Genomic DNA, 49,164 nt, shown 5'->3' on the forward strand with positions numbered 1-49,164 from the left:
TCACCGCCGCCTAAACTAACGACAGCTGATCATCGCAACGAAGCGAAAGACCACCACTCAAACGGACGCGGCCGCGCCCTGAGCCGAGACGGGATCAGAGTCGCGCCTCCCAAGCCGTTCCGGGGCACGTTCTCGATCCCCCACCACGGCGATGCGAGCACCTACTCTCCGGACGGGATCAGAACCGCCCCTCCCGAACACCCCAGCAGCACGCTTTCCGTCCCGCAGGGTCATGCAGGCAGGCGGCGCGGGAGGGACGAGGAACGAGGCGCCCGGTGGAAGCGCAAGGGCCCGAGGTGACAGGTACAGGGAAGGCACGTGCGCGGATCAAGAACAGCCCCTCCGTCGCACCTCGCGGGCCACTTCTCATCCCGCACGCAAGACGGTAGGCCCCGACCGTTAAGCAGGATCGGTAACGCCCCTCCAGACGGACCTCGGGACCCGATTCCCATCCCGCTCGCGAAAGAGCGGACGGCCCGGCCGTCGGGCGGGATCAGAAGCGCCCCTTCCGACGGACCGCGGGGCCCGTTTCCCATCCCGCACGCAAAAGGGGCAGAGCCCGACCGTGGGGCGGGATCAGAAACGGGCCGTCGACACGGGATTGCGGTGCGTTTCTGAGCCCGCAGGGAACGCGGGCGCGGGGCCCGGGCGCGGGGCGGGGCTAGAGGGCGAGGAGAGCGAGGGCGGTGTCGGGAGCACCCGCGTCACGGAGGCGTGAGCGCATCGCGGCCGCTGCGAGCGCATACGGCCTGTCGCTCCGCAGGAGGAGCGACCGCGCGTTGGCCTGCTCATTGAGGGCGACGAGCTCGAACGCCAGCCCCTCGACGTCAGCCGCGTCGACCTCCCCCTCCGCGGCTGCGAACCGCAGCTGGGCCTCGATGTATCCGTACCAGTCGACGAGGGCTGCACGCACGGCATCGCTCACGGGACCGGGCTTGGAGTCGACGTCCGCCGCCGTCGCCGCGAAGAAGCACCCGCCCGTGAAGACGCGGTCCTTCGAGTAGACCAAGGCGTTGTGGAGGAGCGCGGCCAGGCGGTGCGCTCCCCTCGGCTGGGCGCGGGCGGGCTCGATGATCCGCTCGACGAAGATGTCCCGAGCGGCGGCGACCGTCGCGAGCTGCAGGCCCTCCTTGCTCTGGAACAGCGTCGCGATGCTGCTCTTGCTCGACCCCGAGGCGGTCGCGAGGCGTCCGATCGTCACGCCGTCCAGACCCTCGACGGAGGCGAGGTCGGTCGCACTCTCCAGCACGATGCGGCGGGAGGCGTCGCCGCGCGCCCGCCGGCCGTCCTGCATCACGCCATCCACCATGCCCCTAGTATACGAACGACCGTTCGCCTAGTATACGGATGATCGTTCGTATAGTTCGGTGAAGGAGCCTTCATGCCGTCCGCGTCCTTTCTCCTCGTCCGCGCCCTGCCGACTGTGGGACGCCTCTCCCCTCGCCTCGCCGGCGATCTCGCCTACCGACTGTTCTTCTCCACCCGCCCACGGATGGCCGTGCGGGCCGCCGACGCCGCCACCCACGACGACGCCCGCCGCGGGACGCTCCTCGTGCGCGGCATCCCCGTCACGACCTACACGTGGGGCACGGGTCAGCGCACCGTGCTGCTCCTGCACGGCTGGCGGGGCCGCGCCTCGCAGTTCGCCCCGCTCGTGCGGGAACTCGTCGCCGAGGGATTCCGGGTCGTCGCCTTCGATGCCCCGGCGCACGGTTCCTCCGGCAGGCGGCACACCGATATCCGCGACTGGGTCGACGCCGCGGAGCAGCTGGACCGCACCCACGGCCCCTTCTCCGCTCTCATCGGCCACTCCTTCGGCGGGCTCGCGGCGCTGACCGTCGCCCGGTCGTCCGGCACGGTCCCCGCCGTCGCCGTCGTCGCCGGGGCCGCCGCACCCGAGCCCTTCCTCGCCCAGTTCGTCCGCGACCTCCGGCTCGACGCCGCCACCGCGGACCGACTCCGCACCCGCTTCCTCCGCCGCCTCCGGCTCGATTTCGTAACCGCCACCGAACAGTACGACGCGGCCACCCATCCACTCCCCACCGGCACCACACTGCTCGTCGTGCACGACCGGGGCGACCGCCGGATGCCCGACCACGACGCCCTCCGGCTGCATGCAGCCCATCCCGGCCGCTCCCGTCTCGTCCGCACGGAGGGTCTCGGTCATACGAGAGTGCTGTCGGCTGATCCGACCCTCGATGCGGTGGTCGCTCTCGTGACCGGGGGCCTCGACGCCGTGGATGCGCTCGGCACCGCGACGGGACGAGCCACCACCGACGCTGCACCGGCCGACCCGTCCGCCGCCCTTCCGAGTCCTACACCCGGGTCGGCAGGAAGCCCGCGCCCGGGTCGGCGGCCGCGAACGGCAGCCCGACAGTGGTGATCAGCACGACGAGCGTCACCACAGCCGCCGCGAGCAGGAGGAAGAGCACGACGAAGACGACGACCGCGAGCATCCGGTAGCTGCCGGTGTCGGCGGCCTCCGGGGCGATGGACCGCTGCGCCCAGTCGTCCGCAGCCGCGGCGGGCTGCTCGCCCTGGAGGATCGCGGGCGTCGGACGGGATCGCTCCGAGCGACGGGTCGGTGCCGGAAGCGCATCGCCTGCGGCGTCCGGTGCCGTCAACAGCCCCTCCGGGATCGGCGTCTCCGGCGGTGGAGGCGGGATGACGGCGTCGGCCGGCGGGATCACCGCGTCGGCGGGAGCGATCTCCGGCCCCGAAGCATCCGGCGGCGCCGCCCCCTCGGGCACCGCGGACTCGTCGGAACCCGTCCCGCTCGCGTCGCTCATGTCAGCCTCCGACGGCTCCGATGTCGGTCACACCCACGTCGGTGCGGTGGAAGTTCTGGAACGACCGGGACGCCGTCGGACCCCGCTGACCCTGGTAGCGGTTGCCGTAGGGACCGGAGCCGTACGGGTTCTCCGCCGGCGAGGTGAGCCGGAAGAAGCACAGCTGGCCGATCTTCATGCCGGGCCACAGCTTGATCGGCAGCGTCGCCACGTTCGCGAGCTCCAGCGTCACATGCCCGGAGAAGCCCGGGTCGATGAAGCCGGCGGTCGAGTGGGTGATGAGCCCGAGGCGACCGAGCGACGACTTCCCCTCCAGCCGCGCGGCGATGTCGTCCGGCAGGGTCACCCGCTCGAACGTGGCCCCCAGCGCGAACTCGCCGGGGTGGAGGATGAAGGGCTCGTCCGGATCGACCTCGATCAGCCGCGTGAGCTCGGGCTGGTCGACCGAGGGATCGATGAACGGGTACTTGTGATTGTCGAAGAGGCGGAAGTAGCGGTCCAGTCGCACGTCGATGCTCGACGGCTGGATCATCTCCGGCGCATGCGGTTCCAGGCCGACGCGGCCGGAGGCGAGTTCTGCTCTGATGTCGCGATCGCTGAGAAGCACGGCACAAGCCTAGTCATGAGCGACCCGCGCTTTGGCCATCCGGCCCGCGACAGGTAGGCTTGCTCCACCTGCTCTCGGGCGGGTGCGGGGCTGTAGTTCAATGGTAGAACTTCTGCTTCCCAAGCAGACAGCGCGGGTTCGATTCCCGTCAGCCCCTCCATATGTCCAGCCGCGCGCGGCGCGCCCCTTGGCAGGGGCTGGCGTCCGCACTGCGGTCACGCTGCCGATCGTTCCTCCGCCGCGACGGGCGAAGCGACAGTGGTCATGTCACGGGCTGACCCGCTCGGGGATGGGCTGCGACGGATGCGGGGTGTCCCCCAGCTCGGCCTGCAGCGACCAGAGGACTGCTTTCAACTCTTCCCGCTGGTCCCGGTAAGCAGGCTCGTGATAGACGTTGCGGAGCTCTTCGGGATCCTCAACAAGGTCGTACATCTCCCACTCCGGCGGGTAGACGAACGGCGACGAACCGGGCAATCCCATCCCATCGTTGTAGAAGTAGATCAGCTTGTGCGTTTCCGTGCGGACGCCGTAGTGAGCGAGGGCATGGTGGTTCGCATCGTCATTCTCGAAGTACCGGTAGTACATCGCCTCACGGGTCGGTTTGTCCGGGGCATCCGTGAGCTGCGGCCAGAAACTCACCCCCTGCATACGCGGGTGCGGCTTCAGTCCGGCAGCGTCGAGGATGGTCTGCGCGAAGTCGACATTCGTGACGATCTGTTCGATGGTGCGTCCGGGGTCGCTGATTCGGGAGGGGCAGCTGATGAGCAGGGGCATGCGCAACGACTCGTCGTACATGAAGCGCTTGTCGAACCAGCCGTGGTCGCCGAGGAAGAATCCCTGGTCCGACGTGTACATCATGAGCGTGTCATCGAAGAGGTTCTCGTCGTGCAACCAGTCGATGACTCGCCCGACGTTGTCGTCGACGGACGCCACGCAGGCCAGGTAGTCCTCCATGTATCGCTGGTACTTCCACAGTGCGGCCTGCTCGTAGGTCATGTCTTCCGGCGGGCTCTGCTTGAGATCCGTCAAGGTCAGGTGGTCTGCGATGCGCATCGCGGCGCGATGCGCAGCCGACGAACGCGTCGCGTAATCATCATCGAACGTGTCCGGGACGGGGATCGGGTTCGTGAACATCCCCTTGTGCTTCTCGTCCGGCTCCCACGGACGGTGTGGGGCCTTGTGATGGATGAGGATGCACCACGGCTCGTCGCCGGGCAACGACTCCAACCACCGGAGCGAGAGATCCGTGATGATGTCAGTGGCGTAGCCCTCGATGATCTCCACTCCACCCGAGGTCAGGATCTGCGGGTTGAAATACTCGCCCTGGTCGCGGAGCACCGCCCAGTAATCGAAGCCCTCCGGGTCGTGTCCGGGCCCCTCCCCCATATGCCATTTGCCGACAAGGGCTGTGCGGTACCCCGCTTCCCGCAACTGCGTGATGAAGGTCGGCTGGCTGGCGTCGATGGGCGTCTCCAGGGTGGTGACGCCGTTGATGTGGCTGTACGTTCCGGTAAGGATGGATGCCCGGCTCGGGGTGCACAGGGCGTTGGTGCAGAAACAGTTGTCGATCCGCACACCGCTGTCCGCGATCTCGTCGATGCGAGGGGTCGCGTTGACCACTGAGCCATAGGCACCGATCGCGTGCGATGCGTGGTCATCCGTGAGGATGAGGACGATGTTGGGGCGTTGCTGGTCAGTCACTGCTGGCCTCTCCATTCCTTGGGTCATCAGGGGCGTGCCGCCTCGATGCGGCGTGTGAGCTCGGCGAGGAACAGCTCGTCAGCGAGTTGCGCGGCGGCCGCTTGGATCACGTCCTCGAAGGGGTCCACTCCGGCCTCGGTTCGCGAGAGGCATCGGACCTCCGCGGTAGTGCCGTCATCGCGTGTCACGACCACCTGCTCCCCGGCATGCAGCAGCAAGGCCGAGGAGACCACGGTGTCGTCACTCTCCTGCAGGGTACGGACCGTCGTCTCGTCGATATGGAGTTCCGTCGACGCCTGGGCGCGGCCGCGCTCCCATTCCGTGACCCGCACGACGATCACGTCCTGACGGGCGAAGAAGTCGAGGTTCTGCTCGTAGTACTCCCGGACGTCGTTGCGACTCAACCCGGAACGAATCGACGAGACGATGAGTTCGACAGTGGTGTCCACCTCACGCTCGTACGCCTCCCAGGAGGATCGTCCGCGTGGTCCGGCCTGAGCCGACTCCGGCAGCTGCAGAGCGTCGACGGTCACGGGCTCCCTGAGCTCGAGTTCCGCCGCCCAATCGAAGACCACGATGTCGTGGAGCTGCTGGGACGGCGAGGCGGCCGGCTCGCCGGCTCGCTCATAGATCGCGTGCACCGTGGACTCCGAGGAGCTCAGCGCCGGCTGCGCGGAGCACCCACCGCTGAACGCCAGGGCTCCCGCGATGAGCGCGATGATGACGCCCTGCCGTGCCTTCATGTTGTCGAGCGCCGCGTGTACAGACACCACCCGACGATTGTCGTCAGGGCGGCACCGACAAGCAGGATCAGCGGAACAGGAGACCCCGTCTGAGCGAGAGCCGCGACGGCGGCAGCGGAACCGGCGGATGTGGCGGCGCCAGTCGGAGGCGCCGTCCCTCCGGCCTCTGCGGAGACGTCCCCTGACGCGCCACCACCTGTCGACTCAGCGGGGACGAACTGCACCGCTCCCACGGTGATCCCCTCGGGCTCGAGGACCGGCGCCGTGCCGGAAGGAAGCGCAGCGCCGCGGAAGTCCGTGCCGTACGTGACGCCGTCGACCTCCGGAAGGTTCCACGCGGCGACCATGTCGATACTGCTGCTTCGGCGTGCCACCGCGTGGATCTCCATCGGTGAGAGATCGCGACGGTCGGTCACCGTGCCGTCATAGCGAGCGACCAGCTCGGCCAGCGTGATGCCGGCTCCTCGGAGCGAAGAGTCCGCCGCAGGTGCGTACCCGTCGAAGCTGGTACCCATGTGGGCGCCGGTACGCGGCCGTGTGATGTCGATGTTCACCGGCGCGTCACCGATGTCGGGAAGCCCCAGGTCGCCTGTCACCGCGTGTTCCTCTTCTGCGGGTGCGGCGATCCCGCCGGCGTACGCGTTGTTGTAGAGGCGCACCTGGGAACGCATCGTCGCTGCCTCGCCGACGTAGAACGGCTGTCCTTCCGGGTAGTGGAAGACGTTGTTGAAGATGAAGACCTCGCGGTTTCCGGTGCCCGCTGCGGAGTTGGCAAGGTCCAGCACGCCTCCGCGGGGTCCGCGGAGAAGCGAGTCCGAGGAGATGGTGTTGTTGTAGATCATCGTCCCGGCCGCCGTGCCGCGGGAGAACTCGAAGGTCTTGTCGGCATCGTTCTGGCTGATGTTGTACCGGACGGTGGGCGCGGTGTGCGGGAATCCGTTCATGATCAGCATGAACCCGCCCTCGTTGTCGTGCGAGTAGTTGTACTGCATGACCGAGTAGGACGACACGTGATCGGTGTCCAGACCTTGACCGTCCTGAACACCGTGCGTGTGCGACACCTCGTTGTACTGGATCACGGTGTTCGTGGCCTGGAACGGCCAGATGCCTGCGTTGTAGCCGGTGTTCTGGTATCGGGCGTGCTGCACGAGGTTGTACTCGATGAGCGCTCCGTCCGAGTCGCGCACGGTGATGCCGTCTCCACCTGTGTACCGGATCTGATTGTCGCGGAGCACGATGCCGGTCGACGGGTACCAGTGCAGCGGAATGTTCGGCGAGTTCTGCGCGGACTGGTTCGCCCAGGTGGAGCTCACCAGTTTGATCCCGGAGCGGTCGACGCGCTCGATGACGTTGTCGGCGATGAGGACCCCATCGAACTTGGTGGGCACTCCGCGGAGTTCCCCATCTTCGATTGCCGCACCGATGTCGAAGAAGATGCCGCCGTTCCATTTGGAGGACAGGTTCCCGTTGATGTCGTGGATATGCAGGTCCGTCAGGGAGATGTCCGAGACGACCCCGAAGTCACGCGCGGAGACGTTCACCGCGCGAAGGTTCTTCACCTGGTTCGTGCTCGTGTTCAGACCGAAGCGGCTGTCGTACCCGGGATGCACGTTGGTGATCTCGAGCCCACTGATGCTCACATGCTCTTGGTTGAAGAGTGAGATGACGTTCTCGACCTCGCCGGCACCGTCGAGGCGAGGCCGTGGGCCCTCCCCGTACGCGCCGACCTCGATGGGTGCGTTCGCGGAACCCGAACCCTGGAACCGGAGTGCCGCGTCGTCTCCGTCGAACACGCTGCCGCGTTTGAGGAGGATGCGATCCCCGGGCCCGAAGGCCCTGTTCAGGGGTGTGAAGGATGCCCAGGCGGTCTCAGCGGAGGTTCCGGTGTTGCTGTCGGCTCCGCCCGCCGGGTCGACGTAGTACGTCGTCGGGGCGACTGCTGCTGAAGTGAAGTTCGCGGTGAGGACGACGTCCTCCGCCACATCCTTCGGGATGGTGAAGCCCCCATCGGGTACAGGGGTCCCCTGCCAGGACAGGCCCTGGAGGACGTACCCGCCCTTGGGGAAGGCATCCCACGTCACCGTTTCCCCGCTGGAAGCGGTGTACCGGGAGAGGACGACCGCGCCCGCCGTTCGCTCGGCGTCTGCGACCCCATCCTTCGAGATCTCCACGCTCACTCCGACCTGTACGGGCGTCCGGACGATCGTCAGATTGTCGACGGCGATGGATGAACCCGCTGTCATATTGATGACGCCCGCGCCAGGGCTGAGTCCCGACCACCCTGCGCTGTCGTTCACGCTGTCGACGTTCACGTACGACAGGAGCGGGGAGCCGTCCACGGTCACCGAGACCGTGTCGCCGGACACATCGATCGACACGTGTCGGGCCCTCTGGTCGAACACGAACGCGGTACTCGCAAGCTCCACATTGGCGGTCGCGTCGATTCGGCGCAGGAGCGCCTTCGAGCCGTTGAGCGCCAGGACGTAGCGAGATTCCATACCGGCGCCGCGGAAGGCGATCTGAGCCGTGCCCGCAACGGTGTCGGCCTTTCGGACGTCCACCTCGATCGCGTAGGCGGGTGGGTCCGCCCAGCCGCTCGACCGGACGAAAGCGGACGCAGAACCGGCGGTAGGCGCGAGGACCAACGCCTGGTCCTCCACACGCACGGCGGCCCCGCCCTGGATGTCGTAATCGTTGTCGGCGTTGAGGGCCCCGGTGAAGTCATCGCGGAACAGCAGGTTGGGGTCGGCGGGCTCGGTCACGAACGTGGCGATGATGACGACGCTGCCGGTCTTGTCGTCGAGGGTGAACCGGTTGTCGCTGATGGTCAGGAGTCCGTCCGTGCTGGTCATGGTGTCTGCGCGGAGGGAGATGTACCCGTCGAAGACGTACCCGGGGCGCGCGGTGTATGTCAGCGTCACGGCGTCACCGGCGTTCCCTGATGAGCGGCTCGCGGTGAGCGTTCCGCCGGCTGTCTCGATCGAGGTGTCGCGGACACCGTTGGTCTGGGTCGCGACATCCACGGTGTATTCACCCACCGCCTCGGCCTCGTCGGTGGTGACGACGATGTTGTCGACGCTGTAATCCTGTTGGGGGAATTGGCTGGCCAGGACGATGCGGCCGGCAGCGGCGTCGGCCATGTCGGCGTCGACGGTATCGAGGAGCAGCTGGCCTCCGACGCGTGCCCGCACCCGGTCGCCGTCCACGCTGATCTCCACGTGATGGGCGGTTCCCTTGGTGTTGACGGGGAGGCTGAGCGATGCGGGCACGCCGCGCAGCGTCGTTGCCCCCTGCTCGACCCGTTCGAACGCGAGGCGACTCCTCGGCGCGTCGTACGTCACTTGGTAGCGGGATGCTGCGGCTTCGGTGGCGAAGAAGCCGACCTTGATGGCGCTGTTCGTATTGCCGGCATGGATGAAGAGGTCGAGACTGAGGGTGAAGTCGTGGGCGGCGATGACGTCTTTGGTGACGATGCGGTTCTCGGGTCCGCTTCCTTTCACGTTCACCATCCCGCCGGTGTAGGTCACCTGGGAGGCCGCGTTCGCCGTGGTCACCTTCCACTGCGCCCCGTCACCGGCGGTGAAGTCTTCGCTGAAGACCGTGCGGGTCGTGGCTTGGCTTTCGGCCGCGACCGGCACGGAAGCGGACGCGGGAGCGGCGAGACCACTCCAGCTGAAGGCGATCGCGAGGGACGCCGCGATTGACGCCCTGACTGTTCTGTTCATCGTGTCCTCACCACATCGTCGGGGTCAGCTGGGGCTCCGCAAGAGCCCCCGAGGTTGATAGCAGGTCGTGTTCACGCCGTACCCGCGCAGCCGCATCGTCGGCGTCGAGGGCGGGGTTCCAGATCCGTTCGGCCACGGCGAGCAGGCGGGGAAAGAGCATGTCGAGCAAGTCGGCCCCGTCCAGCACGAACTCCGACCAGACGCAGGCCTGCACCCCCAGGCACCGCGGGTCGGCTGTCTCGGGCCAGGGCGCGTGAAGGATGTCGTCGACCGAGATGGCGGGCGTCATCCCGTTCTGCTGGCCGCTGCCCTCCGGATCGACCCGGTTCAGGTACAGAGTGCGCGCGTCGGCGAATACGTAGGGAAGCGTCGAGCGGCCCACACGTTCCATTCCGCGGGCTTCGTCCCATGCGATGACGATGGCGTCGTCCTCGTCCCAGATATCGCAGGCTTCGTCCCAGACAGCGACCGTCTTGCCGTGGCGCTGCAGCTCCGCGGACGCGACGTTCATGAACCATGCCTGCAGGTCTTCGATACGCGCCAACCCACGGGTTGCCAGGGCTGCCGGGAGGTCGGGATCCGACTCCCACTGACGGTACGCGCACTCATCGCCGCCGATGTGGACGAGCTTCCCGGGGAAGAGTCGGGCCACACGGCGGAGCACTGCTCGGACGAATTGTTCTGCGTCGGCAGTCGGCCACAACAGATCGTTGCGGGCAGGCCACCACATGTGGTCGCGCATCGAGCCATCGGGCAGGGGGAGGTGCGCGGGGCGTCCGAGTTCCGGGTACGCCGTGATCGCCGCCGACATGTGCCCGGGAAGGTCGACCTCCGGGATGATCTCGATCCCGTGCGCGGTGGCGTAGTCGACGACCGTGGCGATCTCCTCGTCGGAGTAGAACCCGTTGGTCCATTTGGTGACTGCGGCTGCTTTCGCCCGCTCCAGAGTCTCTGCCGCAAGGGCGTTGTAGTCGTCGAAGGCACCTCGCGGCAGGGCGGCGCCGATCGCCGTCAGCAGAGGGTAGTCGGGCACGTCGAAGCGCCAGCCTTGGTCGTCGGTCAGGTGCCAGTGGAGCCGGTTGAACCCGTATCGTGCAGCGAGCTCGATGACCCGCAGGATGGTCGGCACCGTGAAGCGAGTGCGGGCAGAGTCGATCATCAGCCCACGCCAAGGGAATGACGGTTCGCGCCCCCGGACTGGTCCGACGAGGACAGGGGGCAGATCAGCGAGAGTCATCCCTTGACCGCTCCGGCAACCATCCCCTGGGAGATCTTGTTCTGCACCGCCATGAAGATGATGATGACGGGGACGGCGATGAGGGTGGCGCCGGCCATCACCCCGCCCCAGTCGGTCGCTTTAAGCCCCTGCTGGAACGACTGGATCCAGATCGGGAGGGTCACCGATGAGTCCTTGGAGAGGACGATCAGCGCGAGGGTGTACTCATTCCATGCGAAGAGGAAGCTGAAGACGGACGTGGACACCAACCCGGGCGCGAGCAGAGGGAGGGTCACGCGCCGGAACGCGCCGAAGCGAGAGCACCCGTCGACCATGGCGGCTTCCTCGAGCTCGATCGGAACTCCGTCGACGAACCCGCGCGTCATCCAGGCGACGAAAGGGACGATGGTTCCGATGTAGAGGATCGAGAGCCCGAGAACCGAGTTCAACAGCCCCCACCCGTCCAGCATCCGATACTGCGAGATGAAGAGCGCTTCGGCCGGGATCATCTGCACCACGAGGATCGCGATGATCATGATGGTGCGGCCGCGGAAGCGGAAGCGCGACAGAGCGTACGCGGCGGTCAGCGCCCCGATGGTGGAGAACACGACAGTCAGAGATGCGGCGAGAAGGGACGATCCCAGCGCGGGAGCGAAGTGGGGATTGGTCAATGCCGAGATGAAGTTCCCCCAGGTGAACTCCTGGGGCAGCAGATGCGGCGGCCAGGACATGAGCTCGGAGTCGGATTGGAATGCCGAGTTGACCATCCAGTAGACCGGCACCAACCACAGCAGCGCGACGAGAAGACCGGTGACGTTCGCGAGCGGGTTCTTCGGCCGCCACGAGCGAGTGGTGATGTCTGTCGCCTTCGCCCCGACCTTCGGGGAGGTGGTGAGAACGCGCGTCGACGTGTCCACGGTGTGAAGCGCCATCAGAACATTCCTCCCTGGCGGTACAGCATTCGGAGATAGCGGGCGGTGAGCACGAGGGTGAGCGCGAGGACGACCATCGCCAGCGCGGAGGCCACCCCGTAGTCGCCGTGAGCGATTCCGGTCTGGTAGATGTACGTCCCCAGCAGGTTGGTCTCGCTCGCGATACCGCCGGATTGCTGGAGGACGTAGATCTGGGTGAACACGCGAAGGTCCCAGATCACTTGGAGCACTCCGATGAGGGAGATGACGGGCGCCACCATCGGGAGCATGATGTGGCGGATCTGCTGGAACCCGGTGGCACCGTCGATCTCGGATGCCTCGAGAACCTCGGTGGGCATCTGCGCAAGAGCCGCGTAGATCGTGATGGAGACCAGGGGCAGGGACGCCCAGATGATCACGGCGGATGCGATGAGGTAGAAAGTCCAGAAGTTCTCGCCCAGCCAGTTGAAATTCTCGAAGCCGCTGAGTCCGACGCTCGTGAGCGCGTAGTTCAGCAGACCCGAGCGGGGGTCCACCAGCCACTGCCAGATCGTCAGAGCAGCCAGGGCCGGCATCGCCCACACGATGATGAGGGCGGTGTTCAGGAACGACCGGATCACCTTGTGCAGTCGCAGCATGAGCACCGCGACGCCCACTCCGAGGAGCATCGTCACACCCGCCGTCCAGGCGCAGAACGCCAGAGACTTCAGGAACACGCTCCAGAAGTAGGGGTCGGTGAGGATGGTGGCGTAGTTCGACACACCGGCCCACTCGGCGGGCTGCCCGAACTGCTGCGCCAAGCCGAAGTGCTGGAAGGACATGATCGCTTGCCGCACCAGCGGGTAGCCCAGTGCGACGGCGACCATGATCGTCGCGGGCGCCAGGAGCATCCAGGGTGTCAGGCGTCCGCGAGCGCCACGGACCCGTGTGCTCATCGCTGCGGTGGCGGTCTTCGCGGTGCGCTCGCTGCGACGAGCGGGCCGGAGTGTCGTCTGCGTCATGAGGAGATGTCGATCCGTCTTACTTGTTCAGCGAGGTGTCGACCTGCTCGTCGAAGGATGCGGCGACGGCGGCGACGTCTTCCCCCTTGGCGATGCGGGTGAAGAACTCGTTCAGCTGCGTGGATCCGAAGGCCACGCCCCATTCCGGGCTGTTCGGAGTCAGCTTCGAGTTCGTGATGATCTCACCGGCGATCTCGCCGAAAGGACCGGCAACCGCATCGCTGTACGCCGTGTTGCCGGGAACCCAGCCCTCCTCAGCGAGCCGGGTCTGGAAGTCCTCGCTGAAGATCAGCTCGAGGGCCTTCGTCGCCAGCTCCGGCTGCGGAGAGTTCGTCGCCATCGCAATGTTCGACCCTCCGGCGAAGGTCGCACCGGGGACGCCCGGTTCGTCAGAGGGGATCGCGAAGACACCGACCTTGCCGGCGTCCCACAGCGCCTGATCGATCTTCGTTCCGATGTTCCCGGTACCGATGAGGATGCCCGTGGACCCCTCGTTGAAGTACCGCTCGAACGACTTCTGCCCGGCCTGCGAATCCAGGGCGAAGGTCGTGCCGTTCTGGAACAGGTCTTGCAGTGCGGTGAGAGCCGCGAGGGACTCATCGGTGGAGGCCGCTCCCACCCACTCATCGCCGTCCTGCTCGGCGTACTCGAAACCCTGCGGGAAGAGGTACGACTCGACCCCGTGCGGGTCCACAGCCGCGACGTACATGCCCGAGAAGTTCGGGGTGCCTTCGGGGTTCGCCGCCTGCAGCGCGATCGCCGCTTCACTGAATTCTTCGATGGTCGTCGGGACGCTGATCCCGGCCTGCTCGAACAGGTCCGTGCGATAGAACACACCCCGCGCGCCGGCGTAGAGCGGGTATGCGTAGATCTTGCCGTCGATGGTGGACGCGTCCACGAACGACGGAATGAGGTCATCGCCGCCGAGCTCGTCCTTGAGGTCGGTGACGTCGGCGAACGCTCCGACTGACGTGAACGTCGAGGTCTGAGTGTTTCCGATCTCCACGAGATCGGGGCTCTCGTTCTTCGACGCAAGGGACGTCTGGAGCTTCGAGACGATGCCGTCCCATTGCTGCACCTCGACCTTGAGTTCGCTTCCGGGGTTCTCCTCGGCGAACTGCTCCTCGAGGTACTGCCGACTCTCATCCGAGAGCGAGCCCTCCATCACCCAGAGCCTCACCGTCCCGGTCTCGTCCCCGCTGTCGCCTGCGCCTGTGCCCGCGTCGTTGCTGCAAGCGGCCAAGGTGAGAAGTACGGATGCACTGGCGATGCCAGCCAGCACGCTGCGTGCCTTCATGATCCCTCCGATGGAATCTGCCCCGCTCTGCTCACGGCGGCGACGGGCGATGGTTGATCTCGACGTTGAGTGTGTGAGCTCGAATCAGCATGACGGGCACGTTCGAAAGTGTCAATAAATTTAACAAAATCGTCGAGGGGGCCCACGTCGAGCACGGTAGGCTGGAGCCCGGCTGAAGGGAGCCCGATGACGAGCGTCACACCCAACGCGCAGCGCCTGCTTCGATCTCTGATGGTCGATGGCCCCGCCTATCGGGCGGACCTCGCTCGCGTCCTGGATGTCTCGCGAGCCACCGTCTCCAACCTCACCAACTCGTTGCTGGAGGAGGGGTGGATCGAGGAACCGGGGCACGAGCCGGGGGCCCTCAAGACGCATATCGGCACGTCCGTTCGGCTGGGTGTCCTCGTGTCCATGGTGTTCCTCGTCGACTCGTGCACGGTGACGTTGTCGCGCGTGGATGGAAGAGTGGTAATTTCCCACACACTCCGGACGAATACGTCTGCGTCCGCCGAGCAGCGGCTGCACGCCGGCGCTGACCTCATCGACCGCCTGTTCGAAGAGGTCGGACACCCGCGCACACTTCTGCGGGCCATTCATCTCGCCGTCGACACGCAGATCGACACGCAGACGGGGCTGGTCTACGCTCAGCGCGCATCGAGCCGCTGGTACGGCGTCAATCCGAAGCTGTACCTCGAGACGCGGTTCGGGGTGAGCGTGCATCTGCAGAACACCGCACGCCTCGAAGGTCTCGCGGAATCACTGTGGGGCGCGGGGGCCAACCATCGGGACGTCCTCTACGTCGACGTCAGCTTCGGCGTGACCTCCGGGCACGTGGTCGATGGACTGATTCGCACGGGCGCCCGCGGAGGCTCCGGGGAACTCGGACACACCATCTACGACTGGAACGGCCCGCTATGCACCTGCGGGAACGCCGGCTGCCTCATGCAGTATGTATCCGTCCCTGCCCTCCTCCGCGACTACCAGACGAGCACGGGCTCCGCCGTCGACTGGGGCCGGTACTGCGAACTCGTCACCCGGGGCGACGAGTCCGCCCTCGCCCTCGCTCGGCGCGCCGCCGAGGTCCTGGGACGGGTTCTCGTCAACACCTGTCACCTCGTGGATCCGGAAGTCATCGTCATGAACGGTGAGCTCGTCAGATGCCTCCCTGCGTTCATCGATGACACCGCGGCCGCTCTGCGTGCGTCGGCGCTCCCCCTTGTCTCCCGTAACGTCACCGTTCTCGCCGCACAAGAAGAAGACGTCCTCGCAACGACCGCTCTGGCGGGAATCGCGTCCCTGCGACGCATCGAGGACGTCGTGGTTGCCGTCACCGGTCTCACCGCAGACGCCAGATGACACCCTGAAGCAAGCGTTCAGCGCCGGCCGCGATGACGCCGACACTCGTCATCGACGCCACGGGGACGAGCGCGCACAGGCAGCATCGCCGCCCGACCGGCATCCATCGAAAGAGGGAGACTTCCCTCCATCGTCGTGACGATGTCGCCGTACGACGCTCCTGGTGGAGTGACGGGTATGGCAGATTCTCGCGCTCTTCGGCGCTTTCCCGAGTGGATGACCTCCCGTGGCGGCGCATGGATCACGCTCGGCGTGGTCCTCCTGATCATGATGACTCTCTTCGGCCTGTTCGGGTCGGCGAAGGCACCCGCCGGCACCGAGCAGGCCCCCGCGGGGTCGGAGTCGGCGCGCACGAGCGCCCTGCTGGCCGAGTTCCCGAACGCGGATCGGCAGTCCGTGATCGTGGTCGCGTCGCGCGACGACGGCGCGACGCTCTCGGCACCCGACGTCGACGTGCTCGAAGGCCTCCTCCCGGTGCTCGGCGCGCACGCGGACGCGGATCCGACCGGGCCTCTCGTGAGCGAGGACGAGAAGGCCGCGGTTCTGGTGACGCCGATCGCGGTCGGCCAGACGAGCACCGATACCGCCGCGGTGATCGCGGCGCTCCGCGCCGACATCGACGAGCACGCACCGGATGGGATGACCCTGCTCGTGACCGGCGGACCGGCCTTCGGCGCCGATATCGCCGCCGCCTTCGAAGGCGCCGACTTCACGCTGCTCCTCGTGACCGTCCTGATCGTGGCGGTACTTCTCATCGTCACGTACCGGTCGCCGGTGCTGTGGCTGCTGCCGCTCGCCGCCGTCGGTCTGGCCGACGGCCTCGCCGGACGACTGACGGCGGCTGCCGGTTCCGCGTGGGACCTGCAGTTCGACGCCGGGATCATCAGCGTCCTCGTCTTCGGCGCCGGGACCAACTACGCCCTGCTCCTGATCTCGAGATATCGGGAGGAGCTCACCACCACGACGGACCACCGCCGCGCGCTCAGCACGGCCTGGCGCCGGACCGCTCCGGCGATCCTCGCCTCGAACCTCACGGTCGTCCTCGCCCTCCTGACACTCGCCCTCGCGGTGATCCCCGGCACGCACGGACTCGGCGTCTCGTCCGCCATCGGCCTGCTGGTCGCCCTCGCATCCGTTCTCTTCCTGCTGCCTCCCCTGCTGGCGGTGTGCGGACGGACGGTGTTCTGGCCGCTCGTCCCTCGTCCCAGAGCTGCCGAACGGCGCGGTGGAGTGTGGCGGACGATCGCGACGCGCGTCGTGAGCCGGCCGGTCGTGAGCCTCCTCGGGGGTGCAGCCCTGCTGGCCGTGATGACGGTCGGCCTCGTCGGGACGACCGTCGGGCTCGACCAGGTCGACAAGTTCCGGGCCCCGTCCGCGTCCGCGACGGGTCTCGAGGTGCTCTCGAAGCACTTCCCGGCGGGCGAGGCGCAGCCGATCCTCATCGTCACGGACAGCGGCGAAGTCGAAGCCGTGCTCACCGCGGCGCGCGAGGTGGACGGCGTCGTCCGCGCCACTCCTGTCGGGACGACGGACGACGAGATGCTCACGAAGATCCTGGTGACCAGCGAGTATGCGCCCAGCACCGACGAAAGCCTGGCCCAGATCACGGATCTCCGGGACGCCGTGCACGATGTGCCGGGGGCGCGGGCGATCGTCGGCGGCGCGGTGGCGACGGACCTCGACGCCCGTGCCGGGAACCTGGCGGACCTCGGCGTCGTGGTGCCGCTGGTGCTGGCGGTGAGCTTCCTGGTGCTGGCGTTCCTGCTGCGGTCGCTGGTCGCGCCGCTGCTGCTGCTCGCCGTCAACGTGGCGAGCGCCGTGGCCGCCATCGGCGCCGGGGCCTGGCTCAGTCGCGTGCTGTTCGGGCAGCACGCGCTCGATCTCCCGGTACCGCTGCTGGCCTTCCTGTTCCTGGTCGCCCTCGGCATCGACTACACGATCTTCCTCGTCCACCGCGCTCGGAACGAAGCGGCGCTGCGGGGTACCCGGGACGGCATGGTGGAAGCGGTCGCCCACACCGGCGGCGTCATCACGAGCGCCGGGATCGTCCTCGCCGCCGTGTTCGCGGCGCTCGGCGTCCTGCCGCTGGTCACCCTCGGGCAGCTCGGGCTGATCGTCGGGGTCGGCGTGATCGTCGACACGCTGGTGGTCAGGACGGTGATCGTCCCGGCGCTGTTCGCTCTCGTCGGCGACCGCATCTGGTGGCCGGGGCGACCGGCCTCCCGGCGGGCCGCCCCCGACCTCACTCGCGGATGAGCGGCACGAGCACGGTCTCCCCGTCCGGCGCGATGTCCACCACGCCGCGCTCGTCGACGATCACGATCCGCTCCGCGCCGACCGCGCTCAGCGCCTGTACAGGACCCTCGGCGACCCCCACCGTCGTCCAGGCCCCGTCAGCGTCCGTCGCCCACAGAACACCCTCCACATCGACGCCGACGAGACGCCCGTCCGCCCGCGCGTCGACGGAGTACAGCACCGGCGCCCCAGCGAGTGCTTCGAAACCCGCTCGCCCGTCGCTGCTGTGCAGGAGCCCCGACTCGGTCGCCGCGTGGATCCCGGCATCCGTCACCGCGAGGTCGACCGCCTCCAACTGCGGCCCCCTGCTCCAGGTGACGCCCTCATCGACGCTCGTCAGCAGCTCCGGCCCGCTCGACCCGATGCCATAGAGGGTGCCGTCCGGACCAGCCGTCAGCACGTGGAAGTCCTCGACCCCGGTGAAGGCGACCGGAGCCCACGTCTGGCCCCCGTCGTCGCTGCGGATGATGCCGAGGTTCCCCTCACCGAGGTCCGGCGATGTGGATGGCCCAGGGTGTCCGGAGGCGAAGAGGGTCCGCCCTGCGACCGTGAAGCCCATCGCGTCGAAGTCATGGCCGCCGACGGGTCCCGCAAGGGCACCGTCCGCGTCCACGGTGAAGACACCGTTGTGCGTGGCGATGAGCAGCGCGTCATCCGTGGGCGCCTCGGCCACGGCGTGGACGTGCTCGATCACCGGTGGGCCGGACTCCGGCGCCTCCGCCGCCGCACACCCCGTCAGGAGCACGAGCATCCCCCCGAGGGCGCCGGCCGTCGACACGCGCGCTCCGCGCTTCATCGCTGTCCCCGGTAGAGGCCGCGGAGCACGACCACGGCGACGAAGGAGATCGCGACCCCGGCGGCCACGATCAGGCTGGTGAAGACCACTTCCATCGCATGGATCGTGGCCTCATCGACGAGCGGCTCGGGGCCGCGTCCCAGACGGATGTTCATGTGCTGTCCTTCTCTGCTCGCGCGGAGGGCGCACAAGAAGGACCTCGACCGCACGGTTTCCGCGCTGAGACACCCGACGACCCTTCTTGGTCAGTCTTGTCGCTCAGCGGGTACTGCGCCCTCGTCCGCAGGCCCGATTGCGGGCTTGCGCACACCGTACCAGGGCACCCTATGCAGGGAGCACTTCGGCCGGCCGATACCGCTGCGCGACGGCACCGGAACGGAACTCCCGCCGCTCCACGAGTTCGAGCCGAAGACGCTCGTGCACGCCGTCGAGCAATCGGGGGCCATGCCCCGCGACGACCGGATGGACCACGAACAGGTACTCGTCGATCAGCCCGAGGTCCGCGAGCGCCGCGGGCAGCGCCACACCGCCGACCGACAGACCCTCCCCCGGCTGATCCTTCAGCCGCCGCACGGCCTCGGCGAGGTCGCCGCGCACGAGGTCCGCGTTCCAGTCGACGGCATCGAGCGTCGCCGACACCACGTACTTCGGCAGACGATCGATGGTCTCGGCGAAGGGCGTCTCCCACTCCTCCATCCAGTCCGGCCAGACCCCGGAGTCCGGACGCCGCCACGCGGCCCGCATCATGTCGTACGTCACCCGACCGTAGAGCAGAGCGTCGGCGCGCTGCAGCTCCGCGGTCCAGAAGCGCATCGACTCCTCGTCGGGCGGGAGTCCCGCTTCGTGATGGCAGCAGCCGTCGAGCGTCACGTTGATCGCGTACCGCAGCGGTCTCATCGGAGCTCTCCGACCGGGATCGGCACCGTCAGCACGTTGCCGGGTGGCGCCAGCGGGCACGCCCACGCCGGGTCGTAGGCGCAGGACGGGTTGTACGCGAAGTTGAAGTCGAGCACGAGCGTGCCGCGGCGCGGGTCGGCCCCGAGGTCGGCACCCTTGATCGTGTCGATGAGGTACCGCCCGCCGCCGTATGTCCCCCCGCTCTGCCCGGCGGAGTCATCGCGCACCGGCACGAACAGGCCGCCGCCGTACGAGGCAAGCCGCCACACGTCGAGAGACCCGACGTCAGGGATCTCCACGACGCCGACGCGCTCGAACGGCACGATGCCGTCCGTCCCCGTCGCGAACTCGAACGTGGCCGGATCGGTGTCGAGGATCGGGAGCTCGAACCGCCAGGCGGGGTCGTACGAGGCGATCGGCAGCCCCTCGAACAGCGCCCTGTCCTGCGGGAGGAGGGGCGTCGCCGGGTGCCGCAGCAGCAGTTCGTCGCGCTCGATCCGCCACAGCTCGTGCGCCTCCTCCGGGGAGTCGGCCCGTCGCACCGCTTCGTACAGGGCGAACACCCGCCGCCGCCAGTCGACGACCTCGACGGCCGTCTGCGCATTCGTCATGCGCCCACGGTACGCCGGACGACGGACGCTCGGAACGGCCTCAGCCCCGGTCGATCATCTCCGCGTAGCCGTCCTCGTAAGTCGGGTAGTCGAGCCTGCCGAGGACCGCATGCACCAGCGAGCCGTCGTAGACGAAGCCGGTCGCCGCACCGCCGTCGTCCGGGGGCACGGGCACGCCGAGGCGATCGGCGAGGAAGGTCACGACGTCTCCCAGCGGAGCGGGCGCCTGGTCGACGGCGTGCACGAGCGCCGGGGGCTCCGGCATCCGCAGCAGCAGGTCGAGAATGCGTACGAGATCGGTCTCGTGGATCCGGTTCGTGCGGCGGCGATGCGTGACGGGTGCCCCCTCCCTGACCTTCCGGAGGAGGAACTCGCGCCCGGGACCGTAGATGCCCGCGGGGCGCACGACCACCGCGTCGAAGAGCTCGACGGCCGCCTTCTCGCCGTCCCGCAGACCGCGGCCCCGATCGGTGGTGGGTGCCGCCTCGACCCGCTCGGTCACGGGCTCGGAGCTCCCGGCGCCGTCGAACACCCCGGTGGACGAGACGAAGACCGTCCGCGTCGGCCGGGCTGGCAACGCCGCCGCGAGATGCGCGAGCGCCGTGCGATACGACGACACGTCGGGCCCCGGTGGCAGGGTCGTCACGACCGCGTCGACCTCGGGCAGCGGCGCGGTGAGCGGAACGGTCAGATCGGCCGCGAGCGCCGTCACCCCGTCCGGCACGGGTCCGTCACTGCGGCGGAGAGCCAGGACCTCACCACCGTCCGCGAGGAGCAGCGGAGCGAGCCGGGTGCCGAGCTTCCCGAAGCCGACCAGGAGGGTGCGGCGCGGCGGAGGCGGAGTGGTCATCCCTCCCACCCTCGCACATCGTCGCCGGGCGACGGACGTAGGCTTGATCGGTGACGGAATCGCAGGGACGGGTGTGGACGGGAGTCCTCCGCGTCGGTCCGCACCGCGGGGATCACCGGGTCGCCCTGCGCGCCGCCGTCAGTGTCGCCGTCCCGCTCCTCGTGCTGTGGGCCGTCAGCCGGCTCGACCTCAGCATCTATGCGAGCTTCGGTGCCTTCGCCGCACTCTACGGCCGGCACGACGTCTTCCGCGACCGGATCCGTATGCAGGCCAGCGCCGGCGGCGTGCTGCTCGGCGCGATGCTGATCGGCACGGCCCTGTCGGTCCTCGCCGCCCCCGCCGTGCTGAGCATCGTCGTCGTCGCCCTCGTCGCGTCGGCCGTGACGCTGCTCGCCTCCGTCCTGCAGTGGCACCCGCCCGGTCCGCTGTTCACGGTCTTCGCGACCGGGGCGTGCGCGACCATCCCCGCCACCGGCGCCTCCTTCGGCGCCGTCCTGCTCGTCGGCGGCGCGAGCGTGCTCTTCGGCCTCGCGCTCACCGCCCTGGTCGCCGTCGTCACCCGGACCACGGCGGAGGCGGCACCGAAGGCACGCCCGGCCGTCGGGCCGGTCGCCGCCGAGATGGCCGCCTCGGTCGCCGCCGCGATCGTCGGAGCGGGCGTGGTCGGCCTGCTCCTCGGCGGCACCCACTGGTACTGGGCGGCGGTCGGCGCGGTCGCGGCGGTCAGCGGCGCGCAGCTCAACGCCCGCGTGATCCGCGGCATCCAGCGCCTCGTCGGCACGCTGCTCGGCGTGCTGGTCGCCGCCGGGATCCTCGCCCTCGACATGCCGCCGCTCGCCGTGATCGCCATCGTGGTGATCCTGCAGGGGACGGCCGAACTGTTCATCGGCCGCAACTACGGCATCGCGATGGTGTTCGTCACCCCGCTCGCGCTCATGATGGTGCACCTGGCCGCGCCGACTCCTGTCGCCGATCTGCTGACCGACCGCGTGCTGGAGACGATCATCGGCGTCGTGGTCGGAACGGTGGTGGCCGTCACGTCCGCCGCGCTGCGCCGACGGAGCCGACGCCGCTGACGAGACGACGAAGCGCCGCACCCCGGGAGGGATGCGGCGCTCCGAAGGGTGTGCTCCTACTCGGCGTCCGCGGCGATCTTCCGCGCATCGTCGGCGTTGAGCACCCGGAACAGCAGGGCCGCGATGATGGCACCGACCGCGGGGGCCACGATGTACAGCCACAGCGAGCCCCACGCGAAGTGCCCGCTGACCGAGAGGCCGAGGGCCACCGCCGGGTTGAATCCGCCACCCGAGATGGAGCCGACCGTCGCCGCACCGACGAAGACGGTCGCACCGATCGCGAGCCCGTAGAACGAGTTGCCCGCCGTGTCCTTCGAGGTGGCGGAGTTCAGCACGACCCAGACGAGGATCAGGGTGAACAGCGCCTCCACGAGGAACGCCGGACCGACCTCGATGACCATCGCCTTCTCCCCCGCCGGCCAGACGGCGAGGGCCACGAGAGCGGCGAGCGCCCCGCCGGCGAACTGCGCGACGAGGTAGGAGACGAAGTCGGCGACGCTGAGCCCGCCGCGCAGGAACACACCCAGCGAGACCGCCGGGTTGAGGTGGGCGCCGGAGATGTGGCCCGTGGAGTACACAAGCACCATCAGCGTGAAGCCGATCGCGAGCGGGGTGAGCGGGCTTCCGCTGTTCACCGCGGCGATGATGGCGAGGACGAAGAGGAACGTGGCGACCGCTTCTGCGAGCGCCTTTCGAGGTGTACCGGTCATGATGGTGTCCTTCTGTGGGATCGCAGGCGGCCCCCCGTCTCCCCGGAACGGCCCGGGCGACGACCCGCCTTGCGGCACCGAGGATAGCGCGCGGTCGGCTGTCGCTGGCTCATTGGCGGCGGAACTGTCAAGCCCGTCGCCCGCCGGAGTTCCGGCCCCTACCGTGCAAGGATGACCGTCCAGACCGAGCCGCGCGCCGAGACCCCCACCCGGCTGCGCCGCGCCATCACCGGCCCCCTGCTGTTCGCGTTCATCCTCGGCGACGTGCTGGGGGCGGGGATCTACGCGCTCATGGGCGTGCTCTCGGAAGACGTGGGCGGGCTGCTCTGGGCACCGCTCGTCCTCGCGCTCCTCCTCGCCATGCTCACCGCAGGGTCGTATGCCGAGCTCGTCACCAAGTACCCGCGCGCCGGCGGCGCCGCCGTGTTCGCCGAGCGGGCCTTCCGCAGCCCGCTGGTCTCCTTCCTCGTCGGCTTCAGCATGCTCGCGGCCGGCGTGACGAGCGCGGCCGGTCTCGCCATCGCCTTCGCCGGCGACTACCTCAGCACCTTCATCGACCTGCCGACGACCCCGGTCGCGATCGTCTTCCTCGCGATCGTCGGCCTGCTCAACGCCCGCGGCATCCGCGAATCGATGGGCGCGAACCTCGTGATGACGGCGATCGAGCTCAGCGGCCTCGTGATCGTGATCGTCGTCGTCGCGGTGTTCGTCGGCGGCGGAGGCGGCGACCTGTCCCGGGCGACGCAGGTGCCCGAGGGGGCGAACGTCGCCCTCGCCGTGCTCTCCGGCGCCGTGATCGCCTACTACTCGTTCGTCGGCTTCGAGACCTCGGCCAACATGATCGAAGAGGTCAAGAACCCCCGGCGTACGTACCCGCGCGCGTTGTTCGGCGCGCTCCTCACCGCTGGTGTCGTGTACGTGCTCGTCGGCATCGCCAGCGCCGTCGCGCTGCCCGCATCCGAGCTGCAGGAGTCCAGCGGTCCGCTGCTCGCGGTCGTCGAGGCCACCGGGGTCAGCGTCCCGTCCTGGCTGTTCAGCCTCATCGCGCTCATCGCCGTCGCCAACGGCGCCCTGCTGACGATGATCATGGTCAGCCGCCTCACCTACGGCATGGCCGAGCAGAACCTCCTCCCGTCGGTGCTCGGGCGCGTGCTGCCGAAGCGGAAGACCCCGTGGGTCGCGATCCTCACCACGACGCTCGTGGCGATGGGCCTCACACTGGTCGGAGACCTCGCGACGCTCGCCGAGACCGTCGTGCTGCTGCTGCTCGTCGTGTTCCTCAGCGTGAACATCTCGGTGCTGGTCCTGCGCCGCGACAGGGTCGAGCACGACCACTTCCGCGTGTGGACGTTCGTCCCGGTGCTCGGCATCGCGTCGTGCATCCTGCTGCTCACCCAGCAGCGCCCGCAGGTGTGGCTGTTCGGCGCCATCCTGCTCGCCGTCGGCGGCGTGCTCTACGCTGTCGCCCGGTGGACCCGCAATCGCTCGAAGACCGCCGACACGAAGGAGAGCCATGAGCACGCCTGACGACACCGCCGACGAGACGTTCGAGGAGAACCGTCACGACCAGCTGACCTCGGCACCCGATGCCACGGAGGCCGACGCCGCGCCGCGCGTGGACATCTCGGAGCACGACGGCAATACGCGCATCGACATCCGGGACGACGCCGAGGTGCGTCCGGGGCCCGGGCCGGGAATGCCCGAAGCCGACGGCGAGGACTGACCGAAGGCGGTTCCGGCCTACAGCCAGCCCTTGCGCTTGAAGGCCGCGTACAGCCCGACCCCCATCGCGACCATGAGCAGCACCGCCATGGGGTACCCGAATGCCCAGTGGAGTTCGGGCATGTGGTCGAAGTTCATGCCGTAGACCGTGCCGACCAGCGTCGGGGCGAAGAGGATCGCCGCCCAGCCGGAGATCTTCTTCACCTCGTCGTTCTGGCGGATGCTCAGCTCGGTCATCCGGCGCATCTCGTCGTTCTGCCGCCGCGCGACGATGGTCGACTCGACCGTGAGGGCGTTGTCGAGCACGGAGCGGAAGGTGGACGCCTTGTCGCTCACGCGCAGGGTGTGGTCGAGCACGTCGCGCAGATATCGCTGGAGCTCCTCGCTCACGCGGTACTTCTCGGAGCCGCGCAGCAGCGCCTCCAGCATGCCGGCCAGCGGCTGGGTCGCGCGCTGGAAGTCGATCACTTCGCGACCGAGATCGTAGATCCGCTGGGTCGCGTCGGCATCCTCCTCGAAGAGCTGACCCTCGATCTCGTCGATGTCGTTCTCGAGACCGGCCAGGACCGGGGAGTACTCGTCGACCACCTCGTCGAGGATCGCGTAGAGCACCGCCTCGGGACCGTGCGCGAGCAGCGCCGGGTCGGCCTCGAGCCGGCGACGCACCCGACCGAGGTCGGGCGACTCCGCATGACGGATCGTCACGACGAAATCAGGACCGACCAGCACGTGCACCTCGCCGAACTCGACCTCCTCGCGCTCGTCCAGGTAACGCGCGGGCCGCAGCACCATGAACAGCACATCGCCGTACCGCTCCAGCTTGGCGCGCTGATGGCCGGACAGGGCGTCCTCGACGACGAGCTCGTGGATGCCGAACTCGTCGGCGACGGCACGGACCTCCTCCGCGCTCGGGCGGTAGAGGCCGATCCACCCCATGCCCCGCCGTTCCCGGATCCGCTCGAACGTCTCATCGAGGCTGCGTGGGTTCTCCGCGCGGACACCATCCACGTAGATCGCGTTGTCGACGATCGCCATCCGGACCTCGCTCGCTCGGGCCGGGATCACTCCGCCGGCGGAATGCAGGGAAGGGCGGCCTCCGCCGTCGCCGCGTGGTACTGCTCCGCGGTGAAGGGGAGACCGAACTCCGGTGCCGTCGCCCCGGAGGCGGCCGGCGCCTTGGAGGCGATGGCCGCGAGCTCCCAGGAGAGCTGCTGGGCGAACAGGGCACCGGCCGTCGAGTCGTTCAGCACGACGGCCACGGCGAAGCCGGTGGTCGGGTCGGAGTAGGCCGCGGTCGCGTAACCGGGAGTCCAACCGTGCTGTCCGATCATCGAACCGGCGAGGTACGCCCCACCCGTGGCTTGATACCAGGACGGCGCCCCCTCGACGGGGAGCGGCGTGGCGAATCGGTTCGGCTCGTCCTTCGTGCGGAGCGCTTGCCTCGCCTCCGCCTGGATGTACCGCCCGAGGTCCGTGATCGTCGAGACGACACCCGAGTCGGTGAAGCCGGTGCTGGAGGACAGCGTCGTGATGTCGACGGGAGCCGCACAGTCGAAGCCGCCCTCCACGGGGTTCATGTAATGGCCGGCGAGCACGGGGCCGTCAGCGGGAGGCGCCGCGGCCGGTGTGGGGAGCGCGGTCTCCGCGAGCTCGAGGGGCTCGGCGACATACTCCTCGATGAGCTGCCGCGCGCTCATCCCCGACGCGCGCTCGAGAGCCAGCCCGAGCAGGAGGTATCCGGCGTCGGAGTCACGGAAGGTGGTGTGCGGGGCGAGGCGGTCGCGGCCGAGACCGTAGCCGGCGAGCTCGAGCGGCGCCCATACGCGCTCCGGCGTGTTCTGCCACGCGCCCTTCGCCGTGTCCTCCGAGGAGCCGGCGCCGCTGGTCCCGTTGCAGAGGTCGAGGAGTGTGACGTCCTCCATGTCGGCGACGCCGGAGACGTATTCGGGCACCGTCGCATCGAGCTCCACCGTGCCCTCGTCGACGAGCGCGTACAGGACGTCGCAGGTCATCAGACGGGTCACGTCGCCGATCCGGAACGACATGTCTGTGGAGAGCTCACCGCCGTCCGCCTTGCTCTGCGTCCCCGTGGCGGCGACCCAGGTCCCGCTCCACGGCACCCAGATGCCGACGATCGCGCCGCTCGCTCCGGAGGCCGCGATCGCGTTGTCGACGGCGCCCTGGAGCGCCGCGACCGTCTCGTCAGGAAGGGTCGCCTCGGCCTGCTCGGGCGGCGTATAGCTGAAGGTGTCCTCGGAGGAGCATCCGGTGAGGACGAGACCGAGGACGGCCGCTGTGGCCGCTGCGGCGCGCCACCGGCGCGACGAGAGAAGCTGCATGTGTGGGAACCCCCGAAGACGTGTCTCCTGAGTCTAGAGCGCGGATGCTGAAAGTCGGCCCCGCGAGCCGTCGTAGGGTGTCCCTGTGCCCCATGACTTCGCTGCCGACGTGATTGCCGCCGTCCTCCGCCACATGAACGACGACCACACCGACGACAACCTGCTCATCGCCCGCGCCTTCTCCGCACCGCCCGTGGACGACATCGACGGCGCCGTGATGACGGGCTTCGACGGGGAGGCCGGACGGTGGGAGGTCTCGCGTGGCGGTGCGACGTCGGAGCTCCGGGTGCCGTGGCCGGGCGGTCCCATCACCGAGCGCCGGGAGGTCCGCCGGGAGATCGTGGCGCTGTATGACGACGCCTGCGACCGCCTCGGCGTGGAGCCCCGACCCCACGACTGACCGCCGGCGGCGGGGTTCCCTCCAAGGTTAGGCTGCCCTTACACTGAAGCCATGCCCGAGATCCTCTCCTTCTCCGCCGCCCTCCGGGAGCGCTCCTCCGGTTCCCACTCCCGCAGCGAGACGGCGGGCTTCATGTCCGACCTCCTCAAGGGAGAGGGCTCGCGCGAGGACTACATCGCGCTCGTCGCACAGCACTACTTCATCTACGACGCGCTCGAGGGAGCCGGCGAGCGCATGCGCCAGGACCCGGTGGCGTCGGTGTTCCTGAGCGACAAGCTCACGCGCCTCCCCGCGCTCGAGGCCGACCTCGCCTTCCTCCTCGGGCCCGAGTGGCGCGAGCGGATCGCCCCGCTGCCCACCACGCAGCGCTACGTCGAGCGCATCCGACAGGTGGGCGCGACGTGGGCCGGCGGTTTCGTCGCGCACCACTACACCCGCTACCTCGGCGACCTCTCCGGCGGCATCTTCATCGGCCGGGTGATGGCGCGGCGCTTCGGCTTCGAGACGAACGGCATCGGCTTCTACCTCTTCGACGACATCGCCGACCCCTCCGCCTTCAAAGACGTGTATCGCGAGCAGCTCGACGCCGCTCCGTGGGACGAGGCCGAGCGCGAGCGCGTCATCGACGAGGTGCTCCTCGCGTACCGCTTCAACACCGAGCTGTTCGAAGACCTCGACCGCGCCCGCGCCGCCGCCTGACCCGGCGGTCGCCGTCAGGTCCGCGGCAGCTCGGGCGTCGAGGCGGCGAGCCACGCATCGCGCATGAACCGCCGCACGTCCTCGTCCACGCGGATGTCGCTCGGCCGCAGGGGTCGGGAGAGGTAGAGGCCCTCCAGCGACGTGAGCCGGCTGAGGGCGACGTAGGTCTGCCCCGGCGCGAACGCCCCGGAGCCCAGGTCGATCACGGCCCGGTCGTAGGTCTTGCCCTGCGACTTGTGGATCGTCACGGCCCAGGCCAGGCGCAGCGGGAACTGGGTGAACTCGGCCACGACGTCCCGGGAGAGCTTCTTCGTGTTCGGGTCGTAGGCGTACCGGAACCGCTCCCAGACGGCCGGCTCGACGTCGACCTCCTCGCCGTCGATCTCCACGCGCACGGTCCCGCCGAGGATCCGGGTCACCGTCCCGATCGTGCCGTTGACCCAGCGGGGCGGCTCTCCGGTCATCGCGGTGTCGTTGCGCAGGAACATCACCTGCGCGCCCACCTTGAGCTTGAGCTCGGACTCGGCGGGGAGGGAGGCCTCTCCGCGTCCGAAGTCGCCGCTGACCTCCGCCCGCGCGGTCTGCTCCTTGCCGGGGAGCGCGGCCAGATGCCGGCTGTTGATGCTGTTCACGATGTCGTTGCGGGTGGCGAGGGTGATCATCGGCACCTCGCCCGGCTCAGGGTCCGGAGGGGTGCGCGCGCCCTGAGCGTTGAGGATCCCGGCGATCTCCGCCGTCACCCGCCCGTAGCGGACCGCGTTGAGCATGGACTTGAAGCCGTCGTCCGACTGGCGGTGGATCTGCACGAGCTCCCGCACGTGCAGCTCCGCCCTGGTGTCCACCTCGAACAGCGCCCCCTGGGTCCCCTGGGTCCCTGAGCCTGTCGAAGGGCCTGTCGAAGGGTGGGTCCCTGAGCCTGTCGAAGGGCCCGTCGAAGGGTGGGTCCCTGAGCCTGTCGAAGGGCCCGCCCACACCTTCGCGTCGAAGAACCAGAACGACCGGTAGTGGTCCTTCACGTACCGCGCCTCGTCCCCGCGCGGGGGGACGGGGGCGAGCTGGTACGGGTCGCCGAACATGACGATCTGCACGCCGCCGAAGGGCTCGCCCCGTCGGCCCCTGGCCTGCCGGAGGGAGCGGTCGATGGCGTCCATGAGGTCGGCGTTGACCATGGAGATCTCATCGATGACGAGGGTCTCGATGGCGTTGAGGATGCGTCGGGTCGCATCGTTCTGATCGATGTCCCCGTCCCCGATGAGCCCGATCGGCAGCCGGAACAGGGAGTGGATCGTCTGCCCCTCGACGTTCAGGGCCGCGACGCCGGTGGGGGCGCAGATCGCGATCTGCTTCTTCGTGTTCCAGGCGAAATGCTGCAGCAGCGTGGACTTGCCGGTGCCCGCGCGTCCCGTGATGAAGACGTGCTCCCTGGTGTCCTCGATGAGCCGGAACAGCTCCTGCTGCTCCTCGGACAGGGCGGGAAGGGACACGGTTCTCACAGGGCTGGCGGGGCGGACACGGGACGCTCCCCCATGCTACGTGCCCCGTCCGGTGGCGGCCCGCAGACGCTCGGCGTCCCCTCAGGACGCCCTCCTAGACTGACCGGCATGGAGCGGGCCGGGACGCGCGCGCCCCGGCGGTCGCGCCTGGGCGCCGATCTGGCGATCCTCGGGCTCATCGGCGTCCTCCTGCTGGCCGCGATCGGTGCCGGGGGCGCCACTCTCTACCGGCAGTTCTACGGCCCGTCGGCCTTCGTGGTCCGCTACCTCGATCTGCTCGCCGAGGGGCGCGCGGCCGACGCCCTCCGGGTCCCCGGCGTCGCGATCGATCGGGAGACCCTCGACGAGGCCGGGATCGACCCCGCCGCCTCCGAGGCCATGCTGCGCCGCTCCGCCCTCGGCCCGCTCACCGACATCGAGGTCGAGTCGGAGAAGACCTCCGGTGACGACACCGCTGTCACGGTCAGCTACCGGGCGGGAGGCCACTCCGGGACGACCACCTTCCACGTCGCGCAGGACGGCTGGGCGGGCGTCACCCCGAACTGGCGCTTCACCACGAGCCCCCTGGCGGTGGTCGAGCTCACCGTGCGCGGTTCCGACCGCTTCGCCGTGAACGGCTTCGAGGTCGACCGTCGCCAGATCTCCGCTGCCGGTGCCGCCGCCACTCCGCTCGAACCTCTGCCCCTGCTGGTCTTCACCCCCGGCGTCTACTCCGTCACGGTGGACACGGCGATCTCCACATCGTCCGGGCACGGGGTCCTCGCCGACAAACCGCTGGCCGTGACCCCGTTGGACGTGCAGTCGGAGCCGACGGAGGAGTTCGTCGAGGTCGTCCAGGAACGCGTCGAGGAGTTCCTCACCGACTGCACCACGCAGGAGGTGCTGCAGCCCACCGCGTGCCCGTTCGGACTGCGGGTGCAGAACCGGATCGCCGAGCCGCCGAAGTGGTCGATCAGCCAGCAGCCCGAGATCATGGTCGCGCCCTCCGACGACGGGCACTGGCAGATCCCGCCCGCGACCGCCGTGGCGCACGTCGAGGTCGAGATCCAGTCGCTCTTCGACGGCTCCGTCGAGCCGGTCTCCGAAGACGTGCCGTTCCGCGTGAACGGCTCGATCGCCATCCTTCCCGACGGCTCCGCCTCGATCCGCGTCGGATCGCCGGACGACCTCGGGCAGTGAGCCGCGTCAGCGGCGCTGACGCTCCGCGGCGCGCTGGTCGCGTGCCGCGAGGTCGGCCAGCCGGGCGTTGTATTCCTCCAGCTCGGCGTCGCCGGTGCGGTCCGCATGGCGGTCGCGCCGGCGCTGGAGCTTGGTGTCGCTCCGGCTCCACTGGATGGCGACGGTGATGGCGAGGATGAGCGTCGGGATCTCCCCGATCGACCACGCGATGCCGCCGCCCACATACTGGTCGGTCATCGGGTCGGCGCCCCAGTCGCGGCCCATCGCGCCGAACCAGTCCGCGACCATCAGCCCTTCCTGCATCATGATCGCCATGCCGAAGAACGCGTGCATGGCCATCACCGCGATGAGGGTGATGAGCCGGCCGGGGTACGGCAGGCGGTACGGCACGGGGTCGGCGCCGATGAGGCTCATCACGAACAGGTAGCCCGAGATCAGGAAGTGGATGACCATCCACTCGTGCCCGAGGTGCTCGTACATCGACCAGCGCACCAGATCGGTGAAGTAGAACGCCCAGAGCGACAGGATAAAGATCGCCGCTGCCACGATCGGGTGGGTGACGACCCGCGCGAACGGCGAGTGGACGGCCCACATGATCCATTCGCGGCCGCCGCGGGTGCCGTCGTCGCGCTTGTGGATCGCGCGCAGCGCGAGCGTGATCGGCGCTCCGGAGACGAGCAGCAGCGGGATCGCCATCGAGAGCATCATGTGCCCGAGCATGTGCACGCTGAAGAGGTACTCCTGGTAGGCGTTGATGGGGCCGCCCGTGACCCACACCAGCAGCAGCAGGCCGAGCACCCAGAACACCGTGCGGTGGATCGGCCAGCGATCGCCGCGGAGCCGGAGTCGGCGCACGCCCGCGAGATAGAAGAAGAGTCCGAAACCCGCCGCGACGAGCCACAGCACGTCGATGTCCCACGCCGTGAACCAGCGCTCCAGGGTGAGCTCGGGCGGCAGCAGCGATCCGGTGAGGATCTGCGCCGGGGTCTGCGCGAACGCCGCGACCTCGCCGGTGGGCGGGGGCGTGCGCGCGAGGGCGGCCGCGGCACCGGAGGCGAGTCCCATCAGGGCCACCTCGCCGAGGACGAGCGCCCAGAACCACCGGGACGCGCGGTCCCCGCTCAGCTTCGGGATCAGACGCGTGCGGTACCAGGCGCCGAGCAGCCCCATCCCGACGAGCAGAGCGGCCTTGACGACGACGATGAGGCCGTAGGGGGTGGTCCACACGGCCTCCCAGCTGCCGACGGCCACGATGGAACGGGTGAAGCCGGAGACGGCGACCACCGCGAAGGCCGCGATCGCGAGGGAGGAGTACCGGCCGACGAGCGTGGGCAGATCGAGGTCCTGCTGCCCGCGGAGGAGCACGAGGAGGAGCAGTCCGCCCAGCCACACGGCCGCGCCGATCGTGTGCAGGAGGATGGAGTTGACGGCCATGTTGTGTCCGTCGAGGTCGCCCGCGTGCCCCTGGGTCGCCAGCGGCAGGAACGACACCGCGGCCAGCAGGGCGGTGAGCAGCGTGGGCGTCCAGGTGCGCCAGGCGAACGCGAGCACCGTGATGACCGCACCGAGAATGGTCGTGATCAGCCACGACTGCCCCAGCGGGAGCTCCAGCAGGAAGCGTCCGAGCTGCGAGCCGAACTCGCGCTCGATGCTGAGCTGCGGGTTGAAGGCCGCCATAAAGGAGAAGAAGCCGGCCAGACCCGAGGAGACGGTGAAGACGGCGGCCCCGACCGAGGCGATGTTCAGGGCCGTGTCGAACGTGCGCTCTCCCGCTCGCAGTCCGAACAGGGCCAGCACGAGCGATCCGAGCATGAGAGCGCCGGCGAGGTTCATCACGAGCTTCGCGAGCGGTGTGCCCCACAGCACCACGGGTCCGGGGTCCTGCAGCAGCGGCGGGTTCGCCCCTCCCCCGACGAGCAGCGCCCAGACGAGGGCGACGCCGGCAGCGGCGAGGAGGATGACGATGCCGGCGAGACGGTACGCCGACGTCGAGCGCGGCGTCTCGGTGCGGGAACTCACCCCTCCAGCCTAGGCTCGCGCAGCAGGGAGGATGCACGAAGGCCGCCTCCGAAGCGGGGGCGGCCTTCGAAAAGGGTGCGGTCTTACTTGACGGCAGCCTTGAGCTTGGAACCGGCGGTCACCTTGACGCGCTTGCCGGCCGGGATCTTGATCTCGGCGCCGGTCTGCGGGTTGCGGCCCGTGCGGGCGGCCGTGTCGACCTGCTCGAACGAGATCCAGCCCGGGATGGAGACCTTGCTGCCCTTGGCGACAGCGTCGGAGACCGTGGCGAACAGCGAGTCGAGGACACCGGAGACGGTGGCCTGGCTCTGGCCGGTGGCGGAAGCGATGCTCGCGACGAGCTCGGTCTTGGTGATGGACTTGTCAGCCATGTCATCCTCCAGCGACGAAGGACCGTCGCATCGTGTGTGGGTACGGGAAGCGGGTGCTCCCCGGTGGTCGTGTGACCGCCTCGAATGTACCAACGGCCACCCGGATTTCCGCGTCATTTCGCGGGTTTCGACCGATTTCCCGGCGTGTCGCGTCACATTGGCCACTCGCGTCACAGGTTTTCGGCCGCACTCTCGCCGGTTCAGGCCCCCGCGCGACAACAGGCGCTCCCCCGCTCACGCGCCTGTTCCCGCGCGATCGCCTGCGTCGCCGGGCATGCAAAAAGGGCGAGGATCCGAGATCCTCGCCCTTTCTCGCTCGATGCTTACCAGCTCGACTTGGTCACGCCGGGCAGCTCGCCACGGTGCGCCATGTCACGGAAGCGGACACGCGAGATGCCGAACTTCGTGAGGACACCACGGGGGCGGCCGTCGATGACGTCGCGCGAACGCACGCGAGCCGGCGACGCGTTGCGCGGCAGCTTCTGCAGGCCGACGCGGGCGGCCTCGCGGGCCTCGTCGGTGGCGTTCGGGTCGACCAGGGTCTTCTTCAGCTCGGCACGACGCTCGGCGTAGCGCTCGACGATGACCTTGCGCTGCTCGTTGCGCGCGATCTTGCTCTTCTTAGCCATGGATCAACGCTCCTCTCGGAATTCGACGTGCTGACGGATGACCGGGTCGTACTTCTTGAGCACGAGGCGGTCGGGGGTGTTGCGGCGGTTCTTCTTGGTCACGTACGTGTAACCCGTACCTGCCGTCGAACGCAGCTTGATGATCGGACGGACGTCCTGAGCCTTCTTGGCCATTAGAGCTTCACACCCTTCGCCTGGAGGTCCTTGACGACGTTCTCGATGCCACGCGCGTCGATCACCTTGATGCCCTTGGCGGACACGTTGAGCGTGATCTTACGACCGAGCGAGGGCACGAAATAGGTCTTCTTCTGCACGTTCGGGTCGAAGCGACGCTTCGTCCGGCGGTGCGAGTGCGAGACGTTGTGACCGAAGCCGGGAACAGCTCCGGTCACCTGGCACACTGCTGCCATGATGATGACTCCTTCATTACCGTGAGACCGGACGGCCTCACCCAAGATCCCTTGTCTGCACGCCGCCCCGCATACCGATCTCTCGGCGGAAGAAGGGGGAGCACACGAACTGCGCACAGGAGCGTGCGCAGACGAAGAGTCAGTCTAGCACGGCCTCCGCCGGCCGTTCGAATCGCCTGAATGGCCCCATCTCAGGCCGAAAAGCCGCCATTCGCGCGATTCGAAGCGTCGGCGGCACCCCGCCCCCACCGGAACGGGGAGACCGTGGGGTCGCCGGGGATCCAGAAGCGCCAGGGGAACGCGTCCGTCCCGGCGATGCCCGCCACCCCCACCCGCGGGCCCTGAGCGACGTCCGCCACGGGAGGGCCGAGCCACAGCTCCGCCCTGGCACCGTTCTGCTCGTCGCCCGTGATGGCGTCGAGGCCGTCGTGCAGGGAGTGCCGCAGCCCCGCGGCCTGTCCGAGCCGCCCTGGTCCGCGCGCGAGGTCCCGGAGGGCGGTGCGGCCGAGCGGCGGGACCGCCCGTCGTCGTCGGGCCGCCGCGTCCACGCCGGACACGATCTCCCCGGCACGGAGCAGGACGCCGTCGCCCTGCCCCTCGGGGCCACAGGCCACATTGACGCAGGAGTGGATGCCGTGACTCAGGTACACGTAGAGATGCCCGGGCTCGCCCCACATCGTGGCGTTCCGGGCCGTGCGCCCCATGCGGGCATGCGAACCGGGGTCGGCCACCGCCCCCGTGCCCTGCCCGTGATACGCCTCGACCTCGGTGATGCGCACGCGCACCTCGACCGGGAGGCCGTCCTCGATGACGACGGTCCGCAGCTCCGCGCCGAGCAGCGTCGGCGCGACGTCCACGGCGGAACGCATCACGTCCTCACGGGTGGCGCGGCGCAGGGCCTCCGGCTCCGTCACGTCAGAACCGCGGCGCCGTCTGGCACCAGGACGCGTCGAAGCCGGTCAGCGCGACGATCTCGTCCCCGGTCTTCATGTCGATCAGGTGCGTCTCGAGCTCCTCCGGGAGGGGCAGCAGCATCCCGTCATAGGCGTTGTCGGCCATGTCCGGGGCGATCACGACGGCGGCGTACTGGCCGCTCGGCGACGCGCAGGCCTGGAGGATCGAGTCGGCGGCACTCACCTCCACGAGCGGGGTCGCCGCACCGGAGTCGTCGACGCGGATCACGGCCTGGCCCACCGGGAGACCGCCCTCGTCCCGGGCGACGACGTGTCGCAGGGTCCCCCCGGGGAACGGGGTGATGGAGGTGGCGCTGCCGTAGTCCGGCTCGGAGGGGGCGAGCGGCTCCTCGGATCCGTCTGCGAGGTCGAGCTCGACGACCGACCCGTCCAGCCGCTCGACGATGGCGGTGTACGTGCCGCGGGAGATGCCCTGGATGGTCGTCGCGAGGCCGAGGGACTGCACGCCCGTGTCGGCGGACTGATCGACGAGCGAGAGCGCCCCGTCGAAGTCGATGAACAGCACGGCGGCGCTGTCGGGCACGAACTGCCACACGAAGACGCTCACCTCCTCGTCGCCGACCTCGATGATGCGGGGCTCGTCGTCGCCGCTCAGCGACTGGGTGACGAGCACGCTCGCGCGCCCCTCGGTGTCGCTGAGCTCGCGATCGGAGTAGCTGTAGCCGACGAGGTTGCCGCGCTCGGACACCTGGATCGCGCCCACATACCCCTCGCCAGGCAGCGGGAGCTCGCGCTGATCGGAGCCGTCCCTGTCCATCACGAGCATCCGCGACTGGTCGTCGTCCTCGACAGCGGCCACGAGCTGCGTGGACGTGGCCCGGAAGTCGTCGATGCGCGGGTGGGAGAACACGGGCTGCGCGTTCTCTCCGGTCAAGTCGGTGCGGAAGATGATGTCGTCGCCGTCGGGGTCGCGGCGCAGGAGGAAGATCGACGACGACGGCGTCTCGAAGGACGTCGTGAGGTCCGCGGCGGGGCCGCCCCCGGCGCCGGTCACTCCGGCCACGGTGACCGTGTAAGTCGTGTCGTCGTCGAGGGGCACGGTGAAACGCACGCCCACCCCGCGGCCGGCGGCATCGACCGTGAACGGCACGGAGGGCTCGACGGTGACCTGCTCGGGGTCGATGGCGGAGAGGGGCTGGTTCGCGGTGAGGATGACGCGGCTTCCGGACGATTCGATGGCCTGAGCGGCGTCGACCTGCACGTCGGTGACCCGCGGGCCCTGGAGGAGGCTCACGATTCCGAGTCCCGTGCCGACGAGGACGAGCACTCCGACGACGGCGCCGATCGTGACGAGGAACCGACGGCGGGACCACGGGGCGCTCCGCGGCGCCTCGTCGTCGGCGGGGAGGTCGGTCGTGGGCGTCCAGCCCGGCTCCGCCGCGTCGTCCCGGGCACCGTCTGCTCGGGAGGCGGACGTCGGGCCCGCGGGGGTGAACACCGGTTCGGGCGCCTGCGGGATCGCGGGGATGCCTGCGGCCGACTCCTCTGCCGCACGCTCCGCGGCTTCGCGCTCCGCGGCACGCTCCGCCGCAGCACGCTCGGCCGCCGCACGCTCCGCGGCTTCACGCTCCGCTGCTTCACGGTCGACGGCCGCCTGCTCGGCCGCGACCTCCGCCGCCATGCGCTCCACGGCCGCACGCTCCTCGGCGACCTGCTCCGCTTCGGCCTGCTCGACAGCGGCGCGCTCGGCCGCGGTCTGCTCCTCCGCGGCGCGCTCCTCCGCTTCCCGGGCGGCGCGCAGCTCGGCGCGGGTCCGCGGGACGGCGGGCGGCTCCGGCCGCTCGTCGTCAGTACTCATACGGGTCCTTCGGCTCGTCGATCGCCACCACATCGGTCGGCTCGATGTGCAGGGAACCGTCGTCGTCGGCGCGGACCTTCCCCGTGATCTCGACCCATTGTCCGGTCTTGTAGGCGTCGGCGTCGACGCTCACCGGCAAGGCGGCGGTCTGGGCGTCGATGACGCAGTGCGTGATGACGAGACGGGTGAGGTTGACGCCGTCTCCCTCACCGGGCGTGACGAAGCCCTGCAGCGTGACGTCGGCCCCGTCGTAGGCCGCGGTGTTCGTCGCGGCGGCGAAGACGCTCGCCCAGTCGCCCACACCGAAGGTCGAGGTGTCCGCGACCCCGAGGGCGACGGTGTCGGCACCGGCGAACAGCGCGGTCTCCTCTCCGGCGCGAGACATCGCGAGCTCCACCGAGAGCGAGGCGGGAGGCAGGACGAGCGCGGAGACGACGACCCCGGTCGCGACCACGCCGCCGGCCAGCGCACCGACGCCCGCGAGACGCCGGCGCGACAGCCCGGACGGGCGGTCGGCTTCGTCGTCCACGGACGCCGCCGGCTCGTCGGAGCGCGAGGCCGCGGGACCGTGGTCGTGTCCGTGGTCCTCCTCGGCTCCCAGCGGCAGCGCGCACGACCAGATCGCCCCGGCGAGCGTCACGACGGCGGCCGCGCACGCGAACCACACCGACTCCGGGCTGATGTAGAGGCTGAGACGGTCGGTCACCGCGAGGCCGAGGGTGACGACCGCGACGACGGATGCCAGGCCGATTCCCAGCCACCGGGTGGCGAGGGCGCGGGAGCGGGCGGAGAACTCAGGCAAGGACGTTCACCCCGATCCCGATCGCGAAGGCCGATGCCAGCACGACAGCGGTGATGCCCACGAGCGTGCGGGTGGTGAAGGTCGTGCGCATCAGCGCGAGCATCTTGATGTCGACGAGCGGGCCGACCAGGAGGAACGCCACGAGCGCACCCGAGGAGAAGGTCGACGCGAACGACAGCGCGAAGAAGGCGTCGACGTTGGAGCAGATCGCCACGACGATCGCGAGCAGCATCATCGCGACGATCGACAGCACAGGGTTGGCGCCGATCGTGAGCAGGACGTCGCGCGGGATGAGCACCTGCACGGCCCCGGCGAGCGCGGAGCCGATCACGAGCGCCGGCATCACGGCCCGCAGCTCCACGAGGAACTGCGTGAGGCTGCGGCGCACGGGGGTTCCCGGTTCGTGCGTGACGCGCTCGCACGTGTCGACGAAGCGCTCGGTGAGCAGCGACTCCGGCGAGGGGTGGCGGCTGTAGATCCAGCCGATGAGGTTCGCGATGAGGTAGCCGCCGACGAGGCGGGCGACGAGGATGCCCCCGTCCCATCCGAAGGCGGCGTGCGTCGTGAGGATCACGATCGGATTGACGATCGGCGCCGCGATGAGGAAGGTCAGCGCCTCCGCGGGGGCGAGCCCGCGCATCATGAGCCCGCGGGCGAACGGGACGTTGCCGCACTCGCAGACCGGGATGAGCATGCCGAGCAGCGAGAGCACCGCGCGACGGGCCCAGGCGCGGCGCGGGAGCCAGCGGTGGATGACGTCCGCCGGGAGCCAGACCTGCACGACGATCGACAGGAGCACGCCGAGCACGACGAACGGCAGCGCCTCGATGAGCACACTGAGGGCGAGCGTCAGGCCGTCCTGCGCTCGGGTGGGCAGCGAGGCGGGGAAGAGGGTGGGGAGGAAGGCGTCGATGAGGAACAGGGCCGCGACGACCACGGCGCCGATGCCGACGGCGATCCACGTCGAGCGCGGCGAGGGCGCTCGACGGTGCGTATGGCCCGGACGGGTGGCCGTTCGTGCCGGGGCGGTCACGCTGTCGCAGCCCTCTCGGCGTCGCGCTTGTTGGCGCAGGGGGTGCAGAGCCCGAAGATGTCGACCACGTGGGCGGCTTCGGTGAAGCCGTGCAGGGCGGCGGTGCGGTGCGCCCACTGCTCCACGTCCTTCGCCTCGATCTCGACCGTGAGGCCGCAGGATCGGCAGATGAGGTGGTGGTGGTGTCCCTGGGTGGTGCACGCCCGGTAGAGCGCCTCTCCCTCGGGGCTCTGCAGCGAGTCGGCGTCGCCCGCGGCCGCGAGCCCGGCGAGGGCGCGGTAGACGGTGGCCAGGCCGATCCCGGTGTTGTCGTCGCGGAGCGTCGCGTGCAGGCTCTGCGCGCTCACGAAACCGCGCGCGTCGGCGAGCGCTTCGCGCACACGTTCGCGCTGCCAGGTGTTCCGCTGAGCCATGCCATCGATTCTAGGCCGGGACGGTTGGCGAGGGCTGGGAGCGGCCCCACCGCGGATTCGAATCGCCCGATTGGCGGCATCTCCGGCCGAAATGGAGCAAAGTGCGCGATTTGAACGGGGTCAGACGCGGGTGACCCGGGACCGGACGCGCTGCACGATCCAGCACACGACGTAGATCGTGAAGGACAGGGTCGTGATGTAGGGGCTCACCGGGAGGGTTCCGGCGAGCGCAAGGAGGATCCCGCCGACGGCCGACACGAACCCGAACACGGCCGCCAGCACCGGCACCGCGACCGGGCCCGCCGTGATCCGCATGGCGGCGGCCGCCGGTGTCACCAGCAGCGCCATCACCAGCAGCGCGCCGATGACGTGCACGCTCACCGCGACGATGAGCCCCAGCAGCATCATGAACAGCAGGCTCACGGTGCGGGTGGGAACCCCGCGGGCGGCCGCCGACTCCGGGTCGAGCGAGTCGAAGCGCAGCGGATTCCACATCACGAGCAGGCCGAGCAGCACCACGAGGCTGATGCCGATGAGCCAGCCGAGGTCGGGGCTCGAGACCGACACGATCTGCCCCGTCAGGAGGCTGAACCGGTTGGCGCTCCGGCCGTCGTACAGCGACAGGAACAGAATGCCGAGACCGAGCCCGAACGGCATGATCACGCCCACGATCGAGTTGCGGTCCCTGGCCTTGGCGCCGAGGACCCCGATGAGGATCGCCGCCACGAGGGCTCCGCCGAGGGAGCCGAGCACCACGCTGCCGCCGAACAGCAGCGCCGCCGCCGCTCCCGCGAAGGAGAGCTCGCTCACCCCGTGCACCGCGAAGGCGAGATCGCGCTGCATGACGAAGACCCCGATGAGGCCGCCGACGAGGCCGAGCACGGCACCCGCGATGATCGAGTTCGAGAGCAGGGCGACGAGCTCGCCGTAGTCCTGGAAGGAGAAGACGTCGTCCCAGCCGACCATCGGGACGAGGGCGGACGCGGCGGTCATGCGGCGCCCCCGTGCTCGTGGTCGTGATCGTGGTGCGGCTCCGCGTCGGGGACGCCGACCACGACGAGCCGGTCGCCGGCGCGCAGTACGAACACCGGGGTGCCGTAGAGATCCGTCAGCACACGGGTCTGCAGGACCTCCTCCGGAGTCCCGAGGAGGAACCGACCCCCGGCGATGTAGAGGATGCGGTCGACGCGGTTCAGGATCGGGTTGACGTCGTGTGTGACGAAGAGCACGGCGGCCCCACGCTCCCGACGCTGCCGGTCGATGATGTCGGTGACGGCGACCTGGTTGGCGAGGTCGAGGTTCGACAGCGGCTCGTCGCAGAGCAGCAGCGCGGGCTCGTCGGCCAGCGCCTGTCCGACCCGGAGGCGCTGCTGCTCCCCGCCGGAGAGCAGGCCCACGCGGCGGTCCGCGTAGGAGGTCGCCCCGACCGCGGCCAGCAGCCCGTCGACCTTCGCCCGGTCGCCGCGGTGCGGGACCGGGAAGCCGAAGCGGCTGCCCTGCACGCCGAGGGCGACGAGGTCACGGGCCCGCATGCTCGTGTCGGGCGCGAGCGCGCGCTGCTGCGGGATGTACCCGATGCGGGCGTTGCCGCGGTGCACGGGCTCGCCGGCCACGCGGATGCTGCCGCGGGACAGCGGCTGGAGTCCCAGGATGCTGCGCAGGAGCGTCGTCTTCCCGGAGCCCGACGGGCCGAGCACGGCGATGAACTCCCCGGGCTGCACCGTGAGGTCGAGTCCCGACCAGAGCTCGCGGTCTCCCCGCTGCAGGGCGCCGTCGGCGATCTCGAGGACCGGACCGGTCTCCCTCGCGGGTCGCTGAGCCTGTGAACGGGCTCCGCTCACGACTGCACGGCGGCGGCGAGGCTCTGGATCGCGTCACTCATCCACTCAGAGTACGACGATCCGTCCTCCAGCAGCTCCGTGAACGCGACGACGGGCACCCCGGCGTCCTCCGCGGCCTTCTCCACGCGCTCCGTCTCCGCGCCGCCGGTCTGGGCGTTGGTGAGCACGGCGGTCACATCGCCGGACCCGACGACCTGCAGCGCCTCGAGCAGCACGGCGGGCGCGACATCGCTGCCCTCCTCCACCGACTCCGCGAAGCCCTCGGGGGTGACGTCGGTGAGCCCGGCGGCGGTGGCCAGGTACCCGGGCAACGGCTCGGTCATGAACACCGTCGCACCGGCGGCGTCCGCCTTGATCGCCTCGAGGTCGCCCTCGAAGCCCTCCAGCTCCGCGACGAGCTCGTCCGCGTTCGTGCGGAACGTGTCGGCACCGTCGGGGTCGATCTCGGTGAGCTCGTCGGCGATCGCCTCGACGACGTGGATCATCGTGTGCGGGTCGAACCACACGTGCTCGTTGAAGCCCTCGATGTGATCGTGGCCGGCGTGCTCGTCCTCGCCCTCGGCGTGCTCGTGATCGTGCGGCTCCTCGGTCGCGGCCTCGTCGTCGCCGTGATCGTCGTGGCCCTCGTTGCCCGGGTAGTCGTGCGAGAACTCCACCGCGGTGACGACGTGCGGGTCCTGCGCATCCTGCAGGAGGCTGTCGATGAACGCGTCGTAGCCGCCGCCGTTCTCCACCACGAGGTCGGCCTTCTGCAGCGTGAGGCGGTCGCGAGCGCTCGCCTCGTAGGAGTGCGGGTCCTGGGTGACCGAGTCGATGATCGAGGTGACGTCGACCCGGTCTCCGCCGACCTGCGCGGCGATGTCGCCGTAGACGTTGGTGCTCGCGACGACCGTCACCGCGCCGTCGTCCTCCGCCGCGCCGGACGTCGACGAGCATCCGGCCAGGGAGAGGGCGGCGACGGAGGCGAGCGTGAGGGCGAGGGCGGGCTTCTTCATGGGTCCCACTCTAAACGCTAATGAGAACCATTATCAAACCGTCCCTCGCCCGCCGGCGCCGCCTCAGTTCGTAAGTGCCCCCGGGGCGACCCACACCGTGGCCTCGCCCGGCAGTGCGGACCCGTCCAACGCGACAGTCGACAGCACGGCGTCGTCGGCCGCAGCGCCCAGATCGAACGGCACGGTGCCGAAGTTCGTCACGACCTCCCACCCGTTCGGGCGGCGGAACCGCAGCACGTCCTCCCGACCCGTGTCGACCCACTCGAGCGTCTCCCCGGTCTGCAGCAGTCGTCGCAGCCGCAGCGCCTCGCGGTACAGGTTGAGGGTCGAGCCGGGGTCGGCGTCCTCCACCTCCACCGCATGCTCCGCGAACCAGGCGGGCTGCGGCAGGTGCGCGCCGGCTGCGCCGAAGCCGTACGAGCTGCCGGACGCCGTCCACGGCAGAGGCACGCGGCAGCCGTCGCGGCCCAGGCCGTCGAAGTCCGCGCCGCGGAAGAACCCGGGGTCCTGACGCTGATCGGGCGCGATCTCCGCGACCTCGTGCAGGCCCAGCTCCTCGCCCTGATAGAGGTAGGCGCTGCCGGGCAGGCCGAGCAGCAGCAGCGTCGCGGCGTGCGCCCGACGCAGGCCGCCCTCGCGGTCGAGGCCCTCCTCCGGGCCGCCGGCGCGCACCCACTCGGTGCCCTGCTTGACCGCGCGGCCGCGCAGCGGCGGCAGGCCGTAGCGGGTGGCGTGCCGCGTCACGTCGTGGTTCGAGAGCACCCAGGTGGTCGACGAGCCCGCAGCCTGCGCCTGGGCGAGGTTGTCGGCGATGATGCGCTGGAAGTCGGCCGCGTCGAAGTCGGCGACGAGCAGGTCGAAGTTGAACGCCTGCCCGAGCCCCTCCGCGGACGCGTACTTCGCGCGGCGCTCCGGGGTCTCCACCCACGCCTCGGCGACCGCGGTGCGCGGCGGGTCGTACTCGTTGAAGACCGCGCGCCACTGGGCGTAGATCTCGTGCACGTCGTCGCGGTCGATCATCGGATGCGTGCCGGAGGTGCGGTCCATCGCGTCGAGCTCCGCGCGGGACGGCAGCGGCTCGGTGAGGTCCTTCGTCAGCATGTGGGCCACGTCGATGCGGAAGCCGTCCACGCCGCGGTCCGACCAGAAGCGGAGCGTCGTGAGGAAGTCCTCGCGCACCTCCGGGTGGTCCCAGTTCAGGTCGGGCTGCTCGACGGCGAAGTTGTGCAGGTACCACTGGCCGTCTGCGACGCGCTCCCAGGCGCTGCCGCCGAACACCGACACCCAGTCGGTGGGCGGCTCCGCGCCGTCGGGGCCGGTGCCCTCACGGAAGATGTAGCGCTCGCGGGCGGCCGAGCCGCGGCCGGCGGCGAGTGCCTCCTGGAACCAGGCGTGCTGGTCGGAGGTGTGGTTGGGGACGATGTCGACGACGACGCGGATGCCCCGCGCGTGCAGCGCCTCCACCATGGCGTCGAAGTCGTCGAGGGTGCCGAGACGCGGGTCGACGTTCCGGTAGTCCGCCACGTCGTAGCCACCGTCGGCGAGTTCCGACGGGTAGAACGGGCTCAGCCACACCGCGTCGATGCCGAGCTCGGCGAGGTAGTCGGCGCGCGACACGATGCCGGGGATGTCACCCAGGCCGTCGCCGTCGGCGTCCGCGAAGCTCCGCGGATAGATCTGGTACACGGCGGCCTGACGCCACCAGGTCGCGGTCTTGTCGTCTTCGCGGGTCGCGGTGAGCAGCGAATCGGTCATGAGGAAGAGGCTCTCCTTGTTTCTTGCGGGGGGTCGGGTCAGCCCTTGACGGCACCCTGCGTGACGCCCTCCATCACCCAGCGCTGAGTGAAGAGGTAGGCGACGATAGCGGGAGCCATGGCCATCAGGTACGAGGCGAAGGCGACGTTGTAGTTGTTGCTGAACTGGTTCTGGAAGAGGTTCTGCCGCACCGGGAGCGTCTGCAGCGCCGGATCGGAGATGATCAGCGACGGCATCATGAAGTCGTTCCAGGCGTAGAGGAAGGCGAAGATGCCGACCGTGGCGCTCATCGGCGCGAGGAGCGGGAAGATGAGCCGCCAGAACGTCTGCCAGGTCGTGGCGCCGTCGATCCGCGCGCTCTCCTCCAGCTCGATCGGGATCGACCGCAGGAACGCCGTGAACAGCAGCACGCTGAAGCTGAGCTGGAACATCGTGGCGAGGATGATCACGCCGAACGGGTTGTCGAGGCCGACGCGTCCGGTGAGCTGGATCTGCGGAAGCGCCACGACGGGGAACGGGATGAACATCGCCGCCAGCAGATAGAAGAAGGAGTACCGGAACAGCCGGCGGTCCCAGTTGCGCACGATCGCGTACGACGCGAAGGCCGCGAGGACGATCGTCGCGATGACCGTCCCCGCCGTGACGAGCAGCGAGATCGCGGCGCCCACGGGGAACTTCGTGAGCGTCCATGCCTGGACGAAGCCGTCGAGGCTGAACGGCGCCGGCAGCGAGAACGCGTTGCCGTCGACCGCCTGCCCGGTCGTCTTGAACGCCATCGAGATCGTCACGTACAGCGGGATGAGGATCGTCGCCGTGCACAGGATCAGGATGATGGTGCCCGACCAGTTGACGCGCTCCATCTTCTGCCGCTTCCGGCGTCCGTCCGCGGGGATGGTGGTGAGGGTCTCCGTCGACATCAGAACGTGTTCCTTCCGCGGGTCAGCGAGAGCTGGAGGACGGAGATGAGCACGGCCACGATGAAGAAGATCGTGGCGTTGGCCATCTGGTAGGCGTAGTCGCCGCCGTTGAAGCCCGCGATGATCGTCATCGCGACGCTGCGGGTGGCGGTGCCCGGGCCGCCGTTGGTGAGGCCGACGATGATGTCGTAGGCGTTGAGGAAGCCCTTGAAGCCGAGGATCACGTTGATGACGACGTAGCCGGCGACGAGGGGGATCGTGATGCGGGTGAGCTGCTGCGTGCGGCTGGCGCCGTCGATGCTCGCCGCCTCGTACACCTCGCCCGGCACCGACAGGAGTCCGGCGATGTAGATGAGGAGCGTGCCGGGGACCGCCTGCCAGGCGGTGACGATCACGATCGCGACCCAGGCGAGGTCGGGGTTCGCGAGCAGGCTCGTCTCCAGCCACGGGATGCCGGTGGCCGCTCCCGCCGCGGGGATCGAGTTCGAGAACAGGAAGTTGAAGACGTAGGCGATGATGATGCCCGAGATCACCATCGGGATCACGAAGATCGTCCGCAGCCCCGTCTTGAACCGGATGCGGGAGGTGAGGCCGACCGCCAGCAGGAACGCGATGACGTTGACGACGATCACGGTCGCGATCGAGAACCCGAAGGTGAAGAGGTAGCTCTGCAGGATCGCCGGGTCGCTGAACAGCGCGATGTAGTTCGTCAGCCCGTTGAAGCTCCACTCGCCGATGCCGATGGAGTCGGTGAAGCTGAAGAAGATGCCGATGACGCCGGGGACGGTGATCGCGAGCGTGAAGATCACGAGGGTCGGCAGGAGGAACAGGTAGTAGATCGGCTCGACGCGGCGGGCCTGGCGGCGGATCTTTCGCTGCTTTCCGGTGACGATAGCGGTCGTGGTCGTGCTCATGGCGCGGACTCCTCTGTCTCGCCCGATGCGGAGTCCTCGGAGCTCGGGATCGGGGCGCGGAAGGCGATGCGGGCCCAGTCCGCGTCCATGGTCCGGAGGATGGACGACGGGGCGGCGCCGAGGACCATGGCCTGCGCGTAGTTGAAGATCGGGAGGGTCTTCGGGACGAGCACCGAGGGGCCCTGATAGATCCGCCCCTCGTCGTAGTACTCGATCATGCCCTCGATGCGCGGGTCGTCCGGCGGTGCCGCGTCGGTCGTCGGGGTGAAGCCGAGCTGCGAGGCGTTGTACTCCTCGATGTTCTCGGGGAGGTAGAGGTACTCCAGGAAGTCGCGCGCGGCCTCCTGGTGCCGGGACTCCTCGGGGATCATGACCGCGAGGTCCATGTTCACGCGGACCGCGAGGTCGTCCGGGTCGTCGGTCATGGGCAGCGGGAAGGTGCCGAGGTCGAGGTCGGGGTCGGTCTTGGCGATCTCGCTGAACGCCCACGGCCCCTGCAGGTACATCGCCGCCTCGCCCTTCGCGAAGGCGAGGTTCCCGTCCCCGTACGCCCGGCTGGCGGCGTCCTCATTCGTGTACTCGTCCGCGAGCACCATCATCCTGTCCATCGGCTCCGCGAAGTCCTTCTCGAAGGAGACCTCCGAGTCCGGCCCGACATCGGTGCCCTCGGCGGCGAGCGCGTCGAAGAACGCCAGCACGTCGAGCGAGCCGCCGACGGCGTAGTCGTACCACCCCTGTCCGACCGTCCAGTCGTCCTTGAAGGTGGCGTAGAACGGATCGATCCCGGCCTCGCGGAGACGGTCGCTGACGGCGAGGAGCTCGTCCCAGGTCTGCGGTACCTCCAGGCCCTGCTCCGCGAAGATCTGCTTGTTGTAGATGACCGAGGCGGCCATGACCGAGTACGGCAGGGCACTGGTGCGGCCCTCGCAGGAGCCGTACTGGTCCATGAGCGGCTGCAGGTCCTCGCGGATGCCGGCGGCCGCCTCGGTGTCGGAGAGGTCGGTGAGCGCGCAGCGCTGCACGAACCGGGCGACCTCGTAGTTGTAGTTGGCGAGCATGATGTCGGGCGGGTTGCCCCGGACGAAGCTCGCGGAGACGACATCGACGCCGGACGTGTCGATCTCCACCCGCACGTCGTCCTGCGACGCGTTGTACTCCGCGACGAGCTCCGTCATGAACGGGATGGCCTCGCGCTTGCTGAACGTGAAGCGGATGGTCTCCGCTCCCCCGCCGGCGGCGCAGCTCGTGAGCGCCGTGCCGGTCAGCACGAGGCCGAGCGCTCCGGCGGCCCAGCGCACCGCCCGTGGTCGTGTGGCAGACACCGTCGTCCTTTCGTAGATCCGCGGAGTAAATCTAGTGAGCGAATTTAGTCCGTCTAGAGGTACTGTCTCATCTGGACGACAGAAAGGTCAAGGGGAGTGGCAGAGGTCTCGACAGGACTCGGCACCGGCCGCGCGAGTGTGAGCGCGGTGCTCGACTTCGCCTGGACGGCCGGCGAGTTCACCGCCACCGAGGCGATGGCCGGCACCTCGCTCACCCGCTCCACGGCCATCGACGCCATCGACACGCTCGTCACCGCCGAGGTGCTGCGCGAGCTGCCGAACGCCCGCGCCATCGGCGACTACCGCTCCGGACGCCCGGCGCGCCGCTTCGCCCTCGCGGCGGATCTCGGTGTGGTGATGGGCATCGACGCCGGGGACACCCACCTCGCGGTCACCGTCGCGGATCTGCTCGATCGCACGCTCGTGCATCATCGCGTGGAGGTCGACCCCGCGCAGAGCGTCGACGACCGCCGGGCGACGATCCTGCGGCACCTCGCCGCCGCGCGCGACGAGGCCGGGGTGCCCCCGGAGCGCGTGCTCGCCGTGTGCGCGGGTGTCGCCGCCCCCGTGAACCGCGACGGCATCTCACCCCCGCACCCCGACGGCTTCTGGGAGCGCACGAACCCCGGCCTCGCGGAGGCCCTGCGCGACTGGGCCCCGGTGGTCGAGGTCAAGAACGACGCCCAGCTCGCCGCGATCGCCGAGGGGACGCTCGGGGTCGCCGTCGACTGCCGCGACTACGTGGCCCTGCTCGCCAGCGAGCGCTTCGGCGGCGGCGTCGTCGTCGACGGGCACGTGCTGCACGGCGCCCACGGCGGCGTCGGCGAGGGCGTGGTGTTCGACCACATCGTCGGCGTCGGATCGGCGGTCGGGCTGCGGTACGCGCTGGAAGAGCAGGCCCGGGGCGCTGTCGCGGAGGGCGAGGCCCCCGCCGACGGAGCCCTCGGCCGGCTCGTGGCGGACGGGCCGGTCGACCCCCGACTGGTGCTGACGCTCGCCGCCTCCGGAGACCCCGACGCCCTCCGCGTCGCCGAGCGCGTGGGCGCGACCCTCGCCAGGGTCGTCGGCGTGCTCGGCAGCATGTACGACCCCGCCCGCGTGATCATCTGCGGGGCCGTGGCGGAGAGCATCGAACCCGTGCTGGCCGCCGCCCGCCGCATCCTCCCCGACGAGCTGCACCTGCCCGCACCGGAGATCCTCGCCTCGACGCTCGGCGCGGAAGTCGTGTCGGCCGGGGCCATCGCGACCGCCCGGAAGGCTGCCAGGGAACGGGCCGTCCCCCGCCTCGCGGAACAGCGTCTCACCGCCTGACCTCCCTCTCCCTTCTCCCTCTCCCTCCTTCCCTCGCGAAAACAGGCGCCCGCGCGAACTCAGGCGAACGCGGGAGTTCAGGCTCTCCCCCACTCCAGAGCCTGTTGTCGCGCGAGAGCCTGTGTCGGCGACACGCGCTGGGGGGTCAGTCCGGCTTGACGGACGCGGGCACCAGCAGCCGCCCGCTGAGGACAGAGCCGTGGAATGTGCGACTGGCGACGATCACCCAGGCGAGGACCAGCACCCCGTACGCGGCGACGGCGAGGACGTCGATCAGGACGAGGCCGCTGTGCACGGCGAGCCCGCTGAGCCCCGTGACGCACGTCCCGATCGGGAATGTGAACGACCACCAGGTGAGGCTGAACGGCAGGCCGCGGCGAGCCGTCCGCAGCGTGACGGCCGACGCGATTCCCGCCCAGAGCAGGGCGAACCCGATCATCGCGAAGCCGTACACCTGCGCCCCCACCACCAGCACCCGGGCGGTGAAGGGATCGACGACGGTGTCGGCGTTCGTCGCCAGCAGGGTCGCCGCGGTCACCGACTGCCCGAGCGGGCCGAGCACGATCCACAGCGTCGGCACCAATGCCGCCGGCCCCATCTCATGGTGCATGAGGCGATTCCAGATCAGAGTGATGATGATCATGGACGCCACCAGGCTCACGCCGAAGAGGGCGCCGCACAGCGTGAGGAGCCCTTCTCGGACCGGTCCCGCCGGACAGTACGGGAGGAGGAGGGCGCCCGTCGACGCCGACACCATCGGCGGCACCACCGGCATGAGCCACCCGCCGAAGGCCGCGGCGGGGGCGTTCACGTGTCGGGTGAAGGCGAGGAAGGGTACGAGCACGGCCGTGCAGACGCCCAGCACGGTGCCCAGCACCCAGAGCACGGCATCGAGTGCGACCGCAGCCGTGACGCCGATGAGATCCTTGCCCAGCAGGACCGCGCCGGCTCCGACGGTCAGGAGCGCCATCGGGGGCGCCCCGTAGAAGTGCGCCATCACCGGATGCCGGTGATGCGTGCGCGCCACCGCTCGATACCGCAGCCAGTGCCACCCCGTCGCCGCCGTGACGGCGACGAGGAGGACGGTCGCCGCCACCCAGACGATCGTCGCGGCGGCGCGAAGACCCGGGGGCTGCACGGGGAGCGACGCGGCCGCCGTGGCGACGATCCCCGTTCCCATGACGGAGGCATACCAGTTCGGCGTGAGATGCGAGAAGAGGGCGAGGGGACGGTCGAGATCGCGGAAG

At 69.4% G+C, this 49,164-nt stretch carries 47 protein-coding genes, 1 tRNA gene and 1 riboswitch; of the genes, 11 read left to right on the top strand and 37 right to left on the bottom strand.

The annotated features are described in order from the left end of the window. Nucleotides 1–661 precede the first annotated feature (661 nt). Nucleotides 662–1,309, bottom strand: coding sequence for a TetR/AcrR family transcriptional regulator (locus CJ226_RS15560; RefSeq protein WP_102209756.1), 648 nt, complete (start codon nt 1,307–1,309; stop codon nt 662–664). A gap of 72 nt (nt 1,310–1,381) precedes the next feature. Between CJ226_RS15560 and CJ226_RS15565 the strand changes: the two genes are divergently transcribed. Beyond that, nucleotides 1,382–2,383, top strand: coding sequence for an alpha/beta fold hydrolase (locus CJ226_RS15565; RefSeq protein ID WP_102209757.1), 1,002 nt, complete (start codon nt 1,382–1,384; stop codon nt 2,381–2,383). On the opposite strand, the gene CJ226_RS15570 is transcribed toward CJ226_RS15565, so the two are convergent. Both CJ226_RS15570 and dcd read right to left on the bottom strand, forming a co-directional pair. Further along, the gene (locus tag CJ226_RS15570; RefSeq protein ID WP_102209758.1) at nt 2,316–2,789 is read right to left on the bottom strand and encodes a hypothetical protein; all 474 of its coding nucleotides are present in this window, start codon (nt 2,787–2,789) and stop codon (nt 2,316–2,318) included. The genes CJ226_RS15565 and CJ226_RS15570 overlap by 68 nt on opposite strands. Nucleotide 2,790: 1 nt before the next feature. Further along, nucleotides 2,791–3,396, bottom strand: coding sequence for a dCTP deaminase (gene dcd / locus CJ226_RS15575; protein ID WP_102209759.1), 606 nt, complete (start codon nt 3,394–3,396; stop codon nt 2,791–2,793). A gap of 86 nt (nt 3,397–3,482) precedes the next feature. Here dcd and CJ226_RS15580 point away from each other — a divergent pair. Continuing rightward, nucleotides 3,483–3,556 (top strand) — tRNA-Gly (locus CJ226_RS15580). 107 nt (nt 3,557–3,663) lie between these two features. Here the strand turns inward: CJ226_RS15580 and CJ226_RS15585 are convergent. From CJ226_RS15585 to CJ226_RS15615, 7 genes are read right to left on the bottom strand one after another with little or no spacing between them, the layout of a single operon-like run. Further along, entirely contained in the window at nt 3,664–5,097 is a 1,434-nt protein-coding gene (locus CJ226_RS15585) for a sulfatase (RefSeq protein WP_257996695.1), read from the bottom strand. A 26-nt stretch (nt 5,098–5,123) separates the two neighbouring features. Continuing rightward, nucleotides 5,124–5,870 (bottom strand): hypothetical protein, encoded by a 747-nt coding sequence (locus CJ226_RS15590; RefSeq protein ID WP_146008258.1) that lies wholly within the window; start codon nt 5,868–5,870, stop codon nt 5,124–5,126. Further along, complete coding sequence (locus CJ226_RS15595) at nt 5,837–9,565, bottom strand: right-handed parallel beta-helix repeat-containing protein (protein WP_102209761.1); 3,729 nt, start codon at nt 9,563–9,565, stop codon at nt 5,837–5,839. Before CJ226_RS15595 ends, CJ226_RS15590 begins: the two co-directional genes overlap by 34 nt. Before the next feature lie 7 nt (nt 9,566–9,572). Further along, a complete protein-coding gene (locus CJ226_RS15600) occupies nt 9,573–10,802 on the bottom strand; it encodes a family 20 glycosylhydrolase (protein ID WP_102209762.1) in 1,230 nt (409 codons plus the stop codon). Further along, nucleotides 10,799–11,713, bottom strand: a complete 915-nt coding sequence (locus CJ226_RS15605; RefSeq protein ID WP_082803027.1) for a carbohydrate ABC transporter permease — start codon at nt 11,711–11,713, stop codon at nt 10,799–10,801. Before CJ226_RS15605 ends, CJ226_RS15600 begins: the two co-directional genes overlap by 4 nt. Then, entirely contained in the window at nt 11,713–12,693 is a 981-nt protein-coding gene (locus CJ226_RS15610; protein WP_257996696.1) for a carbohydrate ABC transporter permease, read from the bottom strand. Before CJ226_RS15610 ends, CJ226_RS15605 begins: the two co-directional genes overlap by 1 nt. Before the next feature lie 19 nt (nt 12,694–12,712). Further along, on the bottom strand, nt 12,713–13,990 hold the full coding sequence (locus tag CJ226_RS15615; protein ID WP_102209763.1) for an extracellular solute-binding protein: 1,278 nt from the start codon (nt 13,988–13,990) through the stop codon (nt 12,713–12,715). 186 nt (nt 13,991–14,176) lie between these two features. Here CJ226_RS15615 and CJ226_RS15620 point away from each other — a divergent pair, with 186 nt between their 5' ends. After that, complete coding sequence (locus CJ226_RS15620) at nt 14,177–15,346, top strand: ROK family protein (RefSeq protein WP_102209764.1); 1,170 nt, start codon at nt 14,177–14,179, stop codon at nt 15,344–15,346. Between the two features lie 177 nt (nt 15,347–15,523). Next, the gene (locus CJ226_RS15625) at nt 15,524–17,602 is read left to right on the top strand and encodes an MMPL family transporter (RefSeq protein ID WP_219719976.1); all 2,079 of its coding nucleotides are present in this window, start codon (nt 15,524–15,526) and stop codon (nt 17,600–17,602) included. Here CJ226_RS15625 and CJ226_RS15630 read toward each other — a convergent pair. The 5 genes from CJ226_RS15630 to CJ226_RS15645 all read right to left on the bottom strand — a co-directional run bounded on the left by CJ226_RS15630 (nt 17,589) and on the right by CJ226_RS15645 (nt 20,795). Further along, entirely contained in the window at nt 17,589–18,419 is an 831-nt protein-coding gene (locus CJ226_RS15630) for a F510_1955 family glycosylhydrolase (RefSeq protein ID WP_257996697.1), read from the bottom strand. The genes CJ226_RS15625 and CJ226_RS15630 overlap by 14 nt on opposite strands. Nucleotides 18,420–18,433: 14 nt before the next feature. Further along, nucleotides 18,434–18,592, bottom strand: a complete 159-nt coding sequence (locus tag CJ226_RS18180) for a hypothetical protein (protein WP_157524133.1) — start codon at nt 18,590–18,592, stop codon at nt 18,434–18,436. A gap of 86 nt (nt 18,593–18,678) precedes the next feature. Then, a riboswitch (guanidine-III (ykkC-III) riboswitch) is annotated at nt 18,679–18,742 on the bottom strand. A gap of 19 nt (nt 18,743–18,761) precedes the next feature. After that, nucleotides 18,762–19,334 (bottom strand): dihydrofolate reductase family protein, encoded by a 573-nt coding sequence (locus CJ226_RS15635; protein ID WP_102209767.1) that lies wholly within the window; start codon nt 19,332–19,334, stop codon nt 18,762–18,764. Next, nucleotides 19,331–19,945, bottom strand: coding sequence for a DUF1684 domain-containing protein (locus CJ226_RS15640; RefSeq protein WP_102209768.1), 615 nt, complete (start codon nt 19,943–19,945; stop codon nt 19,331–19,333). The genes CJ226_RS15635 and CJ226_RS15640 overlap by 4 nt, the downstream gene beginning before the upstream one ends. 40 nt (nt 19,946–19,985) lie before the next feature. After that, nucleotides 19,986–20,795, bottom strand: a complete 810-nt coding sequence (locus tag CJ226_RS15645) for a sugar nucleotide-binding protein (protein WP_102209769.1) — start codon at nt 20,793–20,795, stop codon at nt 19,986–19,988. 50 nt (nt 20,796–20,845) lie between these two features. Here CJ226_RS15645 and CJ226_RS15650 point away from each other — a divergent pair, with 50 nt between their 5' ends. After that, nucleotides 20,846–21,871: an FUSC family protein gene (locus CJ226_RS15650; protein ID WP_180964623.1), complete on the top strand. Its 1,026-nt coding sequence runs from the start codon at nt 20,846–20,848 to the stop codon at nt 21,869–21,871. A 56-nt stretch (nt 21,872–21,927) separates the two neighbouring features. On the opposite strand, the gene CJ226_RS15655 is transcribed toward CJ226_RS15650, so the two are convergent. Next, on the bottom strand, nt 21,928–22,581 hold the full coding sequence (locus tag CJ226_RS15655) for an MIP/aquaporin family protein (RefSeq protein ID WP_025102708.1): 654 nt from the start codon (nt 22,579–22,581) through the stop codon (nt 21,928–21,930). Nucleotides 22,582–22,752: 171 nt separating this feature from the next. On the opposite strand from CJ226_RS15655, the gene CJ226_RS15660 reads away from it, so the two are divergent. Next, nucleotides 22,753–24,108, top strand: coding sequence for an APC family permease (locus CJ226_RS15660; RefSeq protein ID WP_102209771.1), 1,356 nt, complete (start codon nt 22,753–22,755; stop codon nt 24,106–24,108). Continuing rightward, on the top strand, nt 24,095–24,304 hold the full coding sequence (locus CJ226_RS15665; protein ID WP_102209772.1) for a multidrug transporter: 210 nt from the start codon (nt 24,095–24,097) through the stop codon (nt 24,302–24,304). Before CJ226_RS15660 ends, CJ226_RS15665 begins: the two co-directional genes overlap by 14 nt. Nucleotides 24,305–24,321: 17 nt before the next feature. Here CJ226_RS15665 and corA read toward each other — a convergent pair whose 3' ends face one another. Then, nucleotides 24,322–25,338 carry a magnesium/cobalt transporter CorA gene (gene corA, locus CJ226_RS15670; protein WP_102209773.1) on the bottom strand — a complete coding sequence of 339 codons (1,017 nt, stop codon included), beginning with the start codon at nt 25,336–25,338 and terminating at the stop codon, nt 24,322–24,324. A 26-nt stretch (nt 25,339–25,364) separates the two neighbouring features. Next, on the bottom strand, nt 25,365–26,642 hold the full coding sequence (locus CJ226_RS15675) for a serine hydrolase (RefSeq protein ID WP_102209774.1): 1,278 nt from the start codon (nt 26,640–26,642) through the stop codon (nt 25,365–25,367). 85 nt (nt 26,643–26,727) lie between these two features. Between CJ226_RS15675 and CJ226_RS15680 the strand changes: the two genes are divergently transcribed. Further along, nucleotides 26,728–27,042 carry a DUF2470 domain-containing protein gene (locus tag CJ226_RS15680; RefSeq protein ID WP_062637923.1) on the top strand — a complete coding sequence of 105 codons (315 nt, stop codon included), beginning with the start codon at nt 26,728–26,730 and terminating at the stop codon, nt 27,040–27,042. Between the two features lie 51 nt (nt 27,043–27,093). Then, nucleotides 27,094–27,741 carry a heme oxygenase (biliverdin-producing) gene (locus CJ226_RS15685; RefSeq protein ID WP_025102725.1) on the top strand — a complete coding sequence of 216 codons (648 nt, stop codon included), beginning with the start codon at nt 27,094–27,096 and terminating at the stop codon, nt 27,739–27,741. Between the two features lie 14 nt (nt 27,742–27,755). On the opposite strand, the gene CJ226_RS15690 is transcribed toward CJ226_RS15685, so the two are convergent. Continuing rightward, a complete protein-coding gene (locus CJ226_RS15690) occupies nt 27,756–29,225 on the bottom strand; it encodes an ATP-dependent RecD-like DNA helicase (RefSeq protein ID WP_102209775.1) in 1,470 nt (489 codons plus the stop codon). A 117-nt stretch (nt 29,226–29,342) separates the two neighbouring features. Here CJ226_RS15690 and CJ226_RS15695 point away from each other — a divergent pair, with 117 nt between their 5' ends. After that, nucleotides 29,343–30,413, top strand: coding sequence for a hypothetical protein (locus CJ226_RS15695; RefSeq protein WP_062637919.1), 1,071 nt, complete (start codon nt 29,343–29,345; stop codon nt 30,411–30,413). 6 nt (nt 30,414–30,419) lie between these two features. Here CJ226_RS15695 and CJ226_RS15700 read toward each other — a convergent pair whose 3' ends face one another. From CJ226_RS15700 to CJ226_RS15780, 17 genes are all read right to left on the bottom strand, one after another. Further along, a complete protein-coding gene (locus tag CJ226_RS15700; RefSeq protein WP_102209776.1) occupies nt 30,420–32,432 on the bottom strand; it encodes a cytochrome c oxidase assembly protein in 2,013 nt (670 codons plus the stop codon). 83 nt (nt 32,433–32,515) lie between these two features. Continuing rightward, nucleotides 32,516–32,803: an HU family DNA-binding protein gene (locus tag CJ226_RS15705; RefSeq protein WP_017203554.1), complete on the bottom strand. Its 288-nt coding sequence runs from the start codon at nt 32,801–32,803 to the stop codon at nt 32,516–32,518. Nucleotides 32,804–33,126: 323 nt separating this feature from the next. Further along, complete coding sequence (gene rpsN / locus CJ226_RS15710) at nt 33,127–33,432, bottom strand: 30S ribosomal protein S14 (protein WP_017829734.1); 306 nt, start codon at nt 33,430–33,432, stop codon at nt 33,127–33,129. A 3-nt stretch (nt 33,433–33,435) separates the two neighbouring features. Then, nucleotides 33,436–33,606, bottom strand: coding sequence for a 50S ribosomal protein L33 (gene rpmG, locus CJ226_RS15715; RefSeq protein ID WP_017203558.1), 171 nt, complete (start codon nt 33,604–33,606; stop codon nt 33,436–33,438). Continuing rightward, nucleotides 33,606–33,842, bottom strand: coding sequence for a 50S ribosomal protein L28 (gene rpmB / locus CJ226_RS15720; protein WP_025102729.1), 237 nt, complete (start codon nt 33,840–33,842; stop codon nt 33,606–33,608). Before rpmB ends, rpmG begins: the two co-directional genes overlap by 1 nt. 191 nt (nt 33,843–34,033) lie before the next feature. Further along, entirely contained in the window at nt 34,034–34,756 is a 723-nt protein-coding gene (locus CJ226_RS15725) for a DNA-3-methyladenine glycosylase (protein WP_257996702.1), read from the bottom strand. 1 nt (nt 34,757) lies between these two features. Then, nucleotides 34,758–36,614: a hypothetical protein gene (locus CJ226_RS15730; RefSeq protein WP_102209777.1), complete on the bottom strand. Its 1,857-nt coding sequence runs from the start codon at nt 36,612–36,614 to the stop codon at nt 34,758–34,760. Beyond that, the gene (locus CJ226_RS15735; RefSeq protein ID WP_102209778.1) at nt 36,604–37,416 is read right to left on the bottom strand and encodes a TIGR03943 family protein; all 813 of its coding nucleotides are present in this window, start codon (nt 37,414–37,416) and stop codon (nt 36,604–36,606) included. The genes CJ226_RS15730 and CJ226_RS15735 overlap by 11 nt, the downstream gene beginning before the upstream one ends. Next, nucleotides 37,409–38,449: a permease gene (locus CJ226_RS15740; protein ID WP_102209779.1), complete on the bottom strand. Its 1,041-nt coding sequence runs from the start codon at nt 38,447–38,449 to the stop codon at nt 37,409–37,411. Before CJ226_RS15740 ends, CJ226_RS15735 begins: the two co-directional genes overlap by 8 nt. Beyond that, nucleotides 38,446–38,862, bottom strand: coding sequence for a Fur family transcriptional regulator (locus CJ226_RS15745; protein WP_025102734.1), 417 nt, complete (start codon nt 38,860–38,862; stop codon nt 38,446–38,448). The genes CJ226_RS15740 and CJ226_RS15745 overlap by 4 nt, the downstream gene beginning before the upstream one ends. A gap of 120 nt (nt 38,863–38,982) precedes the next feature. Beyond that, nucleotides 38,983–39,828, bottom strand: coding sequence for a metal ABC transporter permease (locus CJ226_RS15750; protein WP_102209818.1), 846 nt, complete (start codon nt 39,826–39,828; stop codon nt 38,983–38,985). A 23-nt stretch (nt 39,829–39,851) separates the two neighbouring features. After that, nucleotides 39,852–40,703: a metal ABC transporter ATP-binding protein gene (locus tag CJ226_RS15755; protein ID WP_062637912.1), complete on the bottom strand. Its 852-nt coding sequence runs from the start codon at nt 40,701–40,703 to the stop codon at nt 39,852–39,854. Then, nucleotides 40,700–41,698 carry a metal ABC transporter solute-binding protein, Zn/Mn family gene (locus CJ226_RS15760; RefSeq protein ID WP_062637910.1) on the bottom strand — a complete coding sequence of 333 codons (999 nt, stop codon included), beginning with the start codon at nt 41,696–41,698 and terminating at the stop codon, nt 40,700–40,702. The genes CJ226_RS15755 and CJ226_RS15760 overlap by 4 nt, the downstream gene beginning before the upstream one ends. 63 nt (nt 41,699–41,761) lie before the next feature. Further along, nucleotides 41,762–43,453, bottom strand: coding sequence for a glycoside hydrolase family 13 protein (locus CJ226_RS15765; protein WP_102209780.1), 1,692 nt, complete (start codon nt 43,451–43,453; stop codon nt 41,762–41,764). A 38-nt stretch (nt 43,454–43,491) separates the two neighbouring features. Then, nucleotides 43,492–44,370: a carbohydrate ABC transporter permease gene (locus tag CJ226_RS15770; RefSeq protein WP_025102739.1), complete on the bottom strand. Its 879-nt coding sequence runs from the start codon at nt 44,368–44,370 to the stop codon at nt 43,492–43,494. Beyond that, nucleotides 44,370–45,284 carry a carbohydrate ABC transporter permease gene (locus tag CJ226_RS15775; RefSeq protein ID WP_062637906.1) on the bottom strand — a complete coding sequence of 305 codons (915 nt, stop codon included), beginning with the start codon at nt 45,282–45,284 and terminating at the stop codon, nt 44,370–44,372. The genes CJ226_RS15770 and CJ226_RS15775 overlap by 1 nt, the downstream gene beginning before the upstream one ends. After that, nucleotides 45,281–46,606: an ABC transporter substrate-binding protein gene (locus CJ226_RS15780; protein WP_180964624.1), complete on the bottom strand. Its 1,326-nt coding sequence runs from the start codon at nt 46,604–46,606 to the stop codon at nt 45,281–45,283. Before CJ226_RS15780 ends, CJ226_RS15775 begins: the two co-directional genes overlap by 4 nt. A 96-nt stretch (nt 46,607–46,702) precedes the next feature. Here CJ226_RS15780 and CJ226_RS15785 point away from each other — a divergent pair, with 96 nt between their 5' ends. Continuing rightward, nucleotides 46,703–47,917, top strand: a complete 1,215-nt coding sequence (locus tag CJ226_RS15785) for an ROK family protein (protein ID WP_102209781.1) — start codon at nt 46,703–46,705, stop codon at nt 47,915–47,917. A 145-nt stretch (nt 47,918–48,062) separates the two neighbouring features. On the opposite strand, the gene CJ226_RS15790 is transcribed toward CJ226_RS15785, so the two are convergent. Then, nucleotides 48,063–49,164: TDT family transporter (locus CJ226_RS15790; RefSeq protein WP_257996704.1), on the bottom strand; the 1,102-nt coding region annotated here is incomplete at its 5' end.

The organism is Microbacterium sp. UMB0228, from assembly GCF_002871415.1.
Lineage (GTDB): Bacteria > Actinomycetota > Actinomycetes > Actinomycetales > Microbacteriaceae > Microbacterium.

Bases quoted from the DNA above. Each gene is read 5' to 3' on its own strand.
- CJ226_RS15560 (WP_102209756.1), bottom strand. From the start codon at position 1,309: ATGGTGGATGGCGTGATGCAGGACGGCCGGCGGGCGCGCGGCGACGCC.
- CJ226_RS15565 (WP_102209757.1), top strand. From the start codon at position 1,382: ATGCCGTCCGCGTCCTTTCTCCTCGTCCGCGCCCTGCCGACTGTGGGA.
- CJ226_RS15570 (WP_102209758.1), bottom strand. From the start codon at position 2,789: ATGAGCGACGCGAGCGGGACGGGTTCCGACGAGTCCGCGGTGCCCGAG.
- CJ226_RS15595 (WP_102209761.1), bottom strand. From the start codon at position 9,565: ATGAACAGAACAGTCAGGGCGTCAATCGCGGCGTCCCTCGCGATCGCC.
- CJ226_RS15600 (WP_102209762.1), bottom strand. From the start codon at position 10,802: ATGACTCTCGCTGATCTGCCCCCTGTCCTCGTCGGACCAGTCCGGGGG.
- CJ226_RS15605 (WP_082803027.1), bottom strand. From the start codon at position 11,713: ATGGCGCTTCACACCGTGGACACGTCGACGCGCGTTCTCACCACCTCC.
- CJ226_RS15610 (WP_257996696.1), bottom strand. From the start codon at position 12,693: ATGACGCAGACGACACTCCGGCCCGCTCGTCGCAGCGAGCGCACCGCG.
- CJ226_RS15615 (WP_102209763.1), bottom strand. From the start codon at position 13,990: ATGAAGGCACGCAGCGTGCTGGCTGGCATCGCCAGTGCATCCGTACTT.
- CJ226_RS15620 (WP_102209764.1), top strand. From the start codon at position 14,177: ATGACGAGCGTCACACCCAACGCGCAGCGCCTGCTTCGATCTCTGATG.
- CJ226_RS15625 (WP_219719976.1), top strand. From the start codon at position 15,524: ATGGCAGATTCTCGCGCTCTTCGGCGCTTTCCCGAGTGGATGACCTCC.
- CJ226_RS18180 (WP_157524133.1), bottom strand. From the start codon at position 18,592: ATGAACATCCGTCTGGGACGCGGCCCCGAGCCGCTCGTCGATGAGGCC.
- CJ226_RS15635 (WP_102209767.1), bottom strand. From the start codon at position 19,334: ATGAGACCGCTGCGGTACGCGATCAACGTGACGCTCGACGGCTGCTGC.
- CJ226_RS15640 (WP_102209768.1), bottom strand. From the start codon at position 19,945: ATGACGAATGCGCAGACGGCCGTCGAGGTCGTCGACTGGCGGCGGCGG.
- CJ226_RS15645 (WP_102209769.1), bottom strand. From the start codon at position 20,795: ATGACCACTCCGCCTCCGCCGCGCCGCACCCTCCTGGTCGGCTTCGGG.
- CJ226_RS15655 (WP_025102708.1), bottom strand. From the start codon at position 22,581: ATGACCGGTACACCTCGAAAGGCGCTCGCAGAAGCGGTCGCCACGTTC.
- CJ226_RS15660 (WP_102209771.1), top strand. From the start codon at position 22,753: ATGACCGTCCAGACCGAGCCGCGCGCCGAGACCCCCACCCGGCTGCGC.
- CJ226_RS15665 (WP_102209772.1), top strand. From the start codon at position 24,095: ATGAGCACGCCTGACGACACCGCCGACGAGACGTTCGAGGAGAACCGT.
- corA (WP_102209773.1), bottom strand. From the start codon at position 25,338: ATGGCGATCGTCGACAACGCGATCTACGTGGATGGTGTCCGCGCGGAG.
- CJ226_RS15675 (WP_102209774.1), bottom strand. From the start codon at position 26,642: ATGCAGCTTCTCTCGTCGCGCCGGTGGCGCGCCGCAGCGGCCACAGCG.
- CJ226_RS15685 (WP_025102725.1), top strand. From the start codon at position 27,094: ATGCCCGAGATCCTCTCCTTCTCCGCCGCCCTCCGGGAGCGCTCCTCC.
- CJ226_RS15695 (WP_062637919.1), top strand. From the start codon at position 29,343: ATGGAGCGGGCCGGGACGCGCGCGCCCCGGCGGTCGCGCCTGGGCGCC.
- CJ226_RS15705 (WP_017203554.1), bottom strand. From the start codon at position 32,803: ATGGCTGACAAGTCCATCACCAAGACCGAGCTCGTCGCGAGCATCGCT.
- rpsN (WP_017829734.1), bottom strand. From the start codon at position 33,432: ATGGCTAAGAAGAGCAAGATCGCGCGCAACGAGCAGCGCAAGGTCATC.
- rpmG (WP_017203558.1), bottom strand. From the start codon at position 33,606: ATGGCCAAGAAGGCTCAGGACGTCCGTCCGATCATCAAGCTGCGTTCG.
- rpmB (WP_025102729.1), bottom strand. From the start codon at position 33,842: ATGGCAGCAGTGTGCCAGGTGACCGGAGCTGTTCCCGGCTTCGGTCAC.
- CJ226_RS15730 (WP_102209777.1), bottom strand. From the start codon at position 36,614: ATGAGTACTGACGACGAGCGGCCGGAGCCGCCCGCCGTCCCGCGGACC.
- CJ226_RS15745 (WP_025102734.1), bottom strand. From the start codon at position 38,862: ATGGCTCAGCGGAACACCTGGCAGCGCGAACGTGTGCGCGAAGCGCTC.
- CJ226_RS15750 (WP_102209818.1), bottom strand. From the start codon at position 39,828: ATGGTCGGCTGGGACGACGTCTTCTCCTTCCAGGACTACGGCGAGCTC.
- CJ226_RS15760 (WP_062637910.1), bottom strand. From the start codon at position 41,698: ATGAAGAAGCCCGCCCTCGCCCTCACGCTCGCCTCCGTCGCCGCCCTC.
- CJ226_RS15765 (WP_102209780.1), bottom strand. From the start codon at position 43,453: ATGACCGATTCGCTGCTCACCGCGACCCGCGAAGACGACAAGACCGCG.
- CJ226_RS15770 (WP_025102739.1), bottom strand. From the start codon at position 44,370: ATGTCGACGGAGACCCTCACCACCATCCCCGCGGACGGACGCCGGAAG.
- CJ226_RS15775 (WP_062637906.1), bottom strand. From the start codon at position 45,284: ATGAGCACGACCACGACCGCTATCGTCACCGGAAAGCAGCGAAAGATC.